Genomic DNA, 55132 nt, shown 5'->3' on the forward strand with positions numbered 1-55132 from the left:
CAAGATCCCCGTCAACGGGCACCTGACCGCCGGGAACCTTGATGGCGGAGCACTTAGGCCCTTGCGCGTGCTCAAGGGTGCCCGGTGACCCATCGACTTCCGGACGGCAGCGTTGCCGCGGACGAGGTACATATCAGCTTTGGACGCGGACGATCCACCCGATGATGTTGCCGTGGTGCGGTCGACGGTCGGCGGTCGGACAGTGTCGAAACGCTGTGCTGTTGCCCGCCATTGGTCTCGGGCACGGAGAAGTCACCACTGTCCGGATCGTTGACGGAACGCCCGAGTCACACACTCCGGTCAGATTGAAGATCACGGTCATAACGAAGGACGCTGCCCGACCGCACAACGGCCCATGCCCCGGGTGCCTAGTGTCCGACAGCCTCTCCGTCTGCTCGCTGCGTGATGGCCTTGGCCCGTCGTGAGGTGAGGGAGGGCGGCACGCTTCTGCCCGCAAGGTTGCGTACCCTGGCATCATGAGGGTGCTTCGAGTCTGGGGTGTTGCGCTGTTGGTCGGCGTCGCCGTGACGCTCACGGGCTGTACGACCGGCAACGACGGACTCGCCGAGCAGTACCGGGACGGTGACACGAACAACTACATCTCGGGCGACGGCGCTGTCACGGAGTACGCCGCAGACGATCGTGGTGCTCCGGTCACTTTCGAAACGCACGACCTCGACGGCAAGGTCATCCGCGCCGACGAGTACCGCGGCAAGGCGCTCGTCCTCAACTTCTGGTACGCGTCGTGCGCGCCCTGCCGGATCGAAGCGAAGGATCTCCAAGCCGTCAGCGATGATCGGCACGCGCAGGCGACCTTCCTCGGCGTCGATGTCCGGGACTCGGCAGCGACCGCGCGTGCTTTCGTGAAGGAGCACGACGTGTCGTACAGCAACGCCGTCGATCAGGACGCGGCCGTGCAGCTCGCGTTCTCCGGTATGAACGCACCCAACTCGACGCCGGCGACCATCGTTCTCGACGAGGAGGGCCGAGTGAGCGCCCGCATCCTCGGACCAATCAACCGCAGTGTGTTGACGACGCTGATCGACGAAGCCAGCAAGTGACGACGGAACGCCCAAGCCTCTGAGTAGCGAGCCGGTCAGCGCGCCGAGCGCGGACGGCGTGGCTGCGTCCCGCGGAGGGATCGTCTACCGCGACGCAGACCTGGTGGCCGGTCTGAGCAGCACGAGGCCGGGCGCCCCGTTTGGAGCGGGGGGTCCGTGACCGATCGCTGTGAACCCAAGAGCGACATAGAGCTGGAGAGCTGGACTGTCGACATCAGAGGTCTGCAACCAGCACGCGGTGTCGTCGATCGCTCGTAGCCACTCACCGAGCACCCTCCGTCCGAGCCCGCGGTACTGCTCACCCGGCGTTCGGGCAAGGAGATTCAGCGAGTACGAGTCGTCAAGTTCTGATGCCTCGGAGGCAAGCGTCTCCCGAAGCTCATCCGCCCAGGGATACTGCTGTTCCTCCCACCGCCACGGGTGCCCGTAGCAGAACGCGACGAGTCGGCCGTTGTCACGAGCAACCCCCGCGATCACGCGCTCACTCTTGATCGAGGCTTCATAGACCGTTGCGAACAGTTCAGCGCTCGATGGAGGCTCGCAGAGCGGAGGTTGCTCTGCCGCGGTCTGGTACAGCAAGCGAACTTCCTCTCGGTCGGGAAAGTTCTCCACGGAGTTCGAAACGCTGACGACGGTCATGTCATCGAGCTTAGGAGCGTGCCCGATAGCCGATCGTCATCCAGGACACGGTCAGGGCCGTGTGCTGGATGACGATCCGCTACCGGGCGGCGTCGGTCAGCACCTGCTCGATCCACTCGTGATGATCGAGTTCGGTGATCTCGGCGAGAGTCGCCCACCGGGTTTCGAGCACTTCGTCCTCGTCGAGGAGGAACGACGACGTGCGCAGTGAGCAGAGATACGCGACCGTCACGTACCCAACTTGGTCGCCGTTGGGGTAGACGTTGTCGAGGGTGGTGCCACCGTAAGCCCCGATGATCCGAATGACGTCGCTGCCCACACCGAGTTCTTCTCGCACTTCGCGCAGCAACGCCGCGGGCGGGTCCTCGCCGGGCTCGATGCCGCCCCCGATCAGGCTCCATCGTCCGGAGTCGCGCTGCCGCGCGAGGAGGAAGCGATCGTCGTCTCGGATGACCGCTGTCACGCCCGGGAGTAGGAGGTAGCTGCTCCCGATCCGCTCGCGCAGCGATCGGACGTAATGAGAGACCGGCATGCTCCGAAGCTACCGTGCGCCCTTCCCGCAGAAGGATCGCTCGCCGGGCGCTCGGAAGCAGTAGCTTCAGCGAATGGACACCGTAAGCGCGAAGGTACTGGGCACAGGTGCGATCGTGTTCGGGCTCATCTTCATCGTGACGTCCATCGTGCGCTTGAGTCGTCCAGACCTCGACGTCCTGCTCGCGGTTCTGAACATCATCTTCGGCGCCCTCTTGATCTACACCGGCTTCAGACTGTGGCGATCCGCTCTTCGCGGAACGAACCGCGACCGATAGGCGATCGGTCAGCGGGCGCGGCGACCCGCAGAACTTCACAGGCGCCCCTTCCTCTGCTCGCTATCGAGAGGGAGTCACGCCTCGATTCCTATCGGACGACAGCAGCGCTCACCTCAATGGAGCGTGCGGGGTCATCGAAGTCGGTTTGCCGCCGGGGGAAGTAGCCGGTAGCAGCGGAGTCGACCCTAGACGGTTCGGAGCACGGTGTTCACGAGGCGTTCCGTGTCTTTGGCTGGGTCGAGTGGGGCGCCGAGTTGGGCCCAGAGGTACGCCGGTGCGATCACGAGTTCGATGCAGCCCAGGCCGTCGATCGTGGTGACGTCAGCGGCGTCGAGCATCGCCTGGAAGTCGTCGATTCGAGGCTTCACGAGCTCGCTGACCGCCTCGAGGTCCGGCGCTGCCTGCGATGCGGCGAGGAGTGCCCGCAGCAACCCGAGCGCGTGCGGCCCGCGGAGGCTTGTGAGGAGTCGGCCGATGTACCCCGTGAGGTCGGCGCGGAGGTCGCCGGTCGCCGGGACCGGGGAAGCCTGCCGGACGTCGCTGACCATGACGTCGAGCAAGAGTGACTCGATTGTCTGCCACCGGCGGTACACCGTGGTGGCGTGCACCCCGGCGCGGTTCGCGACTGCGGGCACCGTCAGTTCTGCTTCAGGATCCGCAAGCGTCGCCCGGACCGCGGCGAGTACGGCTTCGCGCGTGCGAGCAGTGCGCCCACCAGGGCGACGAGAACCGGCAACTTCTGGCATAACTCCACCCTATTGCACAGCCAGCTGCGTTAGGTATGCTCCAAGCTACTAACGCAACGTAAGTTGCAAGAACGGAGCACAATGACCACCGCGCTCATCGTCGGAGCTGGCATCGCCGGCGACACCCTCGCACTTTGTCTCGCCCGCGACGGATGGGAGGTCACCGTGGTGGAGATCGCGCCCGCGCTCCGGACCGGCGGACAGACCGTCGACCTGCGCGGCGACTCCCGGCAGGTCCTCGTCGACCTCGGGATCATCGGCGCCGCAATCGAGCACCTGATCCCGCAGCGCGGCATTGCCTGGATCCGCGCTGACGGCAGTCGGATGGCCGAGATGCCGGTCGAGGCGTTCGGGGGTCGCGGGTTCATCTCACGCGAGGAACTCTTGCGGGCCGACCTCGCACGTCTCCTGCATGACGAGGCGCGCGCGGCCGGTGTCGTGCACCGGTTCGCGGACACGGTCGACGCCCTCACGGACGCGGTCGAGGGGATCGATGTGCGCTTTCGTTCCGGGCGCTCGGGATCGTTCGATCTCGTCGTCGGCGCGGATGGAACGCACTCCCGAACGCGAGCACTCCGCTTCGGCCCCGAGTCCCGCTACCGGAAGCCCCTCGGTCTGGCGCACGCCTGGTTCACCCTTGATGAGCAACCCGAGACGCCTCTGCTGGATGGTTGGGCGCTGTCCTACAACGAGCCGGGTCGTCGCGGCCTGACCGCTCGGCCCGGCCATGACGGTCAACAAGAGGTCGGGATGACGTTCGCGGCGTCCACCGTGCCTCGCGATCGGGATGAGCAGCTCACTCTCCTCGGCAACGTGTTCGCCGGCACCGGGTGGCGTGCTGCCGAGTTCCTCCGAGCAGCACGAACCGCGCCGGACTTCGCACTCGACACGTACGACCAGATCCTCCTACCCGACACCTGGTCCGACGGACGCGTGGTCCTCATCGGTGATGCCGCGTGGAGCGCCAGCCCACTCAGCGGCCTCGGGACCGCACTCGGTCTCCGCGGTGCAGCAGAACTCGCCCACGCACTGCGCCAGCACGGCGTGCACGGAGATGCGTCCGGAGCGCGGATGGCCGCGGCGCTGCAGACGTTCGAAGGTGCCATGCGACCCAGGGCCGCCGCAGCGCAGAAACTGCTTCCGGGCCGTGTCCCCATGGTCGCTCCGAAACGGCAATGGGGTATCCGGGTGAACGCCGTCGCGATGCGCATGCTCCAGGCACGCGCCCTCCTGAGCGTCGTCGGGTTCGTGGCAGGCAGCCGCGGCCACGATCCCGCATCCGCTGAGAACGCCGCATCTTCGCCCACACCCGACGCGCGGTAGAGGATCCGTTGCCGGTCGCGGTCGGGCCTACGCGACGGGGGCCTGGCCCTTGGTTCTCTGAACGCTCACCCGCATCGGAAGGTCCTGCTGCAAGGCGTCGACGCGGGGATCGAAAGTAGGTTGACCGTCACTCATGGGGAGATCGAGGTAGCTCCGCCGAACCACGTGCGAGAAGGGCGCGCCGTGACTGTTGTCCCGGTGACGACGGAGGTACCAATGCTGAGGATGACGTCGCAACGACGCTGCGTCGACACGGGTCTCATCGGCGGAGAGCAGAAGTGACCACAGTTCGTCGTCAGTCATGCCGGCCAGGACGGTCGGTTCGAGGGCTCCCGTGCCGAGGAGACGACTTACCAAGCCACGCACGACGGCGACGGGGACGAGGTTTGCTGCGCTTCTCTGCGCGTGGGCTTCGCCGATCGCGAGGTCCGTGAGTTCCACCGCATCGACCGGATCAGCATCAACGGCCCCGTCGCGCAAACGCAGCCGACGCAGCAGCTCTTGCGGTGCGGACCGCGTGCGCCCGTGCGCCTGCCCGCTACGCAAGAAGGAGTCGAGGTGGTCCAGCTTCAGTCCACCGTGCACTGCCGTGAGCGCCGAGGGGAGGCTCCCGTCATCGAGTGCGATGATCGTTTCAGCATCGCTATCGAGTGTCACATCTGCGGCGAAGATCGCAGTGATCCGCTGTCGGGTGAGGCGGTGGTGGTCGAGACCCGCGAGGCCCTCGAGTGTGTGACTGAACGGCAGATGGCCGACATCGTGCAACAACGCTGCGATCCGCGAAGGGTGATCCTCGGACGCGAAGTGGGCCACGAGGGCAAGCACGCCGAGCGAGTGCTCGAGGCGAGAGTAGGTCTGAACCGTTGTGATCGAGGCGGCTCCCGCATGTGCGATGAAGGCCAGACGCCGCACCGGCCAGGTGCGGAGGAGACGCTGCTCCGTTTCTGTCAGGCTCACTTCGATCCGCCACAGCGGGTCAAAGAACACCCCGTCGTTCCCCAACGTGTCGATCGCGTCCCCGTGCACAATGGCCTCTCTGCCGTCCCCGTCGACGGTATCGGAACGAACAGCGATTTCCAGCAAGCTCACTCAGACTGGGCCCGATCCGCTCCGGCTACGCACACGTGACGGGTTGCGTCCGATAGACGATCGGCTTTCGAGAGGCCGTCGGGCGAGATTCATTAAGCCGGGAGGGCCGCGATCGGTAGCCCTCCCGGCCCTCATCAGATAGTTCGGGCGTAGTCGACGGTCGGGCGCTCGTCGCGCTGCGGCTCCACGTCGCAGTTGTCGGCGGAGGTCCACGGTTCGGCAGCAGACAGCAGTGGCACCCCGCTATCGACGGTTCCTGTGGCCGATAGGCGACGCGAACGCGCCAGCACGCCGGCCACCACTCGCCTCGGCTGAGCTAGCATGATCATCATGCACGCCCTTCTCCCAGCACTGCAAGGAGTAGCCGTTTTGCTGTTCGGCGCGGTTGTCGTGGTGGCGATCGTGGTGGCTGTGAAGCTTCGTCGCGTGTCCACTAAAGGACGTGACGCTCAGAGCCGACGGCTCGATGATCACATTCGCGAGGTGCTCTTGCGGGAGGGCTTCACAGAAGATGAGGTCCGACAAGCTCAGCGAGACACGCATGAGTAGGCGGGCCCCATAAAATCAGGGGCCCGCCTACTCACTTGCCTCCCTACTTTACGACGCTCATCGAAGAGACCTCGCGATAGAGGATTCCGAGGCTACGGGAATTGCCGTATGGGCCTCGCATGGTGCCACGGAAGTTGGCGTCCTGGTAAACTTTTAACCGGCACCCGGGAGCTAGCTGATACGACGCCATCCGATCGTTGAAGCTGTAGTTGTACATATACGCGTACTGACCGTAAGCATAGTTCCCCTGCACCTGGCAGGGCGCTGATTGCAAACTGACCGACCATGTTCGCGAATACCCCTTATACCCCTCGTCTTCGAAGGCCTTAACCAACAAGTAGGAAGAGGATGCCGCCCGCTGGGTCGCATCAGGGCTGGCAGCCCTTGCCGCTTGCCCAGCCCGAACTAGCTGCTTCACCTTCGCGCTCGGCTTGATTACCTCCTCGGGTAGGTTCTCACCCGGTCGCTGGTCAAGCGTCACTCCGTACTCGTTGTACATCCTGAGCGCCAGGGCGTCTGGTGTCTCGGCACAAAGCGCCCGTTCTGTGTCGACTTCAAACCAGCAGTGTTTGCCCGTCGGCGTCTCGGATGTGCTGGGAATATTCGACGCCCCAGTAGCCTGAGCCGGGCCAGCGATGAGCACCCCCGAGAGAATTGCCCCACTTAGAGTAATAGCACCAAAGAATTTAAGAGATGCACGCACGGCAGATACCCCCTCTTCCAGCGACTGCGCTGGATGTCGTTCAGCGTGGTCATTGATTGTGGCAACAATGCCGCATTCTGGACAGGGACGCAAGTAGGAGCCGGTAGCCGGTCGCGCGACTCGGCCCAGATGCTCCCCGACCGAAGTCGCCGCGGTCTCGGACACTGCGCATCAGATCGCGCAGGCGACCACACGGTCCGAGGGTACTGGAGCCTTGCCGGAATCTCCGCGGGCACCGTTGGGACGATCGGACTCGCAACAATCGGCGCAACCTTCACCGGGGTCCTCGCAGGACTGCTCGCCGCGTTCGCGTTCACCCGCACCGCACACGTCGACTTCCGGGACTATCGGCGGGACGGCTGGGGGTAGGCCGACGACGCGACGTTCACCGATGAGCTGCAGCAACAGCTCCGACAGCATCCTCAGCAAAGTTGACCAATCGAACGGAGAACAGCCGGGCCTCCAAGCCGATAGACCAATTTGGGGCACCGAGACCGGACCGGTAGCCGATCGGCTATTGGATACGCCTCGAGGGACTCCACGGCACCGGCCGTCTGAGAGACTACGCGCATGATTTCGGACTCTGTGCCGTGGCGTGAGCATCTCTGGAAGGCCGCGACGGAACTCGAGAAGCGTGCGCACTCGACCCGATGGATCGAACGAACGTCGTTCCTTGTCGAGCGCGACTTGTTGAACGGGATGTTCGCGATCCGGCGTCTGATCGAAGCAGCGAAGACGTCCTCGAACCTGCCCGCGGAGCGTGTTTCTCGCGGCGTGCACCCGCTCACTGGACGGGTGCCCAAGATCTACGACAGGTGGTCCTTTTGGGAGCACTATGACATGGCCTCGAAGCAGCAAACTCAGTTGGCGGTGAGAGAGCTAGTCACGATCTTCATCCATTCATTCGTGTTCGACTTCTACCCCGCGTCGGACGCTGGGCCGGCGATGATCTGGGTCGTGTCAGACCGCGACCGGCACAAGCGGCTCTACTCCGTGACATTCGAGCGAGTCGTCGCATTGTTTCGGCGGGTCGGTAGCGAAGACGTGATCTTCACGGCCGGTCCATTCGATGAGTCAGCGGTGCGGCTGTCGCAACACGACATGGTCGACGCAGGGTTTGCTAGCTACGAGCCGTTCCCCTATGCGTCAGACTCGGACGCGTCGATCAGTCAACTACGAGCGGCCTTCCCGTCGCTCGCCTGGTCGCCGTTCACCGCCGACCGATAGCCGATCGGCTACCGGACACCTCTTCGCTCTCTGTCTTGAACGGCTCACCCGCTGTCAGGTCATCCAGAGGGATGACGCGGCGCAACGTCGAATCGGGGTAGACAGATCGTGCGCGTTGATGGCTGCGAGGGGTAGCCACGCGCTTACGAAAGGAACGCCATATGCGACGTTCTCAACAGTCCTTCGCGGCGGCCGCCTTGACGGTCGCAGCACTCGGGTCTGTCCTCATCGCAACTCCGGCGAACGCGGAAGCTGACAGTGCTGCCGTGGTAGCCGACCAGGTTGCACCGCAGCTGCTCGCGAACGCATCGGAGTTGAGCAAGGCAGGTGACGGCTTTGATACCAGCGCTGCCGGTACGGACGTCACCTACCCGACGACGACCAGCGAGGCGATCGCGGTCCGAACGCAGGTCGGCGACACGGAGCGGGAGTACTCGATCGGAATCCCGACCACTGGTGCGCCGGCGCAGCAGCACGCCGGGTTGAACGCTGTCTCCTACGACAACGAGAACGGCTCCGCCACCGTCTCCTCGACCCGCGACGACGGTTCGGTCGTCATCGGTACGACGATCGACGGCACTTCCGCACCCACCAACTATTCGTACCCGGTCGCTGTCGACGGCGCTCCTGCAGTGCTGACGGTGGAAGATGACGGGTCAGTGACGGTCGCGGACACCGCGGGCGACGTGATCACGCACTTCCTCGCCCCGTGGGCGGTCGATGCTGCCGGCACTAAGGTCTCGACTCGCTACGAGGTTCACGGCAACGTGCTGACGCAGGTCGTTGAACACGCCAACGCGACGTACCCGGTCGTTGCCGATCCGACGTCCTCGAAGTACTTCAAGAAGGTCGTCATCGACAAGAAGGCCAGCAGCAAGGGCACCATCGTCCGGGTGTACCCAGGGCCGGGCATGCCGCCGGTGGGTCGCGGTTCAGGTGACTCGATCTACAACGACTACAAGACGCTCGTCTCAGCGACGTACGAGGGCCGCAAGTACCGTGATCAACTCGTGTGCCACTGGGCCAACGCGGGTAAGTTCAAGGTGCCGTGGAACCTCGACTCGTGGCGTCCTGACGTCGGCTACACGAAGACCGTGGCAGCGCTTTGCAACCCATAAAGGAGGCCCCTATGAAGAAGAACGCCACCGTCGCACTGGTGCTACTCGTCGTCTCGATTCCGGTCCTGATCGGCTGTGCAATCCAAGCGAACGCTCTGTTCGAGCTGGCTGACCGTACGGGGACTGACGCCGGCGCGGGAGCCTTTACGGTCATCCTCGCGATTGCCGCGTTCGGCGCCCTCGCAACGGGGATCGGCTTCGGCCTCACCGCACTCGTGCAGCGAGCCGAGCGTCGACACGTCACCTCAGCACACTAACCAAGCACACCAGCGGAACGGCCCCACGTCACGTACGTGGTGCCGTTCTGCTGTACCGGTGAACGATGTTGAGCCGGGCTTCGGTGGCGTGTGCGACCGGGCGAGCCGGAGCCCCACGACACCCGTGGCCTGTGGCCACGGGGCGGAGCAGCCTATCGATGGCCGCCGGTGAAAGACCGCCCGACTTGCCTTCCCTGAACGGAGTCAAGCGCATCGACCGCGCTTACCGGTTATGGGCCGCGGAAACAATTGAGGACACAGAACAAAACCACTCCGAGGGCTAGGCGATGACCAGGACCCCATGTCCGGTAGCCGATCGGCTATTGAGACAATGTTGCGTCCAATTCAGGGCGTGAAGAAGGCGCGGAGCGCGGCGCTGATCTGCGAGGGTCCGCCGCTGTTCCAGGGGCCGTCGTGTGCCCCCTTCACAGCACCGCTCAGAACGGCGTCGTCTGCGATGAGGGGGGGCGGAAGCCACCTCGCTTGGTGTGGTATCACCTGGGACTTGCAGGATCGAAGCGGAAGCTGCCCTTGCGAGATGGCGCAAGCTGCTATCACTCCGGTTGCGGCGAGAAGGATGCTGGCGCGTCGCGAGTACGTGCGAATCAAGACCGTCCCTTAACTGCTGCTGTGGTCTTGGTTAGAACGCTATCGGGACGCTTGCTCACTCAGGCGAGGTCCGGCTGCGTCGGGCCTTCAGTCTCAAGACGATGGTCAACGGCGGGGCACCGTGCCTAGAGGGCATATGCGACGCCGCAGCAGTCCTGTTCATCCTCGACCGACAGTGGAAACGCCTCGGTAACGAACTCAACTCAGCCGACTTCACTGACCACCAAGCCGTCGTGTACTTAGTGCTCGAGCACGGCGCTGAGGTTGTTGAGGAACGTGGTGATGAGGGCGGCGTCGTGGTCGTGGAGAGATTGCGCGGTCTGTGTGATCGCTGTTTTGGCCGGCTGCAGTTCGGGGAGCGCGTTTGAATTGGCATATAAGAGGGTTTTGCGGCGGTCGGTGGGATGCGGGGCGCGGGCGATGAGGTCGGCCTTGATGAGCCGATCGATGAGCGCGGTGGTTGCCGCTGTGGTGATCGCGAGGGTCCGCGCGAGCTGGCTGGGGATAAGGGGGGGGCGTTTTGCTGTTCGGCGAGGATGATCTCGTGCAGCGCGGCGGCGCCGGTCGGGTCGATGCCGACGGTGGTGCATACGCGGCTCATCGTGGTGCGGCGTGCTTGGTGGTACCGGCTGAGCGCGTCAAGGACGGGATGATCGGCCTCGGTCGCGGCGGCGGAACCGGTGAGGATCTCGGTGAGCAGCATCCGCTAGCCCCGCTCCGTGCCGGCGGGTTGCAGGTGTTGGTAGATGATGGGGCGGGAGACATTGAATGTGTCGGCGATTCCCTGGACGGTGTGGCCGTCGGCGTCGTACATCGCGCGGGCTTCCCGGATTTTTGTTTGGAGTCATCTTGAACTTCGCTCCGCCGGAGCGTCCGCGGGCGCGGGCGGCCGCGAGGCCGTAGTGAGTGCGTTCGACGATGAGGTCGTGCTCGAACTCGGCGATTGCGGCGAGCATGTGGAAGAACAACCGTCCGCCCGGTCTGGTGGTATTGATGCCCTGCGACAGCGCACAGAGACCGACACCGTGCTCGTGGAGCTCGTCGGCTATCTGCTACAGGTTCTTTACCGAGCGGCCGAGCCGGTCCAGTCCGGTAACCACGAGCGTGTTTCCGCGGCGGAGGTGTGCCAGTGCCTCGGTCAGCGCTGCCCTGGTCGCAGGTGTTGCGGAGGCGTGGCCTCGCACTAAGCATCGTGGTGTCCTGTAGACCACCGACTGCTGATTGGTTTCTTCGGTTATTCCAGCGTCCGCAACCAGTGACGGCTCGAACCAGCGCTCGATTTGCAGCGCTGGGTTCGCTCGAGAAGCCAGCCCAGCGCTGCCAATCTTTACATCGGTTCCTGATTCTCCTGGACGTCCTCCTTGCCAAGTTTGCGACCCATGAACCAAGCGGACACTCCGCCAAGCAGCAGCATCAGGGAGCCAACAACAACCACGTCCAATGATGCACCCGTGAACGCCAGTTCATCTGGCGACGCAGCCCGCTGGACCCGGATCCCGTCCCTCGGTGCTGACGAACCAGTATCCGGGATAAGCACAGGTGATGTACTACCGGCGGGCCCTGCTGGTTCGGCCGGTTCGGTCGGTTCTGCTGGCTCGGCCGGTTCGGTCGGTTCTGCTGGTTCGGTCGGTTCGGTCGGTTCTGCTGGTTCGGTCGGTTCGGTCGGTTCGGTCGGTTCTGCTGGTTCGGCCTCGATGCGAACTACCGAGAGGGAGGCGTTATTCGAGCCATCGCGTTCAACTGCTCCTGACTTAGATTGCCCTTCGAGTACGAGCCGATTACCAGCCGTGCCCGTCGGCACGAACGTCGTTACCGTACCGCGAAGAGACTCACCTGGCCCCAGGGGTCCAATGTCGCATGCGATATGCGCGCTATCTACCACTGTGCAACCTTCGAGATCTACTCGAGTGTTGCTCGCTGTCGCCCCCGACAGGGAGAACATTGCGGAGACCTCATCAGCTGCTGTGAAGTTATCGGCATTACCAACCTGAAGTTCGAACTGAACATCCCGTCCTTCCACTGTTGAAACAGAAGAATCAGAGCCGAGCCAGACATCTACCGACGGGTTTACAACCAGAGCGTACGGCCCGCCCTTTGCAATGCCATCCCAACTATTCACTTCGCCCTTGGGTTCATTAGGGCTGCTCACGGATGCTGTTGGAAGAGACAGGGGAATGTGCGTGCCGGGGGAGAGTGAATTGTCTACTTCAATTGGCAGAGAAATAACCGAGAAAGTAGCCGCTTTCGTGAGGGGTCGAGTACATGTAATTATCGAACCAATTCGTTCGCAGGTTTCCGGAAGGGTCAGGGTGTGAACATGTTCCGGGAGTAGCAGTTTAATTTGGATGTTGCGGATATCGCTATACCCGCCATAGGCGGTGATAAGCTGCAAATCTTTCCGGCCAGGAGAGAAGATGTCGTAATCTCCCGCCGGAGAAACCGATGGCCGACTGGGTGCGGGTGAACCGGGTTCTTCGATGCGCAGGCCTGTTTGAATTGAGACTGCCGACATCACGCCCTTGGTGGTTGCGATAGTTGCCTTGGATGTGTAGTCGAGGGCCGCGGAAGACGCGGTGAGATGCATGTCGAAAGGTTTTTGCCCATGACGCAGCAGGTAGTCGGCGGGCAACATGTACCTAAAATTCAGCAAGACTGACTTATTAGCTTCCAGCTTGTATGGACCGCAGTCAACCGTGCTTCCCGGGCCACCAGGCTGTGCGCACGTCGACTCTCCATCGGGAGTCATACCCGAATCATCGTTGAGAGGCGTGTAATGAACGAACACGTCATTGGAGGCCGCTTTTGCGGGGGAGGTAACCCGCACGGAGGTGGTCCCTCCGAGGCCGGCGTACGGATAAATTCGCCCGCCGGTTTGTTCTATCTTGAGAATATCGGGACCTTCAACAGCTACTGCGGGCGTGGCAACGAGCGTGGCCCCACCAACGAAAACGGCTAACCAAACAAATTTCTGAAAGAAATGCATAATCAATTCTAATGTCGAAGCGACGTGATCGCACTGCCCTCGACATTGAAGTGGTTTTCGAGTTCGATACTTTAATTCGGAGCCTACCGACCCGCAGTGCCGCAGCCAGACTAGAACCTGGTGCTCTAGTTGGCGCAGCAAATGGCGTATCAGAGTACCAAAGTGCGTGGTCTAGGCTCTCTTTGGAGTAAGAGTCGGTGACAGTTACTCAGACCGAGGTCGCGATCTGGGTATCGCTACTCAGGATCAATCCTGTTGCTGCCACTCCGTGATCAGTTGGGCTCGGCTACGCAAATTTAGCTTGCGCAGTGCGCGATACAGGTGATTCTCGACAGTCCGAACGCTAACCGACAAAAGACTAGAAATTTCTTTATTCGTTTTGCTTGCTCGCGCGAGTGAAACAACTTCTCGTTCGCGATCGGTCAACAATTGTTCTCTTGCATGTGAGTAATTGATAGCAGCCGTTGTCGGCCGCGCAGAATCGTCAGATATGAGAAGGTCAACCAACTCGGCTGACGTTGCTGGAGGCAGCCCCTTCTTGGCGCGCAAGACCTGGAGGCGCTTCAAGGCGAACGCGACATTGCGACGGAAGGGGTGCAAGCGAACTTTCGTCATTGCAAGCAACAATTGCTTCGGATCATTGCCAGCTTGCGCCGCGTGTAGTCCGAGCACAGGCGACAAAAGGTTTGCTGGAATTTTGTCAATCAGGTCCTCCAGAAGAGTGAGCTGATCTTTATCAAGCACAGCTATGATGCTTGCCCACGCAAGTGCTGCTGACGCCAAATGGCCAGCGCTGTACGCCTGCAAGCCGCGTTGCCAAAGCGCTCTTGCGACCTCTTCGTCCCTGCTCAATCGAAGCATAGTGGCCGACTCCACCCACTCTCGAGCGTTGCCAAACGGGGAGTCAAGTGGATACTGGTATTGATCGAGCTCGCGCATAAGAACTCGCGTCAGATCACTATCACCTAAACGGCTACACAACTCTACGGCGAGAGCGAGCATCCGGGAGTAGCGGCTGAAGTCAAACGGTCCGGGGGGGCCAAATCGAAGCGCATAACTAATAGTTTGCCACGCGCCATGCGTGTCGCCCTGGAAGAACAAACCTTCCGCTAGTCCTAGCGCATGAATCCGGATCGCCGAAATGTTTTGTTTCTCTACCGCTTGCTGTAGGCGTTGCCGCGAAAAGTCGATGAGGGCGCCCAAGTCCCCGACCACAAGGAGGGCGTCACTGTGTGTGGCCTGCAGTGCAAACTCTACCTGAGGATTAAGTTCGTGCGCTTGGTGCTCAGCGCAGATTTGGATAGCGTCGGAACCACGTGCGCGCACAAGGAGATCGCGTGCATGCTCCATTGCCGCCCAGGCTTTCTCAGACGGCCCTAGCTGCGACGCGGCAATCTGTAGGTCTTCAAGTCGAAGCGGATCAGAAGTGCTATCCTCGAGGCTGTTGCTGAAGATGTGCAGGAATTTGGTCCAAGCGATGTTGCCTTCCATTGCTGATCTTAGGAGATTAAGCGCCTGCTCGCGCTGACCCTGGCTCGCCAGGTACTGGGCCTGTAGCACGTGGAAGCGTGCCTGCGATTGCGGTCGAGTCTCCAGGGCATGATCTGTTTTGCTGAAGACTATGGAAATATCACGAGTCGGTTGATGCCCGATCGAGGCCTCTAAAAGTGCTATCGCATTCAAAATATCTGCACGCTCCTCCCATCTACGCCAAGCAAGCCGCTCTCGAATATCTGCGCGATCTAACATTGTTCCGACGGTATCTGTCAGATTAGAGTCTGTGTCATCGAGTCGAATTGACTCCTGAACTGAGTTGTTGTCAATTGCAGGTTCATGCATCTCGTTTCGAAGGACTACTGAATGCAGCTGCTGCTTCAATCGGATTTTGGTGTACGGGTCAAGTTTTTGCCGCAGCGCCTCCGCTAGAGCTGGAGGACTGATGTTGATCAACGTCTGCTCGTTGTCATAAATGTTTAGTCTTCTCGCCCGCACAAGGCTCGTTATCGTGTCTGTGGTAGTCAGAAGTTCAAGTTCCGCTAATCTTAGTGGACCCGACCAAGCGATCAGTTCGAGGACGGCACGTTCCTTTTGGGAAAGGCCAGACATGAGCGAGTGCGCCACGGCGTGGAGAGGAATATTTTGATTAGTGGTCTGCGCAACCCAAAATTGTCCATCCTGCGCAATGGCGCCCGCCCAACGGGCGGAATCCGCCTGGGCGATAGCGATGCGTGGGTTGCCGCCAGATTCCTGCACCAAGTGTGCCAGTAGCGAGGCATCAGGAGGTCCGCCGAGGTGCTCCGTTAATATATGGCCAAGACCGGCATAGCCCAAAGGCTGTATGCCCACCTCAGCAAAAACGCGCTGAGCGATAAAGTCGGCCAGTTTATCGCTCGCCGCGGTATCAGTGACGCTTGCTATGACGATGGCACCACTCTTGTCGATTATGCGACTGAGTGTCGACAGGCTTGATTCCTCCATTTTGTCCAGATCGTCGACTAAAATGAATGACCGCGCTTGGCGCAGTGCTTGCGTGAAAGTTGCTTCGATACGGCCCAAATCAATGGCTTTTCCGTTCGTTTCCGCACTAGTGATCAAGTCGTGACTGAGGAATGGAAGTAATGGCCTCTTTTCTTCTGTTAGCCGTCCTTGCAAATGTATGACTGGAAACTGCCGCTCTAGAAGGTGAATTAGTTGTTTCATCACTGTCGATTTTCCGGAACCGCGGTCGCCGTTGATCATTACGTTGATGCCAATCCGTAGCCACCGCCGTACGGAGTCTGTGGCGTCATCTAACTGATAGGGCATCGGAGTTCAATCTGGTTTTGAGTGAAATGATGGAATGAACTAGAGTGTGGTAGTACGTTGGTCCGGATAGAGATGCAATGAGGCATATCTGAATCATTCACGTCGTTGTGGGGTTGGGATGGGGAGTTGGAGGATGTGCAGGTGCACGACCTTCTTTGTTGTCAAATGCGTATTCAGTTGAGGGGGCTCGATTGTATCACTCAGAAGTCTACTCAGGGCATTCTCGTCTTTGGGTGCTTAACACCTAATGTCGGTGGCTAACTACTCCATGTGCTAGTGCAGCAGAATCGATCTGACCCATTGGTAGCACCATAGTTGCGGGCGAGGAACAGCTGTTGGGTTGTTGGTTCGCCTGGTGCAGCGATGGGTGTTCGGGTCATCCGTCGCTCGTCGGCCGCCACCCCGTGCGTCGGGGTGGCGGCCCGTATCGGCAAGTCCCAATGATCGAAGCGACACGAGCTACTTGAGGTGTTGTGTTGTCGGATCAGTGAGAAGACCTAGGTTCGGCTCACTTTCGGGCGGTGCCTCGCCCGTGTTGGCGTGACGCAGGAGCTCGGCGGCTCGGCTTCGCCGCTTCATCCACCAGCTCATGAGTTGAACACCAATGGGCGGGGGGTACTCGTCGCGCGCGGCCTGTAGACGAGCAGACGCATCCACAGGCCGCGCAACGAGCATCTAGTCCGTGTAGGCCGAAGGCCTACAGCTCCCGTCGTGAACGTTGCCGACTGCGAGGCCCTGCAAAGGCTCACCGTCGACGAGCTGGCGGCCCTTTGACGCGCCCTCGTGCGGGACTACGACCGTGAGTTACGCAGCTCCCACCCGGACCGCAACACGTTTCTGCGCTTTGGGCTGAGGCTGACGCCATCGAACAGGCGCAGTGCGGCCGCCGCTAGGAAACAGCCCATTCGCGCGTCCGGTGTCGGCGACCGCTTTTACGCTCCGAGCGTGGGTGATCGTCGACGGGACAGGTACACCGCGCCCGAAGAGGCGCGGTACTCGCTCTCGCCCGAGGCGATCGGAGCCCCGATCGAGGGCAGCGGCCTCCGTCCAGTGCGTGCGTGGGTGCCGGCACTCGACGGTACCCAGTCCCGCGTCGACGCCGTGGCGGTGTCGTCGACACCGGACGCCGTGTGCGTCCGGTGGCTCGACGAGGGCCGGCCGTTCCAGGCGTGGGTGTGGCGCGCCGCCGTCCGGCACCGGGCGACGCCGGCCGCGATCGACGCGGCCTGAGCTGGCTCGTGTCGGCGGCGTCAGACCCCCGGCGTACCGTGAAGGAGTCGGCTTCCCCCGAGTCGACAGGGACCGTCGATCGAGACTCCTCGGTTGACGTTGACAGTCCCCGGCGCTGGTTCTCCCCCCGAACCGCCCGGGGGCTTCTCTGTGCCCGCCGGCAGTTCTCGAGCCTGGTCGTGTGCGCAAGGAAGCGTCCAGAGCTTGCGGTCGGAGGCCGGGAGCCGCAAGCGGCCAAGGGAGCCGGCAAGCCGGCGCTGTTAGGCCCCGTTCCGGGGCCCGTTTCTTTGCCGTGAAGCCTTCGGCAGCATACGGACGATCGGGCGCTGTTCAAGCGGCAAGCCGCCGTCTCCTCCGAGATTTTCGGCGCGCGCTTCGCTTATTTCGCACCGAAATTCTCTCCCCCGCTGCCCTTCGGGTTGCACACCACCCGCTCGTCCTGGCGGCGACAAGTCGCCTTCACGGCAAAAAATGAGAGGGAGAGGAAGAGCACATGCGAAACCAGATCGAGGTCCTGCGGTACGTGGTCCCCAAGGCTGACAACGCCGCCGAGACGCGCGGGGCAGTTCTCAACGCGCGGGCAACGGAACTCGCACGAGCAGCCGAGAGCGGGTACGTCCTCGCGTCGGCGGTCGTGATCGAGGGGGAGGCCTACGTGACCTTCGTGGACACCGTGACCTACACGCCCCCCGCGGAGTGACCCAGCGCGGGAGGGGACGAACCGTAATCGCCCCCTCCCGCGCCTCCCATCATCACCGACACCAGCCCCGGAGGCACAGACCATGACCACCACGACCAAGACCCGCCGCTCCGCCAAGAAGGCCGCCGCGCCCCGCAAGAGCATCGAGGAGAAGAAGGCGCAGGCCGCCGCCCTCCACGAGTCGATCGCGACGCAGGTTGAGAGCTTGCGCGACTCGGACCGCTGGACGGCGTTCCTCGCGTTCGCATCCGCGTTTCACGCCTACAGCCTGGGCAACGTGTTGTTGATCCTCGGTCAGCGCCCCGACGCGTCGCGCGTCGCCGGGTTCCGCAAGTGGCAGGGCCTCGGCCGCCAGGTCCGCAAGGGTGAGAAGGCCGTACGGATCGTCGGTTACAGCGCCAAGAAGGTGACCGAGGAGGACGAGAACGGCGACGAGGTAGAAAAGCGCGTCGCCCGGTTCCCCATCGTCTGTTGAGACGCCGGCGCACGCTCGCCGAACACTTCTTTTGGCACGGGGCGCTCGCAGGTGTGATCTCAGCGAATGCCGCCCCCCGGGCACAGTCAGGCCGCCGGCGTCGTCCCTGCGCCCTCGGTGTCGTCCGCGCCTGCCGGCCCTGTTCCGGCTTGGTCGAGGTTCTCGTGCGGGTCGCCCATGTCCCCGGTCGCCGCCCCAGCGACAGACAGTCCGAAGTGTTTTCGGACGGCGTTCGCCTCAGCGAGGGACAAGGTGTGTCCGGGCCCGAGGGACGGCGCGCCCTTGATTGCGTCCTTTGTGTACCCGACGTGCAGATCCGTACCGTCGAAGGTGGCGTCTTCGACCGGGACGAGCGCCTGGTGTCTCCCGAGCATTCCCGTCGCGACGCTGACGTACGCCGCGCTTCCGTCCTCGTCGGAGGGGAACACTTGCGTCACCTTGCCGACCGTCGCGCCGTCGCGATCCCGGACCGTCGCGCTCTCGACCTGATGGATGAGGCTCTTGGAGATCATGGGCGTAGTCAACGCCGTGCGCCTGACGCTTCGCGGCAACGCGTGTTTGGACAGGAGGCACGGTGCCAGCTGGCACCGTGCCTCCTGTCCGGCGTGTGCCCCGCAGACCCGGAAGAGACGACTTCGCAGTCAGTCCTCGAGGGAGGCGCGACGGATGGCACGATGCGCCACCGGAATCGGCAGGAGTGCGCCGGCGACGAGCATTCCTGCGGCCACGAGGACCGAGACCGGATGGCGGAGCGGAGCAAGGCCGATGCTGGTCAGGCACCACGCCGCGGTGATCGTCCCGCTGATGATCGTGGGACGCAGTGCCGCGCGATGCCCGATCCGCCAGGCCGCATCGCTGGACATGGTGATCCGGGTTCGGATGCCGGCGAGATCGTTCCGAGCCAGCGAACCCTTCGCGGCTCTCCATGTCAGCCAGGTCACGAGTACCGCGGCACCGACCTCGAGAGCGAACGCGAACACCATTGCTCCATCCATGAGTTCGACGCTAGTGTGCTGACGTATGAACGGCAATGTTTCGGGAGCTCCGGCGTCATCGCTGAGGAGGGGAGCGGACGAAATATTGACTCTGATGGAGGACCGGGCGTGAACCCTCTCGTTCCGACAGTGCTGGATGGTGCCGCGATGAGCGTTTGCATCGTCGGGCTGTTGCTTGCCCTAGCGGCTCTCGCGTCGCTGATCAGAGCAGCGTCACTGACGGGATTGCGGTTCCTTGCCTGGGCTCTCGTCGTCCTGTTCGTCCCCTTCGTCGGTCCCGTGTCATGGTTCGCCGTTCGGCTCCGTGGGCGGCGGCAGAGGTTCCGGTACCTCGATGGCGACGCCTGATCCTCATCGAATGGTGAGTTGCGATGCCCCGAGCCGTCTGTGTCGAGTCCGGTCGCAGCGGAACGGCGCTGCAGGCCACCTGGTGACCCTTCTGCGGAGGAAGGGGGCCGGTGCGGACCCCGCTTAAGCCCCGAGGGCTCTGGCGCGCGAGTCTTCGCGCGGGCGACGGCTGGCGTACCGTTCGCGGGCCCCGCGGGCCGTACGCCACTGCCTCGATGCTCGAGTGGGGGAGCATCACGAAGGGGCTCGTGGGTACGACGGCCTGGCTCACACTCGTGGTCGAGCGGCCGGTCGCGCATTACCTCCCAGGGGTGCCCGATGGCGAGATGACGGTTGCTGACCTCGTCCACCACACCTCGGGCTTGCCGCGGCTACCAGCCGTGATGCGCGACCGCCTGTTCGGTGACCCGTACCGAGAGGCCGTCGGGGTTCCGTTGCAACAAGCAGTCGCAGTGCCGGTCGCACCCCGAGGGCAGTTCGAGTACTCCAACCTGGGATACGCGCTCCTCGGCGCAGTGCTCGACGAGGTGCACGGCGACTGGTTCGCCGCTGTACGCCAGCACGTCCTCGAGCCGGCAGGGATCAGCTCAGCGGCCCTGGTACCGGCGCACGCCGACCGGGTGGTGCCGAAGCTCTTCGGTCGCGCGATCCGGCCGTGGGCACTCGGGGAGTCGTCGTTCGCGGCGGCGGGCGGCGTCTGGTCCACGTTCGACGATCTCTGCCGCTACGCCGACTGGGCGCTCGAGCTCGGCGCTGGACACTCCCGCACGGTGAGCTGGCAGCGGGAAGGGGCATCGATCTGGATCAACGGAGAGATCCGGGCGGCAGGAGCCGTCATCGCCAACGCGGCGGGAGCCACCGCCGCGGTCCACACGCTCGCGAAGGCTCCGCATGCGGCCGACACGATCGCCACGGCGCTCATCGAGCAGGAGGTCCGGTCGACACGCGACGACTGATGACCGAGCCGCTGGAGGCGGTGAAGGGTGCTGGCAGGACCAACGCGACCTGTCAGCCGGACGGCAGCCGCGCCTCCAGGCCGGATCGACAGCCGCGCACGGGGCGGACGAAACGAACAGAGCGGCCCTCCTCCTTCTGGAGGGGAGCCGCCCTGCGGCTGATGACGACTAACGCGCAGACGGAACCGCCGTGCCGACGAGCTCAGCCCGCACGATGTCCGCCCCAGCGGACAGCGCCCCGAGCTTGTTCAGCGCGGCCCCACGAGCGAGGGGAGCCATCCCGCAGTTCGAGCTCGGGATGAGCTTGTCGGCATCAACGAACTCGAGCGCCCGCCGCAGCACCTCCGCGACCTCTTCCGGGGTCTCGACGGTCTCGGTCGCGACGTCGATCGCCCCGAGCATGACCTTCTTCCCACGGATCAGCTCGACGAGCTCGAGCGGCACGTGCGAGTGGATGCACTCCAGCGAGACGATGTCGATGGATGACTGCTGCAGGAGCGGGAACGACTGCTCGTACTGGCGCCACTCGGCCCCGAGCGTCTCCTTCCACTTGTTGTTCGCCTCGATGCCGTAGCCGTAACAGATGTGCACGGCGGTCTCGGCGCGCAGGCCTTCGGTAGCGCGTTCGAGTGCGGCGACGCCCCAGTCCTGCACCTCGTCGTGGAAGACGGTGAAGGCGGGCTCGTCGAACTGGATGATGTCGACGCCGGCGGCTTCGAGCTCGCGCGCTTCCTGGTTGAGGATCGTGGCGAACTCCCACGCCAGCTTCTCGCGGCTCTTGTAGTGCTGGTCGGAGAGGGTGTCGATCATGGTCATCGGGCCGGGGAGCGCCCACTTGATCGGCCGGTCGGTCTGGGCTCTCAAAAACGCAGCGTCCTCGACGAAGACCGGTGCCCGGCGGCTCACGGCACCGACGACGGTCGGGACGGCCGCGTCGTACCGGTCACGGATCCGGACGGTCTCCTTGCGCTCGAGGTCGACGCCGTCGAGGTGCTCGATGAACGTCGTGACGAAGTGCTGGCGGGTCTGCTCGCCGTCGCTGACGATGTCGATGCCGCGCCGCTCCTGCTCGTGGACGGCGGAGCGGAGTGCGTCCTGCTTGCCCTCGGTGAGCGCTGCGCCCTGCAGGTTCCAGGGGGACCAGAGCTTCTCGGGCTCGGCGAGCCAGGACGGTTTCGGCAGGCTGCCGACGATCGAGGTGGGCAGGAGGGTGCTCATGCGGTTGCGAGTCCTAACGATCAGAGAGAAGGAATGGCGGCGTCGGCAGCGAAACGCGACAGGAGTGCGCGGTGCGGCGTCACGAGGTGCTCCTCGGTCCACCGGCCCTGGGTGATCCCGAGGCGGCTGCGCTCCTCACGGTCATAGGTGACCGGGGTGGGCGTGAAGTCGGTGTGGTCGAGGGTGGGGCGGTAGGTGCTGCCGGCCGGGGTGTTCGCGGCGTAGATCTCCGGGCGGTAGATCTTCTGGAACGTCTCCATGGTGGCGATCGTGCCGATGAGCTGGAGGTCCGTGTAGTCCCCGGTCAGGTCGCCGCGCGTGTAGAACGCGAGTGGGGCCGACGCTCCGGCGGGCTGGAAGTACCGGACCCGCATGCCCATCCGGCCGAAGTAGTCGTCGGTGAGCGAGGAGTGCTCGTGCTCGTACTCGGCGCCGAGGACGGGGTGGACGTACCCGGTCTGGCGGTAGGTCTGGCTCGTCGAGACGCTGATGCAGACGACGGGCTCGCCACCGAACCCGTCGCGGAATGCCGGCGACGAAAGGAACCGCTGGAAGAGCGCCCCGTGCAGCGCCCCGAAGTCAGACGGCAAGCCCGGCGATGACGGCAGCAGCACCGAGAAGTCGTAGTCGCGCAGGTACGACGAGAAGTTGTTGCCGAGGATGCCGTGGTGGCGCTCGCCGGTGTGCTGGTCGACGATCGTGACGTCGAGCATCTCGAGCAGCGGGAACTCGGCGTCCGCTCCACCGTCGAAGAACTGCAGCGAGGCCGAAACGATGTCGAGCTCCAGGCGGTAGCGGTCCCCGGCAGCCAAGAGGTCGTTCGCGCGCCCGTCGATCATCGCCAGCGCCGCACGGAGGTTCTGCTGACGGTGCTCGCCGCGCGCCAGGTTGGCGAAGTTCGTGGTCAGCCGAGAGCTGTCGGCGGGGGAGTAGTCCTCGTCGAAGCGGGTCCGGGTGATGCTGAAGGTGAGGTCGTTCGCCATGGTCGGCAATCTGTTCGTCGAGCGCCCGAGGGCACTGGGGAAGGGGTTCCTTGATCATGACGGGAACCGCAGGCCATCAGGTAATACCGAGACGCTATGCGGCGGTATAGCCTCGGCCTATGGCTCGGGTCCCGAACGACATCACCCTGCAGCAGCTCCGGTACTTCATCGAGGTCGCGACGGAGGGCTCGATCAGCGCCGCTGCCGATCTGCTCTACGTGTCGCAGCCGACGATGTCCGCGGCGATGAAGGACCTCGAGACCCGGATCGGGCGTCCCCTGTTCGTCCGATCGGCCAGGGGGGTCGTGCTCACCGTCGACGGCGTCGAGTTCCTCGGGTACGCCCGGCAGGTCATCGAGCAGGTCTCCCTGCTCGAGCAGCGCTACGTCGGCCGGCAGCGGTCGCGTCGGCTCCTCGGGGTGTCCTCCCAGCACTACTCGTTCGCCGTGGAGGCCTTCGTCCGCATGGTCGAGGGTGCCGCTGCAGACGAGTACGAGTTCTCGCTTCGTGAGACACGCACCTGGGACATCATCGAGGACGTCCGCACCCTGCGGAGCGAGGTGGGCATCCTCTACCGCAACGACTTCAACAAGCAGGTGCTCGGCAAGCTGCTGCGAGACGCCGGCGTCGTCTTCACGCCGCTGTTCGTCGCCGAGCCGCACATCTTCGTGGCCCGGCGGAACCCCATCGCGTCACGGGAGCGTGCGACGCTCGAGGACCTCGCCGACCTGCCTCGGCTGACGTTCGACCAGGGCGCGAACAACTCCTTCTACCTTGCGGAGGAGATCCTGTCGACGATGTCGAGCAAGCGGGAGATCCGGGTCTCGGACCGGGCGACCATCTTCAACCTCATGATCGGCCTCGGCGGGTACACGATCTCCACCGGGCTCATCAGCGACGACCTCGACCCCGAGATCGTCGCCATCCCCCTCGACGTCGACGAACGCATCGAGATCGGCTGGATCGCGCACGCCTCGGTTCCCCTCACCGTGCAGGCGCAGACGTACCTGGACGAGTTGCGCGCGGTGGTCACCAGTTACGGCGTCGAGCCGCTCGGGTAGGCAGGCGGTGGATCCGGTGGATCCGGCTTCTCCGGCGGTTCCGGCGGTCGGCCTGGAGGCGCGACATGCGTCCGTCAGGAGGCTGCGGTCTCGATCATCGCCTTCACGTGCGGCGCGCTCCACCGCAGGAGCGCGTCAGCGGGTGGACTGTCGAGGTCCTCGCCCCAGATCGCGACGGCCGCGCCCGACATCGGCGCAGCGAGACGTGCGCCGGAGTCGCCGTCCCACGTCCGGAGCGACCAGTGCTCGCGGAGATCGGCGACGGTGTACTCGCTGTCGGCCGGGTCGAGGTCGGTCGGCACCTCGTACAGGTAGTACGAGTTGTAGTTGAGCAGGTCGATCCCGGCCTGCTGCAGGTCGACCGCACTGGCCCGGCGTGCTCGGCGTTCGCGACGCTCCGCTGCGTCCTCGGTGTCGCCGTCGAAGCTCCAGTACGTGACGTGGATGCGCGGATCCAGTCGCCCGACCGCAGCGCGATCGATCCCGTCGTTCCAGGCCCACACCTCGCGGTTGCCGAGCGCGGCCGCCATCGCGTTCATCCACGCGACGCGTTGGGCGGCGGTGACGTCGCCGCCCCATTCGTCCCCACCGATGTGCACGGTGCGGCTGGACGGGAACGTCCGCTGCACCTCGGCGTAGAGCTTGGTCGCCAGCGCGAGACTGCCCGGCGCCGACGGGTCGAGCTCGCTCTCGCCCGAACGGATGCGGTCGACCCACTTCGTGCCGTGTTGCACCTCGAGCAGGGCGAAGGCGGCCGCCATGTGGCCGGGAGTGTCGATCTCGGGCACGATCGCCACGCCCCGCTTCGCCGCGTACTCGGCGATCGTGCGTGCCTGTGCGGCGCTGAGGAACGGACGACCGGTCACGCGGCTCGTGTAGACCCCGTGGTCGAGATCGGCGTTCGCGAGGGTCTGACCGAGGACCTTGCTCTCGATCCCGACGTTCTGGTCATCGGTGAGGTGCAGGTGCAGGAAGCGGCCGCCGTCGTCGGCGAGCAGGTCGATGTACCGCTCGATCAGTGCCACGGGGTAGTAGGCGCGAGCGACGTCGAGCATCACGCCGGTCTGCGGACGTGGTCGGGGCGTCGGCTTGGTGGTGACGGTCGAAGCGGACGTACGGCAGTGCTGCCCGGAGTACGCACCCACGCAGGCGAGCACCGAGTACTTCCCGGCCGCGGCACGGGAAGGCGTCGTGCGGACCGCGCTGACCGTCGTGCTCGAGCCCGGGGCGAGTGGCTTCACCGCGACCCGGCCGAGCGAGTACTTCTTCGTGCCGGTCGACAGGGAGAGCCAGGCCGACGAAGCTGGCTTCCGCACCGAGGTGGTGTTCGTGACCTTCAGGGTGGCCCGCACGGCGCTGCCGGTCGAGGTGACGGTGGACGCCGCGGTGACCTTGGTCACCGTCACCGGCGACGCCGCGGTGTCAGCGGACCCGGCGACCGCATCGATGCCGACCAGCGCTGCTGCCGACACGGCGATCGCCAGACCGACCGCGATGGTCCGTCTGACGGAGTGCGGCGCGGTCGCTGGACCGGCAGTCGGGTCCGGAGTTCCGGTGGAGGAGGGCACGGAGACGACGGTAGTTCACCAGGGTTGCGCGGTTAGCATTGCCCGACCCGGCGCCCGGTCGCGGACCACATCCCACCCAGGGGAGACAACGTGAACGGCCACGAGCGCACCACCGATCGCGGTCGGCGTCGCGGGGCGCCCCGGCTCGTCGCCGGCCTGGTCGTCGCAATCGTGTCGATCGTCGCGACGGGGTGCTCCGCGGCGAAGACCCCGGAGGTCGCCGAGCCGCTCGCGACCTGGAACGCCGCCGTGGCCGACCGGACCGAGGCGCCCGCGAACTGGGTCGCCCTGGGGGACTCGATCACCGAGGGGCAGGGCGCCTCGTCACGCTCCACCCGGTGGATGGACCTCACGCTCGACCAGCTGCGCACGGAGCACCCGACGAACGGGGTCACCGGAGGGGCCGGGTACCTCCCGGCGCAGTTCGCCGTGTACGAACCGGACTCGACCTGGGGTGACTGGGCGACGGCGCGCACGGGGGAGAGCCAGTTCGACATCACCACCCCCGACCTCGGCTACCGATCGGTCGGCATGCAGGCGGGCGCCTCGCGGAGCTACGGCTTCACGGGCACCGGGATCGACATCTGGTGGGCGCGCTACCCCGGGTCCGGCGACTTCACCTACAGCGTCGACGGAGCCGCACCGACGACCGTCGCCACCACCGGGACTGCCAGTACCGGGACGATCACGAAGGTGGACGGACTGTCGAGCGGGGAGCACACGGTGACCGTCACCGCCGTCGCGCCGTTCTCCTTGCTGGGGTTCACGATCTACGACGGTGACCGGGACAAGGGGATCCACCGCTACGACTCCGCGCACTCGGGCTCGACGATCGCGACGTTCACGAAGAACCAAGAGGGCTTCCTGACGGCCATGCGTCGTGCTGCTCCGGACCTCATCACGATCACGCTGGGCGGCAACGACGCGGCGAACCTCACACCCGAGGAACTCGGCGCCCAGTACGTGGCGTTCCTCGAGACGCTCGCAGCGCTCCCCTCGAAGCCCTCGCTGCTCGTGATCGGCGAGTTCACCCCGGCCTCGAGCATGACGGACGGTATGGCGGAGCCGTGGTCGAGCTACCTCGCCGAGATCAAGCGTGCCGCGGCGAAGGGCGGTGCCGCGTACGTCAGCATGGCTGACACCTTCCCCGAGGCCGACACGTCCGGGACGGGGATCTACTCGACGGACGGCATCCACCCGAACGACGAGGGGCAGCGTCGGATCACGAAGCTCGTACTCGCCACCCTGGCTGCGCACGAGGGCGACTGAGGGGCGGACGGGCGGGAGGCGCGGCGTCAGCGTGCTCCGTGCCTCCCGTCCGCCGCGTGGTCCGGTTCAGGCGATGGTGCTGCCGCTCCCCGGAGTGGTGCGACGATCCACTAGCGTGAGCGCATGGGGGAGCAACGCAACCACCAGTGGCTCGGCCCCGATGAGGACGCGTACCTCCGCCCGGCACGAGCGCAGCCTCGGACACCGTACGTCCCGACGAAGCCCGGCGCGATCGACCTCGTCGTGACCGCTGTCACGCTGGCCGTCACCTACGTCGCCGCGCCCCTCGCCTGGTTCTGGGTCGTGCTCAGCCAGATGGCCTTCGTCGGGTGCACGGACACCGCGAGGAACTGCAACGACGACGCGAGTTCGGTCGTCCTCATCGCGTATCCGCTCGTCTCGGGTGTCATCGCCGTCGTCGGGACGTGCTGGGTCGTCGCCCGTCGGCGCCGGTGGCAACCGGGGTCCTTCGCCGCTCTCGGCACGCTCGCCGGCCTCCTGGCGGCCTTCGTCGTCGCTGAGTTCGTCACGGACGTCGCGTCCGGCGGCTACCTGTTCTGAACCGCCGGCCGGTCCGCTGACGCACGGTGGGCAACGGACTGGAGGCGCGGGGGGGGGGGGGGGGGGGGGGGGGGACGGGCGGGGCGGGGGGGGGGGGGGGGGGGGGGGGGGGGGGGCCCCCGCGGGGGGGGGGGGGGGGCGGGGGGGCGCGGGGGGGGGGGGGGGGGGGGGGGGCGCCCCCCCCCCCCCCCCCCCCGCGCCTCCAGTCCGGGTCGCTGCGAACGCAGCGTCAGCGACGTCAGCCGCGGATGAACGCGAGGATGTCGGGGTTGATGACGTCCGCGTGGGTCGTCAGCATGCCGTGCGGGTAGCCCTCGTAGACCTTCAAGGTCGAGTCGCTGAGGAGTTCGGCCTGCTTCAGCGAGGCGTCCGCGTAGGGCACGACCTGGTCGTCGTCGCCCTGCAGGACGAGGACGGGCACGGTGATCGCGCGCAGGTCCTCGGTCTGGTCCGTCTCCGAGAACGCCTTGATGCCCTCGTAGTGTGCGATGGCGCTGCCCGTCATGCCCTGACGCCACCAGTTGGCGATGACCGGCTCGGACGGCGTCACGCCGTCACGGTTGAAGCCGTAGAACGGGCCGGAGGCGACGGCCTGGAAGAACTCGGCGCGGTTGGCGGCGAGTGCCCGGCGGAACCCGTCGAAGACCGAGATGTCGGTGCCCTCCCGGCGGCTGCGACTCGTGCCGATCCGGCGCCCTTCGTCTGGGCAGCGGCTTCCGGGCGTCGATCAGTCTTCCGACCGGAGCCTGTCGGGCATACCGTCGGAGCATGCGGAGGTAGCGGAGATCTGGTAATTGCCGGGGTAGGCGTTGAAGCTTGCCGAGGTCACTGGACCACCTCGACCACGGACGCCGGGTACTGGATTCGCGCCGCCGCTCTGGTACTCCTCGACCTGGATGCCGAGGCCCTGCCAGTGCTTGCTCACCGACTGGACATCGGTCTTCGCGTCGGCGCCTGTGGTGTCCGCTCGCTTCACGACGTACACGAAGGTCGTCCCCGTTGCACCACTCGGCTGCTCGCACTCCCGAACTCCCGGACCGCTCACGTGCTCCCAGGTCCCGCCAGCTGCCGACGAGGTCTGTTCCACGAAGTCGACAACGGACTGCTTCGCTTCTGACGGTTGCACGGTGGGTTCTCCTGGATCGTTGCTGCAGCCGGACAGGAAGAGGGCGGAGCATCCAAGGACCACCGCGGTCACGATCGACCTGTTGAGCGGGGAGCGCTTCGTCGTCACGGTTGTCCCTGCATCTGATCGATCACGGTCTTCTCGTACCACGTCATTCCTTTGGGCTCGTGCTCGGTCATCGCCTCCGGGTGCCCCGTTGTGGCCTGCCCGATGTTGTAAAGCGATTCTGTGTCGGCGTCGAGGTAGCCACGGTGATCATCCGTGAGGACGTTGTGATCGTCGACGGAATGCTTCTCGCCGTCTCCGGGAACGCCGTCGGTGCCGAACGCGGTCGCACCGAACGCAGGCGCCGTGGGATCCTGACCGTGCGTCGGACTCAGTCTGCCGGTCTGCGCCCAGCGATCCCCGCGTCCGGGCTCGAGAACCCAGATGTTCTGGGCTTGACCCGCGTACACGTGGTCCGCGTGCAGGGCGTTGACGTTCTTGACGGAGTCGGGGATGCCCGCGGAACCGATTGTGGTGAACGTGTCCACGTGCACCCCGGTCTTCGTGAGCGCGTAGGCGGCGGTCGTCGAGCCGTAGGAATGTGCGACAACGTTGTTCGAGAACGAGCCGTCCTCGCGCGCTGCGTCCAATCCCCGGAGGGCAGCAGCCAGTTTCTCGCTACCCTCCTTCGCGTACTTCGAGCCGAGGACTCCGAAATCCAGTTGCCCTTGGATCACCGGCTGGGGCGGCGTGGCGTAACCGATCCAGGAGACGACGGCGCGCTCGGCGGGACCGGTGAGACCCTGCTGTGTGTAGAGGTTCTGTGCCGCGTCAGACCAACCGGTCATGCCGGTGGTGTCGGTGGCCATTCCCGGGACGGCCCATGTGACGTTCTTCGCGGTGTCCAGATCGCCGATCGAGATCGCCGCCAACGGAGGAACGACGTCGTCGTGGAGCGAGATCAAGAATCGCTCGCCCTCGTTGGTCTCGTCGTTGCTCGCAGTTCGGATCTTCTCGAGGGCGGTCAGGTTCTCGAACTCGGTCGCGAAGGTCGACCCGCTCGGGTCGTAAGTCGTCGAGTGACCAAGGTCTTTCAAGCGCTGTTCCGCCTGGTCGATCAACTCATCGAGGACCACCCGGTTCGCTGTGTCGCGAGCCCAGTACGCCACGCCTTCGAGGTTGCCGAGCTGGCGAAGCACGGCAACTGGAAGCGCCTCGAGCTCATGTCGGTCTGCCTCTGCGAGGCCGACCTTCGCCCACAGGGCGGCGACCTGGGAGGCCGTGAGATCTGGATCGAACAGCGCCGCCATGCTATGGGGCAGCTCCGCTGCGGCGCAGATATCCAGGGTCGCGTTGGACAAGGTCCCCTGACCTCCGGCCCGGTCGAAGGCGTCGGCGATCCGGTCGAGCCAGGCGGCGTCCTCCCCGTTCTCGTCAAGGAGGCGATCAAAGCCACTCAGGAAGGACGCGCTACCGACGCGCACCCAGCTACACGTCGATGTGAAGTTCGTCCAAGCGTTCCGGAGTGCAGTGCGCTCGGATCCCGCGGCGAGATCGAGTCCGCGGGCGTCCGACGCGAATCCTCGGAGCGCCGCGGGGTCGGCTGCGGTCCGACCGGCCCCGGTCCCGCCGCCGGTGCGGGTTCTGGCCCTCGGAGCGAACGACGCAGAGACTTCGGGCCGCGCTACCGGTTGCTCGGACGGCTTCAGGTCGAGCTGCTGACTGCCGGGGATGCCGAACACGCCGAGAGGTGATGATGCGGCGGCCTCGTCACGTGCCGCCTGACGATGCTGCCAGGCCGCAAGATCAGTCTGTCGCAGGCCCTCCCGTTCGGCGGCTGCAGTCGCCTGCTCGACCTGGTCGCTGAGGTCGTCGAGGATCCGCGTGAGCTTCGGACGATCCTCAGCCTCGACCTGCGCTGACTCGTCGAACCGCTTGGCGTACACGCCTTCGAAGTCTTCCCGGGCTGACTCCGCAGCCGAGCGTCGTGCAGTAGCTTGGCTGCGAAGCCGCTGTGCAGCCGCCGTCGCCGCTCGTGAAAGTCGACTGGCCGCTTCATCGTCGTAGTGAATCATCCCCATGAGCCCCCCTGCTCGTTCTGGAATCTACACGAGCCTCGAGCGGCTTGAAACATCAATGGTGTGGGGCAGACATGGTCGGCCACGCGTCCGGCTGGTCTCGAACGTCGGGCCGGTCGGGTGACGCACTGTCACGGCAGCACCGAGCTCACCAGGAACTCGGCTTGTAGTCCTTCAGGAACACGCCGAACACGTCCTCGCCCGCCTCGCCCCGCACGATCGGGTCGTACACGCGTGCAGCCCCGTCGACGAGGTCGAGCGGCGCGTGGAAGCCCTCCTCCGCCAGCCGGACCTTCGTCGGGTGCGGTCGCTCGTCGGTGATCCACCCGGTGTCGACGCTCGTCATCAGGATGCGGTCGGTCTCGAACATCTCCTGCGCACTCGTGCGGGTGAGCATGTTCACGGCAGCCTTCGCCATGTTCGTGTGCGGGTGCCCCGGTCCCTTGTAGGCGCGGCCGAACACCCCTTCCATCGCGCTGACGTTCACCACGTAGGTGCGGTGCGCCTCGCTCGCCGCCATCGCGGGGCGGAGCTTCGAGATCAGGATGAACGGCGCGGTGGTGTTCGCGAGCTGGACCTCGAGCATCTCGAGCGGGTCGACCTCGTCGACGGCCTGCGTCCACGAGTTCACGTCGTGCAGGTCGGGCACGAGGCCACCGGCGTCGATCGCGGTGCCCATGGCCAGACGCTCGAGCGAGCTCGATCCCGGAGCCATCGCCTGCTCGGTCAGTTCGTCGGCGCGGGCTGCGGCGGCCGCGAGGATCGGGTGCGCCGTCACCGAGCGGGCGAGCGCCTGCGGGTGCTGGTCGTTCGTGTGCCCGAAGGTCACGAGCTCGGGCAACGGGCCGTCCGGCAGTGGTGCGAGTTCGGCGTCGACGAGGGGCTGGTACGCGCCGGGCGACCGGCGGACCGTCTGCGTCGCGTTGTTGATCAGGATGTCGAGCGGGCCGGCGGCGGCAACGTCCTCGGCGAGACCGATGACCTGGGCCGGGTCGCGCAGGTCGATGCCGACGACCTTGAGGCGCGAGATCCAGTCGGCGGAGTCCGGCAGGCTCGTGAACCGGCGCACGGCGTCGCGGGGGAACCGCGTCGTGATGGTCGTGTGGGCGCCGTCGCGCAGCAGGCGGAGCGCGATGTACATGCCGATCTTCGCGCGGCCGCCGGTCAGCAGCGCCCGCTTGCCGGTCAGGTCGGTCCGGGCATCACGCTTCGCGTGGCTCATCGCCGCGCACGAGGGGCACAGCTGGTGGTAGAACGCGTCGACGACCGTGTACTGCTGCTTGCACATGTAGCAGGGGCGTGACTTCTGCAGGGTGCCGGCGGTGGACGCCGTCGTCGAGGTGCTGATCGGGACGCCGCGGGTCTCGTCGTCGATTCGGTCGGCTGCTCCGGTCGCGGTGGCGGCGATGACGCGGCGGTCGGCCTCGGCGATGACCGCGCGCTTCTCGAGCCGGTGCGCCCGCTTCACGGCCTTGAACATCTTCGCCGTGGCCTGACGCACCCGCACGAAGTCGGGGTGCGTCTCGTCGATGTCGCTCATCTGCTCGAGCACCCGGAGCGTGGCGTCGAGGTCCTCGGGGAGGATGCCGCTGGGTTCGGGCTGCTCGGAGATCACACGGGATTCTACGTTGGATCAGGCCGCGTCGAGCTCCCGCGTCAACGCCGCCACGAAGTCGTCGATGTCCTGCTCCGACGTATCGTAGGCGCACATCCACCGCACCTCGTTGCGGCTGGCGTCCCAGTCGTAGAACCGGAAGTGCTTGCGCAGCCGCTCGGCCACCCCCGCGGGCAGCGTCGCGAACACCCCGTTGGCCTGGGTCTCCTGGCTGAACCCGACGCCCTGGATGCTGCCGTCGGCGATCCGGGCCTCGAGTGCGCCGCGGAGTCGGGCGGCCATGGCGTTGGCGTGCCCGGCGGAGCGCAGGTACAGGTCGTCGGACAGCAGCGCGATGAGCTGCGCGGAGACGAACCGCATCTTCGACGACAGCTGCATGTTCATCTTGCGCATGTAGTGCAGTCCCTCTGACGCGTCGGGGTTGAGCACCACGATCGCCTCGCCGTAGAGCATGCCGTTCTTCGTGCCGCCGAAGCTCAACACGTCCACGCCGGCATCGGTGGTGAAGTCGCGCAGGGGCAGGCCGAGGGTCGCGGCGGCGTTGGAGATGCGAGCGCCGTCCATGTGCAGCGTCATGCCGAGCGGGTGGACGTGGTCCGCGATCGCCCGGATCTCGTCGACCGTGTAGGCGGTGCCGAGCTCGGTGGTCTGCGTGATCGAGACGACGAGCGGCTGGGCGCGGTGCTCGTCGCCCCAGCCCCAGGCCTCCTTGTCGATGAGCTCGGGGGTGAGCTTGCCGTCGGGGGTCTCGACCGGCAGCAGCTTGATCCCGCCGATGCGCTCGGGAGCGCCCGCTTCGTCAGTGTGGATGTGCGCGGTCGTGGTGCAGACGACGGCGCCCCACCGCGGCAGCATCGACTGCAGCCCGACGACGTTGGCTCCGGTCCCGTTGAACACCGGGAACGCCTGCGCCTGCGAACCGAAGTGGTCGCCGATCACCTCGTTGAGACGGGCCGTGTAGACGTCCTCGCCGTACGCGATCTGGTGGCCGTCGTTGGCCGCGGCGATCGCGTCGAGGATCTCGGGGTGGACACCGGCGTAGTTGTCCGAGGCGAAGCCCCGCAGGTCCAGGTCGTGGAGTCGAAGGGTCACTGGTTCATCCTAGGTTCGAGGCCGCAGCTGGAGCGGCCGAGAGCGGGAGACGGGCGCCGTTCACGTCGGCCGGCGGCGCCGTCCAGAGCCGCACGACCTCGTCGCCGAGCCGCTCTTCGAGACCGGCGAGGGTGCCGACGACGAACACGGTGGCTGCCGCCGAGTCCGGTGCGTCCTTCCGGAAGCCCTGGGCGACGGCACGGACCCACGCGTCGGAGGCGGCCTTGGCGGCTGCGTAGTTCGCGGCGCCTGCGGTGGGGGAGTCGACGGCGGTGGACGAGACGAACGCGAGCCGTCCGGCCGGCGACGCCACCAGGTCGTCGTAGAACACGCGTGTGGTGTTCCGCAGGGTGCGGAACGCCCGGTCGAAGGAGTCCCAGTCGTCGTCGGACTGGCCGGCGATGCCGCCGCCCCCGCGCCACCCACCGACCAGGTGGACCAGCCCGTCGACCGATCCCGCCGTCTCGTGGACCGCAGCCGCGAGCGCGGTGACCGCGCCGAGGTCTGCGAGGTCGCACGTGTGGGTCGTGACGCCCGGGACGGAAGCGCGAAGGGCCTCCAGTGCGTCTGGTCTGGTGCCGACCGCGACGACGGCCGCCCCGGCGGAGGTGAGTGCGCGCGCGACCGCCGCGCCGCTGGTGCTGGTCGCGCCCGCGACCAGCACCGTGCGACCGGACAGGGAGCCAGCGCTCACGCGGCGACGTCCGGAACGGACGGAGCAGCGGACGGAGCAACCGACGACGAGCCGGTGATGCCGGCCGTCGAAGCGATGACCGCAGCCATCTTCTTGTTCAGCGCCTCGTAGAACATCGACAGCGGGAATTCGTCGTCGAGCACGGCGTCGGTGTAGCCCTTGGGCATTCCGGCGAGCGTTTCCTCCGGCAGTCCCCGCGCCCATCTCGACGCCGGGTGCGGCGTGAGCGTCCGGGTCAGCATCTCGTACGCAGCGAGCCAGTGCGCCGATTTCGGCCGGTCGATCGACCGCCGGTACAACTCGTTGATCTGATCACTGAGCGCGATGATCACATCGGGAACGGCATCCCAGTCGATCGTGAGCTGCGTGTCGGTCCAGTGCAGGACATCGTGCTGGTGCATCCACGCGAACAACAACTGCCCGCCGAGCCCGTCGTAGTTCCGGACACGGCTGCCGGTGATCGCGAACCGGAAGATGCGGTCGAAGACGACGGCGTACTGCACCAGGCGGGCGTGGTCGCGGATTGCGCGTTGCGCCTCGTCGAGATCTGCATCCGGCACAGCGGAAAGCGCGCGTTCGAGCCGCACGGATTCCCGGAACGCCGTCAGGTCGCAGCGGAGTTCTTCCAGCGAGTAGAGGAAGAACGGCATCCGTTGCTTGATCATGAACGGATCGAACGGCAGGTCCCCGCGCATGTGCGATCGGTCGTGGATGATGTCCCACATCACGAAGACCTGTTCCGTCAGCTCCTGGTCGTCGAGCATTGCTGCAGCGTCGTCCGGCAACTCCAGTTTGGTGATCTCCGCAGCGGCACGGACGACTCGGCGGTAGCGAGCGGCTTCGCGGTCCTGGAAGATCGCACCCCACGTGAACGTCGGGATCTCGCGCATCGCGACCGTCTCGGGGAACAGCACCGCAGAATTCGTGTCGTACCCGGGCGTGAAGTCGACGAACCGCAACGCGACGAAGAGCTTGTTGCTGTAGTCGCCCGCTTCGAGTTCCGCGATGAACTCCGGCCAGATGACCTCGACCAGGACGGCTTCGACGAACCGCGAGGAACTCCCGTTCTGCGTCACCATCGGGAAGACGACCAGGTGGCCGAGTCCGTCGATGCGGTGCTGTTGCGGCTGGAACTCGTTCAGGGCGTCGAGGAAGTCGGGAGCGCCGAAACCGTCGCGTTCCCAGCGTGCGAAATCGCGCTGCAGTGCAGCGAGGTACGCCGCATCGTGCGGAAAGAACGGGGCCAGTTCGGCAATGGCCGGGAGGATCGTGGCCAGGTGCTCGGAAGCGGTCGCGTGATCCGCGTGGTCGGGTATCGAGCCGTCGGCCGTCTGCAGCGCACGGAACGACACGACAGCGGCTTTCAGTCGCGTCCACGCGGGATGCTCGGCGACCTCGCGCACCGACGGGCGGTCCTCGACGACCTCGGGTTCTCCGACGATGGCGCCCTGCGTGAACTCCTGGACGAACTGTGACATGTCGAACCTCCCGTCATTGGGCCGGCCGCGGAACTGCGGCGTGGTGGTGCGCTTGTCATGAGCCTAGGGAGGATCGGGGGACGCATTCTTGCCCATTTGCGGGGGTTTCGTGCGCGGCGCCGTTCTCCGCGCGGGAAAGTCGATCCCCTGCGCAACGCATCACCGCTCAGGCGCGGATCTGGTGCAGGAGCAGCGCCAGGCCGATCGCTGCGACGCAGATCAAGAAGGCGGCCGGGGCGGCCTTGCCCTTCGGGTCGACGGTGCCCGCGAACCCCGAAGCGGAAAGTCCGGCTGCTCCGGCTGCGACGGCAAGTGGCCAGCCACCAGCGACGAGTACGACGCAGGTTGTGGCGAGCAGGACTGAGCCGACTGCGAGCCCAGTGCTGACGATGCGGCGGACACGAGACTTCTCGGACATGGGGCCTCCCTCGCTCGCTACGTACTGATGTTTCACACGCCGCATGGTCGGATTCGGCGGTACGTTCGTCAGGTGGAAGAGAAGGAACCGCGCGACCGCACGATCGACGAATCGTTGGTGTCACTCGCGTGCCTCGGTGCCCTCGGCCTCGGAGTCATGATCGTCGGCGGCCCGGACATTGCCTGGTGGGACGTGGGCTCGACGTTGCTCGTCCTGGGAGCGTTCGGGCTCCTCGCCCTCCTGCTCGCGTCGCGCAGGAGCGCTGTTCCAATGACCCTCCGCGTGCGCCGGGCGAACTGGCTGGGTGCAGCGATCGGACTCGGCGCGGGCGCCCTCGTGGGAACCGCGGTGTCCGGAGGATCGACTGCACTCGCCGCGCTGCTCCCGGTCCCGCTCGTGGCGATCGACGCCGTTGTCAGTCGGTCCGGCGGGGGACTGCGCGCCCGGTCGATCGTGCTCGGCCTGACCGCAGCTCTCATCGCTGTGGTCCTCTTCTGGAACTCCGACGTGCGCCAGGGCTTCTCCGACCTGGTCCAGGGATCGGTGGTCGCCGGCGTCCTGCTGGCGGTGGGGCTGGGTGTGTGGGGTGTTGTTCGGCGGCAGCGCGCCTGACGCGTGCGGCATGGTGGCCGTTCGGCTCCGCGGTGCCGACTCGGTCGATACGGTTGTCTGCATGGCACGCTTCACGCCCCCAGCCGCCGACGCGATGCGCGCACGACTCCTGCTTGCAGCACGCGACGAGTTCGCCGCTGCTGGGCTCGTCGGCGCCAAGACCGAGCGGATCGCCGCGGCGTCGTCGAGCAACAAGGCGCAGATCTTCCACTACTTCGGCAGCAAGGAGGGGCTGTTCGACGCGCTCCTCGCCCAGACCGTCGCCGAGACGTTCGACGAGGTCCCCGTCGACACCGACGACCTCGCCGAGTGGGCTGCTCGCCTGCACGACTCGTACGTCCGGCGGCCCTGGGCCGAACGGCTCGCGACGTGGCACCGCCTCGAGCGGGGGAGTGACGGTGCGCTCGAAGCCGTCATCGCCAGCAATGCCGAGGCCGTCGCCGCCGTCGAGCACGCCCAGCGCGCCGGGGTCCTGCCGCGCAGCTACCGGCCGGCAGTGTTGCTGGGCCTGGTGATGCACCTCGCCGCGTTCTGGAGCTCGGCCTCTCCCGAGTACGGCTCCTTGGTCGCGGCGGTCGCACCTGCGCGGCGTCGGCAGATCGTGATCGACGCGGTGAAGGCGCTCGTCGGGGGCTGACGTGGCGCACGGCCGGGCGTAGGGTTCGGCCCATGAGCAGCGACAACCGGTTCCTCCGCGCGACCTTCGGGCGGCCGTTGGTCTGGGTCGGCGTGGTGTGGCTCGCGGTCGGTGTGCTTTGGAGCGTCCTGGCGATCATCGATCCGAGTGTCTTCCGCACGATCATGGCCGTCCTGTGGCTCGTGCTCGGCGGCAGCATGCTCGCCGTCGCGCTCCGCGACAGGAAGCGCGGCCTCGGCCGGTACCAGCGCTAGTCGAGGCGATCCGAGCGCGCAGGCAGGACCCGCACCGGGCCTCCCGTCAGCCTGCCGCGTCCGCGGCCACCCGCAGCGTCCGCTCCGCATCGTCGAGGTAGTCCGCCAGCAGCGCCGACGCTCCCGCCTGGTCGCCGGCGCGCAACGCCGCGACGATCGCGTCGTTCCGGTCCACGAACTCGGCGTGGAACGACCCCGGGTCGTCGGTCGTCAGGAACGCCAGCCGCATCTCGGCGAGCAGCCCGTCCATCAGGCCGTGGATGCGCGCGCTCGGGACCGCTCGGACGAGCTCGGAGTGGAACCGGATGTCCGCGGTGCCCACGGCGCCCCAGTCGCCCGCGGTGGCAGCGTCCCGTGCAGCTGCGACGGCCGCCGCGGCTGCATCGAGGGCCGGTGACGTGGGCGAGCACGCGCGGACCGCGGCTTCCTCGAGCACCCGACGGGCGGAGTACAGGTCCGTGACGTCCTCGGCGGAGAGGCGTCGCACGAAGACCCCGCGGTTGAACACGTGCTCGACCAGCCGGTCCCGCGCGAGCAGCCGGAAGGCCTCGCGCAGGGTGTTCCGTGACACCCCGAGCTGGTCGCTCAACCGTTCCTCCGACAGCTGTGCCCCGGGGGAGAACTCGCCCGCCGCGATCATGGTGCGCAGCCGGTCGGCCGTCGAGTCGGCACCACTGACGGTTCGGGTCATGTCCCGATCCTGACACGGCCTCGGGCATCGCAGGTGCGAACCCCGCACCGTGTGACCGTCGTGTTACAGAGCAGAACGCCCCCTTGCGATTGTTGAACAATGCGGTCCAGACTGTCCCGCATGTTCGTCCTCATCGGCGTCGCCGTCGTCATCATCGGGTTCGCGTTGCGCATCAACGCGCTGCTCGTCGTGACCGTCGCGGGCATCGTCACCGCGGCCATCGGCGGGATCGGTCCCGTCGGCATCCTCACTGCCTTCGGCGACGGCTTCGCGTCGAGCCGGTCCGTCACGACCTTCGCGCTCGTCCTGCCCGTCATCGGCCTGATCGAGCGCTACGGGCTGCAGGACCAGGCCAAACGCCTGATCGCGAAGCTCGACAAGCTCACGACGGGTCGTCTGCTGGCCGGGTACCTGGCCATCCGGCAGGTCACGGCCGCGGTCGGCCTCACCAGCATCGGTGGGCCGGCGCAGACCGTGCGGCCGCTCGTGCACCCGATGGCCGAGGGCGCGGCGATCAAGAAGTACGGCCGGATCGACGAACGGATGCGCGAGAAGATCAAGGGCTACTCGGCGTCGTCGGACACCGTCGGGGTCTTCTTCGGCGAGGACGTGTTCGTCGCCGTCGGTTCGATCCTGCTCATCACGACCTTCGTCGATGCCACCTACGGTCTGTCGCTCGAACCCATCGACCTGGCGCTGTGGGCGATCCCGACCGGCATCGCCGCGCTCCTGGTCCACGGCACGCGGCTGCTGCTGTTCGACCGCACGCTCGACAAGATGGCGGCCGACGCACGCGTCGACGCCCCGACGCAGGGAGCGGCAGCGTGATCACCAGCGAATGGCTCTACTGGCTCATCGGTGCGTTCTTCATCGCGGTCGCCGTCCTCATCGTCACGGACACCTCGCACGCGAAGCGACTCGGCAACGCGGCGTTCTGGGGGATCCTCGGGGTCTCGTTCTTCTACGGCACCTTCGTCGCCGCGAAGACCGCGCCGTCGTGGGTGCTCGGCATCGCCGTGCTGGTGATGGTCGCGCTCGCCGGACTCGGGTTCACCGGGACGACCAGCCGCACACGGGTCGCCAGCATCCCCGGTGCCGGCACGGGGGCGGAGACCGGCCCGGCCGAACCCACCGCTGCCGCCACGAAGCCGTCCGCCAGCACGAGCGTCCTCGCCACCACCAGCCCCGACGAGCGCGCGGCGTTCGCCACCCAGTTCGGTAACAAGCTCTTCATCCCGGCGCTGGTCGTGCCCGTGGTCGCCGTCCTCGTGGCGACGCTCGGTCCGCTCGTCTCGATCGGCGGTGCACCCCTGCTCGCCGAGGGCAGCGCGACCCTGACCGGACTGGGCATCGGCTCGGTGCTGGCCGTGGTCGTCGCGGTGTTCGTCCTGCGCCCGCCGAGGATCGCCACGCCCATCCGTGAGGGCGGCCGACTGCTGCAGGCCATCGGGTGGGCGGCGCTGCTGCCGCAGATGCTCTCCACCCTCGGCATCGTGTTCACCCAGGCCGGGGTCGGCGACGCCGTCGGCACGATCATCAAGTCGATCCTGCCCGGCGGGTCGCTGATCGCCGCGGTGGTCGTCTACTGCCTCGGCATGGCCCTGTTCACGATCATCATGGGCAACGCGTTCGCCGCCTTCCCGATCATGACGGCCGCGATCGGCTGGCCCGTCCTGGTGCAGGGCTTCGACGGCAACCCCGCCGCGATCTTCGCCATCGGCATGCTCGCCGGCTTCTGCGGAACGCTCGTCACGCCGATGGCCGCGAACTTCAACCTGGTGCCGGCTGCCCTGCTCGAGATGCGGGACAAGTACGGTCCGATCAAGGCGCAGATCCCGACCGCCGCCATCCTGCTCGTCGTCAACATGGGAGTCATGTACCTTGTCGCTTTCTGATGCTGCCCCGCTCGACCTGACCCGGGCCGCGTGGGCCGACCGCTTCGCGGCCGTCGCCGCCGAGAACACCTCGCGCGAGTACCCGTACGCGGCGCACCACACGACGTCCGGCCCGGACGACCGGGCGCTGCCGGTCGAGCTGCACCCCGCCTTCGCCACGTCCTACGACTGGCACTCGTCCGTGCACATGCACTGGCTCGCAGCGCGTCTGGTCGCGCACGGCCTGCCGGCCGACCTGGAGGCCCGGCTCACCGCGATCCTGCAGGCCCACCTGCGCGCGGATCACCTGGCCACGGAAGCCGCCTACTTCCTGACTACGCCGCACTACGAGCGCCCCTACGGGTGGGCCTGGCTCGCGAAGCTCGCCGCCGAGGTCTCCGCGTCCGAGGTGCCGGCCATCCGGCAGCTCGCCCCCGGGTTCGCGCCCGTCGTCGACGTGCTCGAGGACCTCGTCACACGCTGGGTCGACGGCGCTGCCCACCCGGTGCGGCACGGGGTGCACTCGAACTCGGCGTTCGGGCTGCTGCTCGTGCTCGAGGCCGCACGGTCGCTCGGCCGCGACGAGCTCGCCACGACGGTGGAGCGAGCGGCGCGCGACTGGTTCGGCGAGGACGCCGGGTGGCCGTTCGGTTGGGAGCGCAGCGGACACGACTTCCTGTCCGCCGGTCTGGCCGAGGCCGACCTGATGCGGGCCGTGCTGACCCCGGCCGAGTTCGCGACGTGGTCGGACGGCTTCTTCGCCCAGGTGCGGTCGGGCGACGCGATCCTGCAGTCGACGGTGGTCCGTGACGAGAACGACCCGCAGCAGGTGCACCTGTTCGGGCTCGACCTGTCGCGAGCGGGATCGGCCCGGCGCATCGCGGACGCCCTGCGCGCCGGTGAGCTCGACGACGACGGGCTCGCGAGCCTGCTCGACGAGGCGGCCGACCGGCTGCTGGCCTCGGGTCTGGCCGCCAGCGTCGGCGAGGAGTACTACTCCACGCACTGGCTCGCGAGCTTCGCCTGGGACGCCATGGAAGCACGCGAGCACGCCGCGCGCTGACCCTCGAACGAGGGGCATGGTCGCCGGTCCGGCGTGCTGCTGTCAACCCCCTGCATCGGTTGCAGAATGCACCTACCCTCGGTGCGCAGCCGAGATCCGGCTGGGTGCCCGAGGGGAACGGGTGCCACCAGTCACACCAGGGAGTGACACATGCAGCACCGCAGGATCAGGCGGACAGCACTCATCGCCGCACTCATCGGAGCCGTCGTCGTGGCGGCACCGCTCGGAGCGGGAACCGTTGCCTACGCGGGGGTCACCGCCCCGGTCGGCAACGTCGGCAAGTTCAAGCAGACCTTCGTCGAGAACTTCAGCACGACGGCCTCGGCGAACGGCCAGTTCGCGAAGACCTACGCGAACTCGTGGCAGCCCTACCCGGACGGGACGGGCGGCACGTACTACTCGGGCTCGCAGGTCAGCGCCCGCAACGGCTACATGGACGTCACGCTCGACGGCAAGCACGGAGCCGCGGGGACCTTCGGGACCCCGAACGGCGCGTGGTCGCACGTGGGTGGCAAGTTCAGCGTCCGCGCGAAGGCCACCGGCGGCGACGGGAACGGTGCAGCGTTCATGCTGTGGCCGTCGTCGAACGTCTGGTCGGACGGCGAGATCGACTACCCGGAGGCGAACTTCGAGGGGTCGCCGATGCTCCACCACCACTCGATGGTCGCCGGGCAGGAAGCGAACTCGACGAGCATGAGCACCGGGGTGACCTGGCGCAGCTGGCACGTCTACTCGGTCGAGTGGATCCCCGGCAAGTCGGTGCAGTACCTGCTCGACGGCAAGGTCATCAAGACGGTCACGTCGAACGTGCCGAAGACCGCGCACCGGTACATGTTCCAGGTCGGCAACTGGGGTGCCGCCGGGCACCTCGACATCGACTGGGTCAGCACCTACGAGTACACGGGCTGACCCACAGCAGGTCAGCTGATCGCGATCGTCCGGGCGAACGTCCGTGCGACGGGCGGAGCGGCGACGATCGGTCCGATCGCTGCGGCACCGTCCGGGGTCGCCCGCCATGCCTCGTAGGCGTCGTGGGCGGCCCCGCTCGTCCAGGACTCGACGACGACCATGCGCGTCGGGTCGGCGTCGTCGACCAGCACCTCGAGGGACTCGCAGCCGTCGAAGGCCCGGGTCTGCGCGAGCGTCTCGCGGATCGCCGCCTCGACGGTGTCGGCAGGGACGTCGCTCCGGAACTGGACCTCGAGCAGGACGGTGATCGACATGTGGTGCACCTTTCGTCAGCAGTGTCCGACTCAACCCGCAGCGGCGCCGACCTGTTCCGGATCGGTCAGCGAGCCGGTGGTCAGTGGACGAACCGGAAGCGGATGGCGTCGCCCGGGCGGAGCTGCGCGGCACGGTCGACCGACTCCGGCGTGAGGACCGCCACGACGGGGTAGCCGCCGGTGACCGGGTGGTCGGCGAGGAACAGCACCGGGAAGCCCTCGGGCGGGACCTGCAGCGAACCGGTCTCCACCCCTTCGCTCGGCAGCTCGTTCGTCACGGCGCGGACGAGCGGCTGCGGAGCCGTGGTGCGGACCCCCACGCGGTCGCTGTCCGACCCGACGGTGAAGTCCTGAGCGGTCAGTGTGTCGCGCCAGTCCGGCGTGAACCAGTCGTCGCGGGGGCCGGCGATGACGTCGAGGACGACCGGGTCGTCTGGCCAGTGCTCGTCGGGTTGCGGCACGGCGTCGACGATCGGCCACGAAGCGCGCGCGTCGCCGATCGGCAGGACGTCACCCGGCGACGACGGCGGCGGCCCGAGGCGTGCAAGTGAGTCCCACGAGCGACTACCCAGTACGGGCTCGACCGCGAACCCGCCGAGGACCGCGATGTAGGAGCGCAGCCCGGCGGTGGCCGTACCGATCCGGAGCGTGTCACCCGGTGCGAGCATCAGGACCTCGTGCGAGGCTGCACCGCGGACCCGGCCGTCCGCCCGCTCGATCTCGACCGGGCAGGCGGCCCCGGCGGTGGCGACGACCACGTACGCGTCGGTCCGCAGCGTGACGGAGCCGAGCAGGGCCTCCAGGACGGCCGCATCGGGACGGTTGCCGACCAGCCGGTTGGCCAGTGCTGCGGAACCACGGTCGGCGGCGCCCGCCGCGCCGAGGCCCATGTCACTGAAGCCCGGCCGCCCCAGGTCCTGCGTTGCCGCGCCGTAGCCGACCTGCAGGACGGTCAGCGCGCTCATGCCGCACCCGCGTCGACGAACCGGACCCGGGTGCCGGCGGGTGCCAGCGCCGGCGGTTCCCGCTCGAGCGACCACATCGGCACGTCGGTGCGGCCGATGAGCTGCCAGCCGCCGGGGGAGACGCGCGGGTAGACGGCGCTGAACTCGCCCGCCAGTGCGACGGCACCGCTCGGCACGGCGGTGCGCGACGTGCTCCGGCGCGGCAGGTCGAGTGACGGCTCGGTGCCGGTGAGGTAGCTGAAGCCCGGGGCGAAGCCGCAGAACGCGCTCGTCCAGAGCTGGCCGGTGTGCCACGCGATCACGCGGTCGCGGCGCATGCCCGTCAGGGCGACGACCTGGTCGAGGTCCTCGCCGTCGTAGACCACCGGGATGACGAGGGGGTCCGCGGCGCTCGCCGCGTCGGCGTCGGCGGACGGGACGACCCGTTCGAGTGCGCCGCGGAGTCTCACGGCGTCGGTCGTCGCCGGGTCGTAGCGGAGCAGCAGGGTCCGCGCGCCGGACACGACCTCGGTGAGGCCGGGCAGCCGAGCCGCGGTCAGCCCGGCACGGAACGCGGCGACCTGCGGCAGGGAGTCGAAGGTGGCGAGCAAGGCGGTGCGCCCAGCTGGTCGGAGGTCGAGGACGGTCACGGTGCGAACGGCGCGATCGTGACGCCGTGCTCGGTCAGCAGTGATCGGATCGCGCGGGCCATCGCGACGGCACCGGGGGAGTCGCCGTGCACGCAGACGGAGTCGGCGCTGACCCGCAGCTCGGAGCCGTCGACGGCGGTCGCGACCCCATCGGTGACCATGCGGAGGACGCGGGCGGCGACCTCGTCTGGATCGTGGAGCACCGAACCCGGCGTGCCGCGGGACACCAGGGAGCCGTCGGGTTCGTAGGCGCGGTCGGCGAAGGACTCCGCGACCGCGCGGAGCCCGTGGCGTTCGGCAGCGAGCAGGAGTTCGGAACCCGGCAGCGCGAGCACCGCGAGCGAGCTGTCGACGTCGGCGATCGCCCGGACCACGGCCTCGGCCTGGACCGGGTCGGCGCACGCGGTGTTGTACAGGGCGCCGTGGGGCTTGACGTAGGTGACCGCGGTGCCGGCGACCCGCGCGGTGGCGGCCATCGCGCCGAGCTGGTGCACGACGTCGGCGTGGAGTTCGTCCGGGGTGACGTGCACCGGACGGCGACCGAAGCCGGCGAGGTCGCGGTAGGCGACGTGCGCTCCGATGGCGACCCCGCGCCCGGCGGCGGCGCGGGCGGTGGCGAGCATGATCGTCGGGTCGCCGGCGTGGAATCCGCAGGCGATGTTGGCGCTCGACACGACGTCGAGCATCGCGGCGTCGTCGCCCATCGTCCAGGCGCCGAACCCCTCGCCGAGGTCGCTGTTCAGGTCGATCGTCGTCACGGGGACTCCCTGTCGTCGCGGGTTGTTGAACAATCTACCGAGCGGCGACTCCGCTGTCGACCGATCGGGGCACGCGGCTGGTGGGTGGATTCCGAGCAGCGGCACGTAGCGTCCGAGGTCAGCACCTGCCGGGGGCGTCGCCCTCGGTTCGACCACTGCACTGGAGCAGACCATGACCGACAGCAGCAACACGCACGACGACGACGCCAAGGCCCCCGTGAACGACTCCGAGGGCACCGAGAAGCCGGGCGGGCTCGGCGACGACAACACCATCCCCAACGACCCGGACGGCCTCGCCGCTGGGCACGTCGGGGACGACTCGCACTTCAACCCGGAAGAGGACGGCGAGGAGTAGGGGTCGTTCGTCGACTCGGAACGACGTCCTCGTTGTCGTACGACGACGGGGACGTCGTTCCACGTCGACCCCCGACCGCCCGAAAGTCCCCTACAACACTCGCTCCAGCAACCGCAGCGTCCCCGCGATGTCCACGTTCCGGTCCAGCAGCCACTGCACCTGCAGCCCGTCGAACGCCGCGATGATGAGCGACGCCACCTGCTCGAGGTCGGCGTCCGAGTGCCGCCCCGACGCCACGAGCTCGTCGTGCAGCTGGGCGACCAGGTTCCCCCGTGCCTCGTCGAACCGGGCGGCGAAGAACTCCCGCGCCGTCTCGTTGCCGGACTCCACCGACGCCCCGAGCAGGGTCGTGTAGAGCGTCACGAGTGCCGGCTCGCTGACGTTCCGGTCGGCGACGAAGGCCAGCCGGGTGAAGACCCCGGCCGTGTCGCCGAGTGCCCGGTCCGAGGCGGCATCGCGTTCCCGCAGGACCTCGACCAGCAGCGCTTCGCGGGACGAGAAGTAGTGCTTCAGTGCCGCGTGCGAGACCCCGATCGCATCGCCGATGGCGCGCAGCGAGGTGCCGTCGATCCCGCGCGAGGCGACGACGTCGAGCGTCTGGTCGAGGATCTCCCGCCGACGCTGCACGCCCTTGGCGTAGGGGCCCCTGGTGCCGATTCCATCGTTGGAGGTCACGAGTGCCAATGTACCGGCGCAACAATCGGGCCAAAAACTTCCGGTCGGAGGTTTCCGGTGCTACAGTCCCGATCACCTAGCAGCACTAGGTATTCGAGGGCCCCGAAGCCCCCTATGACTCGAGGAGGAGTCATGTCGACACCGACGTCGAAGGAAGAACCCACCCGCGGCATCGCCGGGACCGCATCACCAGCGGTCACCGCAGCCGCCGGTGCCACCGCCTCGGACGCCGCGGCGCCCCGAGCGTTCTCGGTCGAGGGGATCACGCAGTCCGTCAGCACGATGCGTGTGGGCCGCGGCTACCTCTGGGGCCTCAGCTTCGCCCAGTTCGGCCTGTTCGTCGCCCTGCTCACGCCGGTCTTCGTGAGCATGTCGATCAAGGCGACCGAGCTCAACCCCACGAGCCCCGAGACCGTGGTCGGCTCCGTCCTGCCGTTCGGTGCCCTCGGTGCACTGTTCGCAAACCCGCTGTTCGGCGCGATCTCCGACCGCACCCGCAGCCGGTGGGGACGTCGACGCCCGTGGATGCTCGGCGGCGTCATCGTCTTCGTCGGTTCGCTCGCCTGGCTCGCGTTCTCGCCGAACGTCCTGCAGCTCACGCTGGCCTGGGTCCTCGCGCAGGTCACGGCGAACGCCGTCCTCGCCACGCTGACCGCGAGCTTCGCCGACAACGTGCCGGAGTTCCAGCGCGGCAAGGCCTCGAGCGTCATCGCCCTCGCGCAGAACATCGCGATCCTCGCCGGCCTGTACCTGGCCGTGTACCTGGTCGGGAACCTGCCGGTCCTCTTCATCGCCCCCGGTGTCCTGGCGATCATCGCGATCCTCGTCTACTGCTTCGTGGCACGCGACGACCTGCCGACGACGCCGGTCAAGCCCTTCAGCTGGATCAACCTGATCAGCTCGTTCTGGACGAACCCGATCAAGCACCGCGACTTCGGACTCGCCTGGTGGGGTCGCTTCCTCATCACCTTCGGCACGTTCATGTTCACGACGTACCGCCTGCTCTACATGCAGGACCGGATCGGTCTGCCGCAGGCCGAGGCCGTCGGGGTCGTCGCGTTCGGTGTCCTGCTGTACACGGTCGCCCTGCTCGTCAGCGCCGCCGTCTCCGGCTGGGTGTCGGACCGCGTCCAGCGCCGCAAGGTCTTCGTCTGGGGCTCCACCGCACTGACCGCAGTGGGCCTCGTGATCCTGGCCCACGTCGACACCGTCGGCGGCTTCTACTTCGCCGAGATCGTCCTCGGCTTCGCCTTCGGCATCTACGCCGCCATCGACACCGCCCTGATCGTCGACGTGCTGCCCGACCCGGAACGCCCCGGCAAGGACCTCGGCGTCATCAACATCGCGAACGCGCTGCCGCAGTCGCTCGCTCCGGCCGTCGGCCTGTTCCTGCTCGGCATTGGCGGTGGTCAGAACTACACGCTCATGCTCTGGGGTGCCGGCGTCGCCGTCATCCTCGGCGCCCTCGTCATCCTGCCGATCAAGTCGGTCCGCTGACCAACGCAACCAGCCGGGAGGCGCGACTCGCGTCCGCAACGCGAGTCGCGCCTCCAGGCAGTCACCTGTACCACCCCCGGAAAGGACCCGACATGGCTCCCGCCATCTCCCTGCAGCTCTACACGGTGAACGCCGCGCTGGAGCCCGACCTCGACGGCGGCGTCCGCCGCCTGGCCGAGATCGGCTTCGACACCGTCGAAGCGTTCGCCTTCGTGGACCGAGCAGCGCAGCTCAAGTCCGCGTTCGACGCCCACGGCATCACCGCGAAGACCGGCCACGCGTTCCTGGTCGAGGAGACCATCCCGCTGCCCGACGGCACCGTGATGACCGCTCCGTCGCACGCCGACACCTTCGCCGCGGCGAAGGAACTCGGCCTCGAGATCGTCATCGACCCGTTCGTCGGACCCGACGCGTGGACGACCCGCGAGGGCGTCGAGCGCGTCGCCGCACGACTGAACGCCGCCGCCGTCGAGGCCGCCGAGCACGGTCTGCGCGTCGGCTACCACAACCACGACCACGAGCTCCGGCCGCGGATCGACGGGCAGCCCGCGCTGCAGGTGCTCGCGTCGCTGCTCGACCCGGCCGTGGTGCTCGAGCTCGACCTGTACTGGGCATCGGCCGCGGGCATCGACGTCGTCGCGTTCATCGAGGAGCTCGGCGACCGCATCGTCGCCGTGCACGTCAAGGACGGTCCGATGCGCGACGACATCTCCACCGCGACGATCCCCACCGACCAGACCCCGGCCGGCCAGGGCGACGTCCGGCTCGCCGAGGCCCTCCGTGCGGCGACGGCGCTCGAGTACGCCGTGATCGAGTTCGACGGGTTCGACGGGGACGTCTTCGACGGTGTGCAGCAGTCGTACGAGTGGCTCGCGGCGCAGCTCGCGCCGGCCGGTTCGTCGTCTGCATCGGAGGTGTCCGCATGACCCGCACCGGACGGGTCGGCATCGGCTTCATCGGCGCCGGCATGATCAGCGAGCAGTACCTGGCGAACCTCACGACGTTCCCCGACGTCGAGGTCGTCCGGATCGGCGACATCGACACGGAGCGCGCCGCGGCGTCGGCTTCGAAGTGGGGTGTCGCGGCCTCGGGCGACGGCGCATCCGTGCTCGCCGATCCCGACGTCGAGATCGTCATCAACCTGACCCTCCCCGCCACGCACGTCGCGGTCTCGATGGACGCACTGCGTGCCGGCAAGCACGTGTGGAGCGAGAAGCCGATCGGTGTGGACCGTGCCTCGGCCGCGTCGCTCGTCGAACTCGCCGACTCCCTCGGGCTGAAGCTCGGCATCGCGCCCGACACCGTGCTCGGTCCGGGCTGGCAGACCGCCAAGCGTGCGATCGAGGCCGGTGCGATCGGTACCCCGCTCACCGCGGTCACGAGCATGCAGTGGCAGGGGCCGGACGTGTTCCACCCGAACGCGTCGTTCCTCTACGCCAAGGGCGCGGGCCCGCTGTTCGACATCGGCCCGTACTACTTCACGGCGCTCGTGCACCTGCTCGGACCGATCGACTCCGTCGTCGCGACGGGTTCTCAGTCGCGGTCGACGCGGCAGTTGGTCGTCGGACCGAACGCGGGCGACTCGTTCCCCGTCGAGGTGCCGACCCACGTCTCCGTCCTGACCTCGTTCGAGCAGGGCGGCAACGCGCAGTCGCTGCTGTCGTTCGACACCCCGCTGTTCCGGCACGGCGTGTTCGAGGTCAACGGGACCGAGGGCACGATCGTCCTGCCCGACCCGAACACGTTCGGTGGTGGGCACCCGATCCGGATCGCGCGACCGCTGACCGCGGACGCGACGTTCCCCTTCTCGCAGGAATGGGACGTGCTGCTCGACGAGGAGCCCACCGTCGGCCGTGGGCTCGGCGTGCTCGACATGGCGCGGGCCATCCGTGGCGGCGGCTCGCACATCGCGACCGGCGAGGTCGGCTACCACGTGCTCGACACCATGGTCGCGGTCGAGGAGTCGATCGCCGCCCGCTCGTTCATCGAGGTCGAGTCGACCGTCGCGCCGATCGCGTCGCTGCCCGAGGACTTCGACCCGCTCGCGGCGACGCTGGAGGGCGCGCAGGTCTGAGGGCTGGATCGACTGCCGGGATCGACCCGGAACGACATCCCCGACGTCGTGCGACGACGGGGGTGTCGTTCCGCGTCAACGTCGGTCTCAGCGCACCGCGTGCTGGCGGAGCGCGATGACGACCTCGTCGAGGAAGTCGTCGACCTGGTCCTGGTCGTAGCCCTCGCGGAACTTCGTGGGCTGGAACCGGGCGGCGGACACCTGCTCCGGTGTGAGCGGATCCACCGGCCGCCCCTGCTCGTACCCGGCGAGGGTGGTCTGGATCCGGTCGAGGAACGCATCGACCTCGCCCTGGTCGTAGCCCTCCCGCCACTTCGTCGGTCGGAACCGCTTGTCGGACACGTCCTTCGCGAGCATCTGCTCCCCCTTCTGCATGCCCGTCATGCTCTCACGGGCCTGCGAACGGGCAGGGGCAGCGGCGGTACTGGCAGCTCAGCGCTGTGGGAGCCGGCGGCCGAACACGGCGTCGAGGAACCGCGCGAAGCGGGACTCCGCCGGCGGCGCGGTCTGGACCGCGCGCGTCGGCGACCGGAACGCCAGGTCGTGCAGCATGTTCCGCTTCGAGCCGTCCCAGTTCGCGAACAGGTAGGTGCCGCCGATGAACGACATGCTCCGGACCGGCGTGCGCTTCCAGGAGTCGGCAGCCACGTAGTAGCCGGTGTGTCCGGAGCGGATGTGCTGGATCACGGTGTCGACGTCGATGACGCTGGTGGTCGTCACGACGGCGGTGATGCCCGTGCGGTCACGGGCGACGTACTCGATGAGGTGTTCGGTCACGGTAGGACTCTTCGTCACAGAGGCGGGACGCCACGACGGTGAACGTGGCGAAGGGTGTTCGGAACCGCCGTTGCTTCCGACAGCAGAATACGTCCGGTTCGTGGTGGCGTCACCGGAATGTCCGACGGTCGCACACGCTCGAACGTTCAGTCGGGTCGTCGAACCACCCACGAGGCGATCAGGTCGACGGCAGCCGCGAAGTCGATGCTGTCCGGTCGGTTGAGGAACGCGTGCCGGCTGTCGGGCAGGACGTGCCGTTCGAGATCGACCCCCGCGGCACCGAGTTGCCGTGCGAACCGGTCGCCGGATGCGCGCATCGTGTCCCGCTCGGCGTCGAGCATCAGGGCGCGCGGGAACGTGCTGAGGTCCTCCGGTGCCGGGAACGCTCCGGCGCCGAGCGGCCCGGCGTAGGTGCGGTTCGCGGCGTCGAGCAACAGTGGAGCGTGCGTGATCCGCCGGTGCCCGCGCACGAGACGCTGCACCGCTGGGTCGCAGGGGATCCGCGCGTGGAAGAACCCGTACGCGAGCACGGCGCCGGCCAGCGCGGGTCCGGACGGGATCGCGGTGGTGGCGAGGCACGCTCCAGCGCTCGCGCCACCCAGCACCAGACCGGCCGGACACTCCTCTGCGAGCGAGTGGAGCACCGCCACGACCTCGTCGCGTGCATGCGGTGCACGTCGGCGTGCTCGTGGACCCGTCCGCCCGATCCAGGGCATGCCGGGCAGCGGACCGAGGCGGTAGTCGACGGTGACCACCGGGATGCCGCGGGCGTTGAGTGCCCGGGCCACGGCGTCCGACTCGGGCAGGTCCAGGTCGCCCCGGAAGAACCCGCCGCCGTGCAGCCAGACCAGGGCCGGAGCGGCTGCCGGATCCTGCGGTCGGTAGCGCCGGATCGGGACCGGTCCGTGCGGGCCGGGGAGCACGTCGTCCATGACGTCGACCGTCCCCACCGATGCCCCGATGCCCTCTCCCCGCATGCCAGCAGACTACGGGCCGGTAACGATGCGAGCGCCGACACGTCGGTCGGTGCACCGTGGAGTGGTGCGCACCTCGAAGACTGCTCTGTTCCTGACCGGCGCGGCCGTGGTCGCCCTGCTGACCGGCTGCTCCGGTGGCGGGGACGGCGGCGAAGGGACCCCGACCGTCACCGAGACCGTGACCGCAGCGCCGACGGACACGGCAGCCACCCCGACGCCGACGAGCACGCCGACACCGACGCCGACCCCCACCCCGACCTGTGGTCCCGCGACCGGCTCCGAGGCAGCAGCAGCGGGGATCGCTGCGCTGCCGTCACCCGCCGGCCTCGAGGACACCAAGTGGGACGCCGCGAACGCCGACTACACCGGCTACGACGCCTGCGCCTCCCTGTCCTGGTCCGTCGTCGCGCCCGAGTTCGGCACCGCCGGGTCGCCGTACGCGATCCTGCTCTTCCACCAGGGCCGGTACCTCGGCACCGCGACCTCCGAGCAGTACGCGTTCGAGCCGGTTGTCGAACGGTTGGCCGACGCCTCGATCAAGGTCACCTACACGTACGCGAAGGCGAACGAGGCGAACGCTGACGCCTCCGGTCGCACCACCGCGACGTACATCTGGAACGACGGCACCGAGCGCGTCGACATGACCGGCGAGGTCCCGCCCGCTCAGGGCTGATCGGCGGCAGCACCCCGACCGCCGAGCTCGCGCTGCAGTGCGCGGAGGACCCGAACGATCGTCGCGAGTTTGTCCGGGCCGCCCTCGAACCCGCGTCCGAGCGCTGGTCGTGGCTCCACCACGACGTCCTCGCCGACCGTCGTGCTGATCCAGACGCCGAAGTCGACCCGTTGTCCGCGTGCGTCCTTCGTGGCGACGGAGAACTTCCGGATGTGGGTCCAGGGCAGGTCGAACACCGGCTCCGCCCGCGACGGCGCCCACGCGTGCAGACCGGACGCGTCGACGGTCCAGATCTCAGGTCGGGGGCCCGGCAGGTCGTCGGTTGCCCGCAACCCCGACGCGGAGACCGGCAGGTGGAACCGGGGCGCGCGGCGTTCCCGGATCCGTGCCATGGTGCGGCGATCGGTCCGACCGGCGCTCCAGGTCACCACCGCCAGCAGCAGGCCGAACCCGGCGACGAGCAGCGGCCACAGGACGAAGTTGGCCTGTGTGCGGGCGCTGTCGAGACCGCGCAGGAAGTCCGGCGACGCGAACTCGGCGACGAGCACGCCGAGCCCCGCGGCCGTCGTCACCGCGGCCACGAGCAGGACCGGCCACCGCTTCGGCATCTCGCCGTCACGCAGCCGCTGCACCCACTGCTCGTCGGGTGTCGTCATCGATCGGCCGGGGCTCGACCGGAGCGCCCGGTGTCGTGGTGCGGATCGAACTCCCGCCGCAGCGACCGGAGCACCTGCATCAGGATGTGGATCTTCGTCACGCTCGCGCCGAACGGCCGCCCGATGACTGCGCGCGGCAGCAGCACGAACCGGCCCACCGCCTCGGTGACGATCCAGATCCCGGTGTCGGTGCGTTGTCCGCGGACGTCCGTCGAGGCCAGCTCGATCGTCCTGACGTCGTCCCACACGAGGTCGAACACGGGATCGTCGCGCTCGGGTGACCACGCGTGGAGACCCGCCGCGTCGACCGTCCACAGCTCCGGCCTCGGGTCCGGGAAGTCGTCGGCGGCGTACGGGCCCGTGCGGAGGACGGGCAGGTGGAAGCGCGTTGTGGTCCCGTTCCGGCGGATCCGGTCCAGCACCACGCGGTCGCGCCGCCCGCGCAGCCAGGACAGCACCGCGGCCACGGGCCCGAACCCGAGCAGCAGCACCGAGAACAGCGGGACGGCGAACGGGCGTCGGGCGTCCGAGTGCAGGATGCCGTCGAGGTGGGTCGCCGAGAAGTACACCCCGATCCCGCCGGCCACCGTGACGATCGTGAGGCCGACCAGGAACGGCCACCGCTTCGGGGTCTCCCCGTCGCGCAGCCGCTGCACCCACCGCTCGCCCGAGTACTCCACCGCACCATCCTGCCCGGCTGGACCGCACGACGGCTGCGAGCACGAGATGCTGTTCCCATGCAGTTCGCCCGCACCGCCACACCCGGTGTCGCCGTCGCCGTCGCGATCGGCCTCGTCGCGACCCTGATCGGATCGGTCGTCCCGGTCGTGGGCGGACCCGTCCCCGCCGTCCTGATCGGCGCGGTGCTCGGTTGGCTCGTCCGTCGCCGCACCGGCGGCAGCCTCGCCGTGCTCGCTCCCGGCGTGAAGTTCTCGTCGAGCCGTGTGCTGCAGTTCGCGGTGGTGCTGCTCGGCGCGCAGCTGTCGATCGGCGAGGTCCTGCGCATCGGCGGCGAGACCCTGCCGGTCATGCTGACGACCCTCGTGGTGTGCCTCGGTGCCGCCTGGGGGATCGGCCGTCTGTTGCGGGTGTCGAGCGCCCTCCGCACCCTGATCGGCGTGGGGACCGGCATCTGCGGGGCGTCCGCGATCGCGGCCGTCACGCCCGTCATCGGTGCGGTCAGCGCGGACGTCGCCTACGCGATGTCGACGATCTTCCTCTGCAACATCGCCGCGGTGTTCGCTTTCCCCCTGCTCGGCCACGCCCTCGGCCTCAGCCAGCACGCCTTCGGCGTGTTCGCGGGCACTGCGGTGAACGACACGTCGTCCGTCGTCGCCACCGCGACGGTCTACGGTCGCCAGGCGACCGACACGGCGGTCGTCGTGAAACTGGTGCGCACCCTGATGATCATCCCGATCGTCATCGGGCTGGCCGGACTGGAGGCCCGACGCGCCTCCCGCGAGCAGCTCGCGCCCGACACGGGGTCGCGCAGCGGGTTCCGTGTGTTCCGGTTGGTCCCGTGGTTCCTGATCGGGTTCCTGGTGGTGGTGCTGCTCCGGACCGTCGGGGTGCTGCCGGCTGACGCTGCCCCGGAGTTCTCGACCGCGGCGTCGTTCCTCATCACGGTGGCCCTGGCGGCGATCGGGTGCTCGACGGACTTCGCGGCGCTGCGACGTGCCGGCTTCCGTCCGATGCTACTCGGCATCGCGCTCTGGGTGCTCGTGGCGGGCACGAGCCTCGGCGCGCAGGCGGTCTTCGGCCTGCTGTAGGACGCGGAGCCGCGCCGGGGTCAGATGATCCGCGAGTCGATCACCGCCCGGTCGCCGCGGTACCGCGAGAACCCGTACTCGACGGGCGTCCCGTCGGCCAGGCACATCAGCCGTTCGATGTGGAAGATCGCCTGCCCGGGATCGATGTCGAGCAGGTCGGCCGTCCACTGGTCGGCGTTCACGGTGCTCAGCAGCAGCCGCCGAGCCTCCGGACGCGCACCGGCCTTCCGGACCAGCACGTCCGGCACGTACTCGGTGAGCGGTTCGGCGACCAGGTCGGGGAAGCGCTCGTGCGGCACCCAGCTCGTCCGGACCCGGCTCGGTTCGCCGTCGAACGAGATGAGGCTCTCGACGAAGAACGCGCTGGTGCCGGTCATCTGCAGGTTGCGTCGGACGGTCTCCGGCGCGGTCACCTGCTGCACGCACAGGTGCACGATGCTGAGCCGGGGTGACTCGAACACGCTGCCGCCGGCCGTCTCGCCGTAGATCGTGACCTCGTCGGACGTGCGGGCCAGGCTCACCGAGGCGACGGGCCGGACACCGAACGTGCCGGATCGCGGTGCACGGGTGAGCAGCCGCTGTTCCTTGAGCAACGTCAGCGCAGCCCGCAGGACGTTCCGCGTCGTGCCGTACAGGTCGAGCAGCTCCCACTCGTAGGGCAGCGGGCCGGTGAACCGGCCGGCGACGATGTCGGCCCGGATCAGGTCGGACACCTGGCGCGCCGCGTCGGAGCGTCGGTTGAACCCGATCCAGTGCCCCGGCGCCGACGGGGTCGTCCCGACGCCCATGTCGGTCCAGGCCGCGGTCGGGGCGAACTCCTCCGGCACGATCCCGGTCACGAGGCCACCCCCACCGTCGAGACGTCGCCGGTCCAGCCGGCCCAGCGCAGGAACTCCCGGGCCAGGCGCACCGGGTAGTCGGGCGCCTGGATGTCGAGTGAGACGAACACGCGTCGGTAGAACGTCGGTCCGCCGAGCAGGTCGACGGCGATGCCGAGGTCGACGTCCGGACGCAGGTCGCCGGCGTCCATCGCCCGCTGCAGCATCGCGTTCACCCGCAGCCGCCGGTCCAGGTGCCACTCGGTGACGGCCTCGGCGACGCGCGGCTCGTGCGACGCGGTCTCCACGATGAGCGGGAGTGCGCGGCCGACCGGCGTCGCGACCAGGGCGTGCACCCACCCCCGGGTGAGCCCGAGGACCCCCTCG

Annotated in this window: 58 protein-coding genes and 4 pseudogenes (1 of these 62 cut by a window edge); 27 read left to right on the plus strand and 35 right to left on the minus strand. The window is 67.4% G+C overall.

The window, feature by feature from the left end; genetic code table 11:
* Window positions 1–524 precede the first annotated feature (524 nt).
* Entirely contained in the window at window positions 525–1061 is a 537-nt protein-coding gene (locus EDF48_RS12140; RefSeq protein ID WP_243692523.1) for a TlpA disulfide reductase family protein, read from the plus strand.
* Window positions 1062–1145: 84 nt separating this feature from the next.
* On the opposite strand, the gene EDF48_RS12145 is transcribed toward EDF48_RS12140, so the two are convergent.
* Together EDF48_RS12145 and EDF48_RS12150 are read right to left on the minus strand one after the other, a co-directional pair.
* On the minus strand, window positions 1146–1700 hold the full coding sequence (locus EDF48_RS12145; protein WP_131880252.1) for a GNAT family N-acetyltransferase: 555 nt from the start codon (window positions 1698–1700) through the stop codon (window positions 1146–1148).
* 79 nt (window positions 1701–1779) lie between these two features.
* Window positions 1780–2232: an NUDIX domain-containing protein gene (locus EDF48_RS12150; protein ID WP_131880254.1), complete on the minus strand. Its 453-nt coding sequence runs from the start codon at window positions 2230–2232 to the stop codon at window positions 1780–1782.
* Between the two features lie 73 nt (window positions 2233–2305).
* On the opposite strand from EDF48_RS12150, the gene EDF48_RS12155 reads away from it, so the two are divergent.
* Window positions 2306–2509 (plus strand): hypothetical protein, encoded by a 204-nt coding sequence (locus tag EDF48_RS12155; protein ID WP_131880256.1) that lies wholly within the window; start codon window positions 2306–2308, stop codon window positions 2507–2509.
* Window positions 2510–2694: 185 nt separating this feature from the next.
* On the opposite strand, the gene EDF48_RS12160 is transcribed toward EDF48_RS12155, so the two are convergent.
* Complete coding sequence (locus EDF48_RS12160) at window positions 2695–3144, minus strand: TetR/AcrR family transcriptional regulator C-terminal ligand-binding domain-containing protein (RefSeq protein WP_165918893.1); 450 nt, start codon at window positions 3142–3144, stop codon at window positions 2695–2697.
* Window positions 3145–3336: 192 nt separating this feature from the next.
* Between EDF48_RS12160 and EDF48_RS12165 the strand changes: the two genes are divergently transcribed.
* Window positions 3337–4578, plus strand: a complete 1242-nt coding sequence (locus EDF48_RS12165) for an FAD-dependent monooxygenase (protein WP_131880260.1) — start codon at window positions 3337–3339, stop codon at window positions 4576–4578.
* Window positions 4579–4605: 27 nt separating this feature from the next.
* Here the strand turns inward: EDF48_RS12165 and EDF48_RS12170 are convergent, their stop codons facing one another.
* Window positions 4606–5667, minus strand: a complete 1062-nt coding sequence (locus EDF48_RS12170) for an HD domain-containing protein (RefSeq protein ID WP_131880262.1) — start codon at window positions 5665–5667, stop codon at window positions 4606–4608.
* Between the two features lie 321 nt (window positions 5668–5988).
* Between EDF48_RS12170 and EDF48_RS12175 the strand changes: the two genes are divergently transcribed.
* From EDF48_RS12175 to EDF48_RS12190, 4 genes are all read left to right on the plus strand, one after another.
* Window positions 5989–6216, plus strand: a complete 228-nt coding sequence (locus tag EDF48_RS12175) for a hypothetical protein (protein ID WP_131880264.1) — start codon at window positions 5989–5991, stop codon at window positions 6214–6216.
* A 1273-nt stretch (window positions 6217–7489) separates the two neighbouring features.
* Window positions 7490–8146, plus strand: coding sequence for a hypothetical protein (locus EDF48_RS12180; RefSeq protein ID WP_131880266.1), 657 nt, complete (start codon window positions 7490–7492; stop codon window positions 8144–8146).
* 266 nt (window positions 8147–8412) lie between these two features.
* The gene (locus tag EDF48_RS12185; protein ID WP_165932382.1) at window positions 8413–9264 is read left to right on the plus strand and encodes a DUF2599 domain-containing protein; all 852 of its coding nucleotides are present in this window, start codon (window positions 8413–8415) and stop codon (window positions 9262–9264) included.
* 11 nt (window positions 9265–9275) lie between these two features.
* Window positions 9276–9521, plus strand: coding sequence for a hypothetical protein (locus EDF48_RS12190; protein ID WP_131880270.1), 246 nt, complete (start codon window positions 9276–9278; stop codon window positions 9519–9521).
* 848 nt (window positions 9522–10369) lie between these two features.
* On the opposite strand, the gene EDF48_RS12195 is transcribed toward EDF48_RS12190, so the two are convergent.
* The 4 genes and pseudogenes from EDF48_RS12195 to EDF48_RS12210 all read right to left on the minus strand — a co-directional run bounded on the left by EDF48_RS12195 (window position 10370) and on the right by EDF48_RS12210 (window position 15852).
* On the minus strand, window positions 10370–10720 hold the full coding sequence (locus EDF48_RS12195) for a MarR family transcriptional regulator (protein ID WP_131880272.1): 351 nt from the start codon (window positions 10718–10720) through the stop codon (window positions 10370–10372).
* Window positions 10721–10768: 48 nt separating this feature from the next.
* Window positions 10769–11341 (minus strand): annotated as a pseudogene (locus EDF48_RS12200) (recombinase family protein).
* Window positions 11342–11457: 116 nt separating this feature from the next.
* Window positions 11458–13113, minus strand: coding sequence for a hypothetical protein (locus EDF48_RS19455; RefSeq protein WP_131880275.1), 1656 nt, complete (start codon window positions 13111–13113; stop codon window positions 11458–11460).
* Between the two features lie 246 nt (window positions 13114–13359).
* Window positions 13360–15852, minus strand: a complete 2493-nt coding sequence (locus EDF48_RS12210; protein WP_165932383.1) for a LuxR C-terminal-related transcriptional regulator — start codon at window positions 15850–15852, stop codon at window positions 13360–13362.
* Between the two features lie 1011 nt (window positions 15853–16863).
* On the opposite strand from EDF48_RS12210, the gene EDF48_RS12215 reads away from it, so the two are divergent.
* The 3 genes from EDF48_RS12215 to EDF48_RS12225 all read left to right on the plus strand — a co-directional run bounded on the left by EDF48_RS12215 (window position 16864) and on the right by EDF48_RS12225 (window position 18323).
* Window positions 16864–17148 (plus strand): hypothetical protein, encoded by a 285-nt coding sequence (locus tag EDF48_RS12215; protein ID WP_131880279.1) that lies wholly within the window; start codon window positions 16864–16866, stop codon window positions 17146–17148.
* 493 nt (window positions 17149–17641) lie between these two features.
* Window positions 17642–17848, plus strand: a complete 207-nt coding sequence (locus EDF48_RS12220; protein WP_131880281.1) for a hypothetical protein — start codon at window positions 17642–17644, stop codon at window positions 17846–17848.
* Window positions 17849–17930: 82 nt separating this feature from the next.
* Window positions 17931–18323: an ArdC family protein gene (locus EDF48_RS12225; protein ID WP_131880283.1), complete on the plus strand. Its 393-nt coding sequence runs from the start codon at window positions 17931–17933 to the stop codon at window positions 18321–18323.
* 86 nt (window positions 18324–18409) lie between these two features.
* Here EDF48_RS12225 and EDF48_RS12230 read toward each other — a convergent pair whose 3' ends face one another.
* Entirely contained in the window at window positions 18410–18835 is a 426-nt protein-coding gene (locus EDF48_RS12230) for a hypothetical protein (protein WP_131880285.1), read from the minus strand.
* 129 nt (window positions 18836–18964) lie between these two features.
* A complete protein-coding gene (locus EDF48_RS12235; protein WP_165932384.1) occupies window positions 18965–19306 on the minus strand; it encodes an SdpI family protein in 342 nt (113 codons plus the stop codon).
* Window positions 19307–19776: 470 nt separating this feature from the next.
* Here EDF48_RS12235 and EDF48_RS12245 point away from each other — a divergent pair, with 470 nt between their 5' ends.
* A complete protein-coding gene (locus EDF48_RS12245) occupies window positions 19777–20622 on the plus strand; it encodes a serine hydrolase domain-containing protein (protein WP_131880289.1) in 846 nt (281 codons plus the stop codon).
* 168 nt (window positions 20623–20790) lie between these two features.
* Here EDF48_RS12245 and EDF48_RS12250 read toward each other — a convergent pair whose 3' ends face one another.
* Together EDF48_RS12250 and EDF48_RS12255 are read right to left on the minus strand one after the other, a co-directional pair.
* Window positions 20791–21840, minus strand: coding sequence for a methionine synthase (locus tag EDF48_RS12250; protein WP_131880291.1), 1050 nt, complete (start codon window positions 21838–21840; stop codon window positions 20791–20793).
* Between the two features lie 20 nt (window positions 21841–21860).
* The gene (locus EDF48_RS12255) at window positions 21861–22823 is read right to left on the minus strand and encodes a putative oxygenase MesX (RefSeq protein ID WP_131880293.1); all 963 of its coding nucleotides are present in this window, start codon (window positions 22821–22823) and stop codon (window positions 21861–21863) included.
* 119 nt (window positions 22824–22942) lie between these two features.
* Between EDF48_RS12255 and EDF48_RS12260 the strand changes: the two genes are divergently transcribed.
* On the plus strand, window positions 22943–23884 hold the full coding sequence (locus EDF48_RS12260; protein ID WP_131880295.1) for a LysR family transcriptional regulator: 942 nt from the start codon (window positions 22943–22945) through the stop codon (window positions 23882–23884).
* Window positions 23885–23958: 74 nt separating this feature from the next.
* Here EDF48_RS12260 and EDF48_RS12265 read toward each other — a convergent pair whose 3' ends face one another.
* A complete protein-coding gene (locus EDF48_RS12265; protein WP_131880297.1) occupies window positions 23959–25452 on the minus strand; it encodes a family 20 glycosylhydrolase in 1494 nt (497 codons plus the stop codon).
* Between the two features lie 90 nt (window positions 25453–25542).
* On the opposite strand from EDF48_RS12265, the gene EDF48_RS12270 reads away from it, so the two are divergent.
* Both EDF48_RS12270 and EDF48_RS12275 read left to right on the plus strand, forming a co-directional pair.
* Window positions 25543–26721: a GDSL-type esterase/lipase family protein gene (locus EDF48_RS12270; RefSeq protein ID WP_165932385.1), complete on the plus strand. Its 1179-nt coding sequence runs from the start codon at window positions 25543–25545 to the stop codon at window positions 26719–26721.
* 123 nt (window positions 26722–26844) lie between these two features.
* Window positions 26845–27282: a hypothetical protein gene (locus EDF48_RS12275; protein WP_131880301.1), complete on the plus strand. Its 438-nt coding sequence runs from the start codon at window positions 26845–26847 to the stop codon at window positions 27280–27282.
* 238 nt (window positions 27283–27520) lie between these two features.
* Here EDF48_RS12275 and EDF48_RS12280 read toward each other — a convergent pair.
* The 8 genes and pseudogenes from EDF48_RS12280 to EDF48_RS12315 all read right to left on the minus strand — a co-directional run.
* Window positions 27521–27946: pseudogene (locus EDF48_RS12280) on the minus strand (alpha/beta hydrolase); the annotation flags it as partial.
* 63 nt (window positions 27947–28009) lie between these two features.
* Window positions 28010–28516: a hypothetical protein gene (locus EDF48_RS12285; protein WP_131880303.1), complete on the minus strand. Its 507-nt coding sequence runs from the start codon at window positions 28514–28516 to the stop codon at window positions 28010–28012.
* Window positions 28513–30339, minus strand: coding sequence for an alpha/beta hydrolase (locus EDF48_RS12290; RefSeq protein WP_165932386.1), 1827 nt, complete (start codon window positions 30337–30339; stop codon window positions 28513–28515). The genes EDF48_RS12285 and EDF48_RS12290 overlap by 4 nt, the downstream gene beginning before the upstream one ends.
* A gap of 280 nt (window positions 30340–30619) precedes the next feature.
* Window positions 30620–32086: an SDR family NAD(P)-dependent oxidoreductase gene (locus tag EDF48_RS12295; RefSeq protein ID WP_131880307.1), complete on the minus strand. Its 1467-nt coding sequence runs from the start codon at window positions 32084–32086 to the stop codon at window positions 30620–30622.
* Between the two features lie 18 nt (window positions 32087–32104).
* Window positions 32105–33178, minus strand: coding sequence for a low specificity L-threonine aldolase (locus tag EDF48_RS12300; protein ID WP_131880309.1), 1074 nt, complete (start codon window positions 33176–33178; stop codon window positions 32105–32107).
* A gap of 4 nt (window positions 33179–33182) precedes the next feature.
* The gene (locus EDF48_RS12305) at window positions 33183–33872 is read right to left on the minus strand and encodes an SDR family oxidoreductase (protein WP_243698098.1); all 690 of its coding nucleotides are present in this window, start codon (window positions 33870–33872) and stop codon (window positions 33183–33185) included.
* Window positions 33869–35350, minus strand: coding sequence for a DUF6421 family protein (locus EDF48_RS12310; RefSeq protein WP_131880311.1), 1482 nt, complete (start codon window positions 35348–35350; stop codon window positions 33869–33871). Before EDF48_RS12310 ends, EDF48_RS12305 begins: the two co-directional genes overlap by 4 nt.
* 166 nt (window positions 35351–35516) lie before the next feature.
* The gene (locus EDF48_RS12315; RefSeq protein WP_131880313.1) at window positions 35517–35768 is read right to left on the minus strand and encodes a hypothetical protein; all 252 of its coding nucleotides are present in this window, start codon (window positions 35766–35768) and stop codon (window positions 35517–35519) included.
* 72 nt (window positions 35769–35840) lie between these two features.
* Between EDF48_RS12315 and EDF48_RS12320 the strand changes: the two genes are divergently transcribed.
* From EDF48_RS12320 to EDF48_RS12330, 3 genes are all read left to right on the plus strand, one after another.
* Window positions 35841–36380: a hypothetical protein gene (locus tag EDF48_RS12320; protein ID WP_131880315.1), complete on the plus strand. Its 540-nt coding sequence runs from the start codon at window positions 35841–35843 to the stop codon at window positions 36378–36380.
* A gap of 61 nt (window positions 36381–36441) precedes the next feature.
* Window positions 36442–37017, plus strand: a complete 576-nt coding sequence (locus EDF48_RS12325; RefSeq protein ID WP_165932387.1) for a TetR family transcriptional regulator — start codon at window positions 36442–36444, stop codon at window positions 37015–37017.
* A 32-nt stretch (window positions 37018–37049) separates the two neighbouring features.
* The gene (locus EDF48_RS12330) at window positions 37050–37271 is read left to right on the plus strand and encodes a hypothetical protein (protein ID WP_131880319.1); all 222 of its coding nucleotides are present in this window, start codon (window positions 37050–37052) and stop codon (window positions 37269–37271) included.
* Window positions 37272–37317: 46 nt separating this feature from the next.
* On the opposite strand, the gene EDF48_RS12335 is transcribed toward EDF48_RS12330, so the two are convergent.
* On the minus strand, window positions 37318–37962 hold the full coding sequence (locus tag EDF48_RS12335; protein WP_131880322.1) for a GntR family transcriptional regulator: 645 nt from the start codon (window positions 37960–37962) through the stop codon (window positions 37318–37320).
* A gap of 120 nt (window positions 37963–38082) precedes the next feature.
* Here EDF48_RS12335 and EDF48_RS12340 point away from each other — a divergent pair, with 120 nt between their 5' ends.
* The 4 genes from EDF48_RS12340 to EDF48_RS12355 all read left to right on the plus strand — a co-directional run bounded on the left by EDF48_RS12340 (window position 38083) and on the right by EDF48_RS12355 (window position 41808).
* Window positions 38083–38790 carry a DUF969 domain-containing protein gene (locus EDF48_RS12340; RefSeq protein WP_123291728.1) on the plus strand — a complete coding sequence of 236 codons (708 nt, stop codon included), beginning with the start codon at window positions 38083–38085 and terminating at the stop codon, window positions 38788–38790.
* Window positions 38787–39857 carry a DUF979 domain-containing protein gene (locus EDF48_RS12345; protein ID WP_111086662.1) on the plus strand — a complete coding sequence of 357 codons (1071 nt, stop codon included), beginning with the start codon at window positions 38787–38789 and terminating at the stop codon, window positions 39855–39857. Before EDF48_RS12340 ends, EDF48_RS12345 begins: the two co-directional genes overlap by 4 nt.
* On the plus strand, window positions 39844–40899 hold the full coding sequence (locus EDF48_RS12350; protein ID WP_131880324.1) for a DUF2891 family protein: 1056 nt from the start codon (window positions 39844–39846) through the stop codon (window positions 40897–40899). The genes EDF48_RS12345 and EDF48_RS12350 overlap by 14 nt, the downstream gene beginning before the upstream one ends.
* Before the next feature lie 150 nt (window positions 40900–41049).
* The gene (locus tag EDF48_RS12355) at window positions 41050–41808 is read left to right on the plus strand and encodes a glycoside hydrolase family 16 protein (protein ID WP_131880326.1); all 759 of its coding nucleotides are present in this window, start codon (window positions 41050–41052) and stop codon (window positions 41806–41808) included.
* 11 nt (window positions 41809–41819) lie between these two features.
* On the opposite strand, the gene EDF48_RS12360 is transcribed toward EDF48_RS12355, so the two are convergent.
* From EDF48_RS12360 to EDF48_RS12375, 4 genes are all read right to left on the minus strand, one after another.
* Window positions 41820–42122 (minus strand): antibiotic biosynthesis monooxygenase family protein, encoded by a 303-nt coding sequence (locus EDF48_RS12360; RefSeq protein WP_111086660.1) that lies wholly within the window; start codon window positions 42120–42122, stop codon window positions 41820–41822.
* 80 nt (window positions 42123–42202) lie between these two features.
* Window positions 42203–43087 (minus strand): biotin-dependent carboxyltransferase family protein, encoded by an 885-nt coding sequence (locus EDF48_RS12365; protein ID WP_131880328.1) that lies wholly within the window; start codon window positions 43085–43087, stop codon window positions 42203–42205.
* A complete protein-coding gene (locus EDF48_RS12370; protein WP_123939348.1) occupies window positions 43084–43716 on the minus strand; it encodes an allophanate hydrolase subunit 1 in 633 nt (210 codons plus the stop codon). The genes EDF48_RS12365 and EDF48_RS12370 overlap by 4 nt, the downstream gene beginning before the upstream one ends.
* Window positions 43713–44474: a 5-oxoprolinase subunit PxpA gene (locus tag EDF48_RS12375; RefSeq protein ID WP_123939347.1), complete on the minus strand. Its 762-nt coding sequence runs from the start codon at window positions 44472–44474 to the stop codon at window positions 43713–43715. Before EDF48_RS12375 ends, EDF48_RS12370 begins: the two co-directional genes overlap by 4 nt.
* Before the next feature lie 172 nt (window positions 44475–44646).
* Between EDF48_RS12375 and EDF48_RS12380 the strand changes: the two genes are divergently transcribed.
* Window positions 44647–44829 carry a hypothetical protein gene (locus EDF48_RS12380; protein ID WP_123939346.1) on the plus strand — a complete coding sequence of 61 codons (183 nt, stop codon included), beginning with the start codon at window positions 44647–44649 and terminating at the stop codon, window positions 44827–44829.
* A gap of 90 nt (window positions 44830–44919) precedes the next feature.
* Here the strand turns inward: EDF48_RS12380 and EDF48_RS12385 are convergent, their stop codons facing one another.
* Window positions 44920–45504 (minus strand): TetR/AcrR family transcriptional regulator, encoded by a 585-nt coding sequence (locus EDF48_RS12385; RefSeq protein WP_131880330.1) that lies wholly within the window; start codon window positions 45502–45504, stop codon window positions 44920–44922.
* Window positions 45505–45636: 132 nt separating this feature from the next.
* Between EDF48_RS12385 and EDF48_RS12390 the strand changes: the two genes are divergently transcribed.
* The 3 genes from EDF48_RS12390 to EDF48_RS12400 all read left to right on the plus strand — a co-directional run bounded on the left by EDF48_RS12390 (window position 45637) and on the right by EDF48_RS12400 (window position 49075).
* Window positions 45637–47001, plus strand: coding sequence for an MFS transporter (locus tag EDF48_RS12390; RefSeq protein ID WP_131880332.1), 1365 nt, complete (start codon window positions 45637–45639; stop codon window positions 46999–47001).
* Window positions 47002–47093: 92 nt separating this feature from the next.
* A complete protein-coding gene (locus tag EDF48_RS12395; protein WP_131880334.1) occupies window positions 47094–47927 on the plus strand; it encodes a sugar phosphate isomerase/epimerase in 834 nt (277 codons plus the stop codon).
* A complete protein-coding gene (locus EDF48_RS12400) occupies window positions 47924–49075 on the plus strand; it encodes a Gfo/Idh/MocA family oxidoreductase (protein ID WP_123939342.1) in 1152 nt (383 codons plus the stop codon). Before EDF48_RS12395 ends, EDF48_RS12400 begins: the two co-directional genes overlap by 4 nt.
* Before the next feature lie 102 nt (window positions 49076–49177).
* Here the strand turns inward: EDF48_RS12400 and EDF48_RS19460 are convergent.
* From EDF48_RS19460 to EDF48_RS12415, 4 genes and pseudogenes are all read right to left on the minus strand, one after another.
* Window positions 49178–49300: pseudogene (locus EDF48_RS19460) on the minus strand (DivIVA domain-containing protein); the annotation flags it as partial.
* Between the two features lie 36 nt (window positions 49301–49336).
* Window positions 49337–49432, minus strand: a pseudogene (locus EDF48_RS19465) (DivIVA domain-containing protein); the annotation flags it as partial.
* 75 nt (window positions 49433–49507) lie between these two features.
* On the minus strand, window positions 49508–49852 hold the full coding sequence (locus tag EDF48_RS12410) for a hypothetical protein (RefSeq protein ID WP_131880338.1): 345 nt from the start codon (window positions 49850–49852) through the stop codon (window positions 49508–49510).
* Window positions 49853–49998: 146 nt separating this feature from the next.
* Entirely contained in the window at window positions 49999–50829 is an 831-nt protein-coding gene (locus EDF48_RS12415) for an alpha/beta hydrolase fold domain-containing protein (RefSeq protein WP_131880340.1), read from the minus strand.
* 64 nt (window positions 50830–50893) lie between these two features.
* Here EDF48_RS12415 and EDF48_RS12420 point away from each other — a divergent pair, with 64 nt between their 5' ends.
* Window positions 50894–51502, plus strand: a complete 609-nt coding sequence (locus tag EDF48_RS12420) for an LppP/LprE family lipoprotein (protein WP_165932388.1) — start codon at window positions 50894–50896, stop codon at window positions 51500–51502.
* Here EDF48_RS12420 and EDF48_RS12425 read toward each other — a convergent pair.
* Both EDF48_RS12425 and EDF48_RS12430 read right to left on the minus strand, forming a co-directional pair.
* Window positions 51493–52158 (minus strand): hypothetical protein, encoded by a 666-nt coding sequence (locus tag EDF48_RS12425; protein WP_123939337.1) that lies wholly within the window; start codon window positions 52156–52158, stop codon window positions 51493–51495. The two genes, EDF48_RS12420 and EDF48_RS12425, sit on opposite strands and share 10 nt — an antisense overlap.
* Window positions 52155–52838, minus strand: coding sequence for a hypothetical protein (locus EDF48_RS12430; RefSeq protein ID WP_131880344.1), 684 nt, complete (start codon window positions 52836–52838; stop codon window positions 52155–52157). The genes EDF48_RS12425 and EDF48_RS12430 overlap by 4 nt, the downstream gene beginning before the upstream one ends.
* 57 nt (window positions 52839–52895) lie before the next feature.
* On the opposite strand from EDF48_RS12430, the gene EDF48_RS12435 reads away from it, so the two are divergent.
* Entirely contained in the window at window positions 52896–53927 is a 1032-nt protein-coding gene (locus tag EDF48_RS12435; RefSeq protein WP_131880346.1) for a putative sulfate exporter family transporter, read from the plus strand.
* Window positions 53928–53947: 20 nt separating this feature from the next.
* Here the strand turns inward: EDF48_RS12435 and EDF48_RS12440 are convergent, their stop codons facing one another.
* Window positions 53948–54766: a GntR family transcriptional regulator gene (locus EDF48_RS12440; protein WP_131880348.1), complete on the minus strand. Its 819-nt coding sequence runs from the start codon at window positions 54764–54766 to the stop codon at window positions 53948–53950.
* Window positions 54763–55132 carry the 3' portion of a TetR-like C-terminal domain-containing protein gene (locus EDF48_RS12445; RefSeq protein WP_131846590.1) on the minus strand. It continues 287 nt past the right edge of the window, so 370 of the gene's 657 nt are visible here — the last part of the coding sequence; its start codon lies beyond the right edge, outside the window; the stop codon is at window positions 54763–54765. Before EDF48_RS12445 ends, EDF48_RS12440 begins: the two co-directional genes overlap by 4 nt.

It is taken from the genome of Curtobacterium sp. PhB191 (assembly GCF_004346515.1).
Classification (GTDB): domain Bacteria; phylum Actinomycetota; class Actinomycetes; order Actinomycetales; family Microbacteriaceae; genus Curtobacterium.

Bases quoted from the DNA above. Each gene is read 5' to 3' on its own strand.
- EDF48_RS12220 (WP_131880281.1), top strand. From the start codon at position 17,642: ATGCGAAACCAGATCGAGGTCCTGCGGTACGTGGTCCCCAAGGCTGAC.
- EDF48_RS12330 (WP_131880319.1), top strand. From the start codon at position 37,050: ATGAGCAGCGACAACCGGTTCCTCCGCGCGACCTTCGGGCGGCCGTTG.
- EDF48_RS12365 (WP_131880328.1), bottom strand. From the start codon at position 43,087: ATGAGCGCGCTGACCGTCCTGCAGGTCGGCTACGGCGCGGCAACGCAG.
- EDF48_RS12190 (WP_131880270.1), top strand. From the start codon at position 9,276: ATGAAGAAGAACGCCACCGTCGCACTGGTGCTACTCGTCGTCTCGATT.
- EDF48_RS12335 (WP_131880322.1), bottom strand. From the start codon at position 37,962: ATGACCCGAACCGTCAGTGGTGCCGACTCGACGGCCGACCGGCTGCGC.
- EDF48_RS12310 (WP_131880311.1), bottom strand. From the start codon at position 35,350: ATGTCACAGTTCGTCCAGGAGTTCACGCAGGGCGCCATCGTCGGAGAA.
- EDF48_RS12355 (WP_131880326.1), top strand. From the start codon at position 41,050: ATGCAGCACCGCAGGATCAGGCGGACAGCACTCATCGCCGCACTCATC.
- EDF48_RS12235 (WP_165932384.1), bottom strand. From the start codon at position 19,306: ATGGTGTTCGCGTTCGCTCTCGAGGTCGGTGCCGCGGTACTCGTGACC.
- EDF48_RS12165 (WP_131880260.1), top strand. From the start codon at position 3,337: ATGACCACCGCGCTCATCGTCGGAGCTGGCATCGCCGGCGACACCCTC.
- EDF48_RS12180 (WP_131880266.1), top strand. From the start codon at position 7,490: ATGATTTCGGACTCTGTGCCGTGGCGTGAGCATCTCTGGAAGGCCGCG.
- EDF48_RS12425 (WP_123939337.1), bottom strand. From the start codon at position 52,158: ATGACGACACCCGACGAGCAGTGGGTGCAGCGGCTGCGTGACGGCGAG.
- EDF48_RS12260 (WP_131880295.1), top strand. From the start codon at position 22,943: ATGGCTCGGGTCCCGAACGACATCACCCTGCAGCAGCTCCGGTACTTC.
- EDF48_RS12315 (WP_131880313.1), bottom strand. From the start codon at position 35,768: ATGTCCGAGAAGTCTCGTGTCCGCCGCATCGTCAGCACTGGGCTCGCA.
- EDF48_RS12155 (WP_131880256.1), top strand. From the start codon at position 2,306: ATGGACACCGTAAGCGCGAAGGTACTGGGCACAGGTGCGATCGTGTTC.
- EDF48_RS12175 (WP_131880264.1), top strand. From the start codon at position 5,989: ATGATCATCATGCACGCCCTTCTCCCAGCACTGCAAGGAGTAGCCGTT.
- EDF48_RS12150 (WP_131880254.1), bottom strand. From the start codon at position 2,232: ATGCCGGTCTCTCATTACGTCCGATCGCTGCGCGAGCGGATCGGGAGC.
- EDF48_RS12415 (WP_131880340.1), bottom strand. From the start codon at position 50,829: ATGCGGGGAGAGGGCATCGGGGCATCGGTGGGGACGGTCGACGTCATG.
- EDF48_RS12230 (WP_131880285.1), bottom strand. From the start codon at position 18,835: ATGATCTCCAAGAGCCTCATCCATCAGGTCGAGAGCGCGACGGTCCGG.
- EDF48_RS12195 (WP_131880272.1), bottom strand. From the start codon at position 10,720: ATGCACCACCGTCGGCATCGACCCGACCGGCGCCGCCGCGCTGCACGA.
- EDF48_RS12225 (WP_131880283.1), top strand. From the start codon at position 17,931: ATGACCACCACGACCAAGACCCGCCGCTCCGCCAAGAAGGCCGCCGCG.
- EDF48_RS12250 (WP_131880291.1), bottom strand. From the start codon at position 21,840: ATGAGCACCCTCCTGCCCACCTCGATCGTCGGCAGCCTGCCGAAACCG.
- EDF48_RS12275 (WP_131880301.1), top strand. From the start codon at position 26,845: ATGGGGGAGCAACGCAACCACCAGTGGCTCGGCCCCGATGAGGACGCG.
- EDF48_RS12255 (WP_131880293.1), bottom strand. From the start codon at position 22,823: ATGGCGAACGACCTCACCTTCAGCATCACCCGGACCCGCTTCGACGAG.
- EDF48_RS12395 (WP_131880334.1), top strand. From the start codon at position 47,094: ATGGCTCCCGCCATCTCCCTGCAGCTCTACACGGTGAACGCCGCGCTG.
- EDF48_RS12340 (WP_123291728.1), top strand. From the start codon at position 38,083: ATGTTCGTCCTCATCGGCGTCGCCGTCGTCATCATCGGGTTCGCGTTG.
- EDF48_RS12210 (WP_165932383.1), bottom strand. From the start codon at position 15,852: ATGATCAACGGCGACCGCGGTTCCGGAAAATCGACAGTGATGAAACAA.
- EDF48_RS19455 (WP_131880275.1), bottom strand. From the start codon at position 13,113: ATGCATTTCTTTCAGAAATTTGTTTGGTTAGCCGTTTTCGTTGGTGGG.
- EDF48_RS12390 (WP_131880332.1), top strand. From the start codon at position 45,637: ATGTCGACACCGACGTCGAAGGAAGAACCCACCCGCGGCATCGCCGGG.
- EDF48_RS12400 (WP_123939342.1), top strand. From the start codon at position 47,924: ATGACCCGCACCGGACGGGTCGGCATCGGCTTCATCGGCGCCGGCATG.
- EDF48_RS12145 (WP_131880252.1), bottom strand. From the start codon at position 1,700: ATGACCGTCGTCAGCGTTTCGAACTCCGTGGAGAACTTTCCCGACCGA.
- EDF48_RS12325 (WP_165932387.1), top strand. From the start codon at position 36,442: ATGGCACGCTTCACGCCCCCAGCCGCCGACGCGATGCGCGCACGACTC.
- EDF48_RS12380 (WP_123939346.1), top strand. From the start codon at position 44,647: ATGACCGACAGCAGCAACACGCACGACGACGACGCCAAGGCCCCCGTG.
- EDF48_RS12435 (WP_131880346.1), top strand. From the start codon at position 52,896: ATGCAGTTCGCCCGCACCGCCACACCCGGTGTCGCCGTCGCCGTCGCG.
- EDF48_RS12360 (WP_111086660.1), bottom strand. From the start codon at position 42,122: ATGTCGATCACCGTCCTGCTCGAGGTCCAGTTCCGGAGCGACGTCCCT.